A 55,959-nucleotide genomic window follows, 5' to 3' on the forward strand; every position below is an offset into this window, starting at 1 on the left:
AGGAGGTGGTGGCGCACTGCCAGTCTCGCGGCCTGACGGTGACCGGCTACATGCCGCTGGCGGTGGGTAAGGTGCTGGAGGACGAGACCCTGAAGGGCATCGCCGCGGCCCATGGCGTCACCCCGGCCCAGGTGGCCCTGGCCTGGACCCGGGCCCGCGGCGTGGTGACCATCCCGTCGTCCACCAAGCGCGATCACCTGGCCGGCAACCTCGCCGCCCTGGACCTCACCCTGAGCGAGGACGAGCTCGAGGCCATCGCCGCCCTGGAACGCGGCGAGCGCATCGCCGACCCCGACTTCGCCCCCGACTGGGATTGAGCCTTGCCCCCGCTAGCCACGACCCGGCAGATAGGCGGGCCAGCGTGCAGAGCCAGGGCCTGTCGCGGTATCATGTCGACCTTTCGAAATCCCATTCGAGTCCCGATCAGGCACCGCATTGATGTCAAACCCCACCCTGGCCCGTGAAGTCGGGCTGCGCAAAACCTTCGCGATCATCTCGCACCCCGACGCCGGCAAGACCACCATCACCGAGAAGATGCTGCTGTTCGGCAACGCCATCCAGCTGGCCGGTTCGGTGAAGAGCAAGCGCAATGACCGTCACGCCACCTCCGACTGGATGAAGATGGAACAGGAGCGGGGCATCTCGGTGACCACCTCGGTGATGCAGTTTCCCTACGGGGGGCGCATCGTCAACCTGCTCGACACCCCGGGCCACGAGGACTTCTCCGAGGATACCTACCGCACCCTGACCGCGGTGGATTCGGCGCTGATGGTGATCGACGGCGCCAAGGGCGTCGAGGCGCGAACCATCAAGCTGATGGAGGTGTGTCGTCTGCGCACCACGCCCATCCTCACCTTCATCAATAAGATGGACCGCGACGTGCGCGACCCCGTCGAGGTGATGGACGAGGTCGAGGAGGTGCTCAACATCCAGTGTGCGCCCATGACCTGGCCGATCGGCATGGGCCGTCACTTCAAGGGCGTCTATCACCTCTACAACGACGTGATCCACCTCTATACCCAGGGGCAGGGCAGCCGCATCCCCGAGGACCACCGCATCGAGGGGCTCGACAACCCCGAGGTGGAGGCAGTGCTTGGCGAGGAGCTGGCCGAGGAGTTGCGCATGGAGGTGGAGCTGGTGCGTGGCGCCTCCCACGCCTTCGACCACGAGGCCTACCTGCGGGGCGAGCTGTCGCCGGTCTACTTCGGGACCGCCATGGGCAACTTCGGGGTGCGCGAGATGCTTGACGGCTTCGTCGAGTTTGCACCGCCGCCCCAGCCGCGAGAGACTGATACCCGCACGGTGGCGGCCGAGGACGAGCGTTTCACCGGCTTCGTCTTCAAGATCCAGGCCAACATGGATCCCAACCACCGCGACCGCATCGCCTTCCTGCGGGTCTGTTCGGGCAAGTACGAGAAGAACATGAAGATGCGTCACGTGCGCATCGGCAAGGACGTCAAGATCGCCGATGCCCTGACCTTCATGGCCTCGGACCGCTCTCATGTGGAGGAGGCCTGGCCCGGCGACATCATCGGCCTGCACAATCACGGCACCATCCAGATCGGCGATACCTTCACCCAGGGCGAGGATATGCGTTTCACCGGCATTCCGCACTTTGCCCCGGAGCTGTTCAAGCGCGTGCGCCTCAAGGATCCGCTGAAGATGAAGGCGCTGCAGAAGGGCCTGCAGCAGCTCTCCGAGGAGGGGGCCACCCAGGTGTTCATGCCACTGGACAACAATGACCTGATCCTCGGTGCCGTGGGGACCCTGCAGTTCGACGTGGTCGCCCACCGCCTCAAGGAGGAGTACAAGGTCGACTGTGTCTACGAGGGGGTGAACGTCAACACCGCCCGCTGGATCTACAGCGACGACGCCAAGAAGCTCGAGGAGTTCAAGCGCAAGGCCAGCACCAACCTGGCCATCGACGGGGGTGGCTACCTGACCTACATCGCCCCTACGCGCGTGAATCTGCAGATGACCCAGGAGCGCTGGCCGGAGATCCGCTTCCAGCCCACCCGGGAGCATTGAAGCTTTGGCTGCATGTCGCCGGATCGCTCGTGGCTGATCCGGCGGCGGGCCCTTCGAGGAGGCGCTGTGAACCCCTCCCTGGGCGCTACCGATGCCATCCCTGGCATAGGACCTCCTCTTCGGCCCGCCCCCGGGCGCCCCTCGCTTCGAGCGCTCAACAAGGCCGGTGTTTTTTCCTTGCTCCTTGCTCCTTGTAGCTTGTGCCCATGCTTATCGACGCCCACTGCCATCTGGACTTCCCCGACTTCGATGCCGACCGCGAGGCGGTGATCGCGCGTGCCCGGGCGGCGGGCGTCGCGCGTTTCGTGGTACCCGGGACCACCCGGGCGCGCTGGCCCAATGTGCTGGCGCTGGGCGAGCGCGACGACGTCAGCGTCTGCCTGGGGCTGCATCCCTACTTCATGGCGGAGCACCGGGAGGAGGACCTGGAGGCACTGGACGCAGCGCTCGATGCCAATCCGCAGGTCGTGGCGGTGGGGGAGTGCGGCATCGATGCGCGTTTCGAGGCGAGCTGGGACGCCCAATGGCACTATTTCGATGCCCAGCTCAGGCTGGCCAAGGCGCGCGAGCTGCCGGTGGTGATCCACTGCGTGCAAGCCAACGACAAGGTGGCCAAGCGACTGCGACAGCTCGATCTGCCGGCCGGCGGGCTGATCCACGCCTTCGCCGGCTCTCCCGAGCAGGCGCGCAAGTTTCTTGACCTGGGCTTCACGCTGGGCCTTGGCGGGGCGGTCACCTTCGACCGGGCCAAGCGGCTTCACCGGGCCGTGGCGACCCTGCCCGACGACGGCTATGTGCTGGAGACGGATAGCCCCGACATGCCGCTGGCCGGCTGTCAGGGCCAGCGTAACGAGCCGGCCAGGGTCGCCGAGGTCTGTCGCGCGGTGGCCAGGCTGCGGGACGAGGCGACAGCGCAGGTGGCGGCGGCCAGCACCGCCACTGCTCACCGCCTGTTCGGCGGGTGATCGACTCACCTACTCCCTGGTCGCGAGGCTCTCGGGGTCCAGGCGCTCGACGAGGTAGGGCAGCTTGAGCAGCTTGAGCTTCTGGCCGGCGCAGCGCAGGGGCAGGGCGGGCTCCCGGGTGCTCATCACCGCCAGCACCTCGGCCTCCCCGTAGGCGTCGAGCTCAGCACACAGCACCTCGCCGAGCCGCTTGTCGTTGGCGTCCTCGATGGCGCTGCCGGGTTCCGGCAGCAGGCCGCCGTCGAGCTGGGCGCGCACCAGCCGCTTCTTCACCTGGCCGCGGAAGTGCGCACGGGCGACCACTTCCTGGCCGGTATAGCAGCCCTTCTTGAAACTGATGCCGCCGAGCGCCTCCCAGTTGATCATCTGCGGCAGGTAGGTGTCGCGCTGGTCGGCCTCGAGCCAGGCCAGCCCCGCCTGGATGTCGTGCAGTCGCCACACGGCGTTGTCGACCGGTGTGGCGTGCGCCGCAAGCCAATTCCAGGCCGCCTCGACCCGCTCGGCCGGCAGGCAGACCAGCAGGCGCGGGCGCGGCCCGGGGTGGGCCAGCAGCTGGATCGTCTCGTCGCCGGCCTGGTGCCAGGGCCGGGGCGGCAGGACATCGAAGTGCACCTCGGCGAGCGCGGCGGCCTCGTGGCCGATCAGCCCCAGCAGCGCCAGGTCGTCGCGCTCGCGCAGTTCGACCTTGTAGAAAGGAGCGAACTTCTTCAGGTGCTCGGCCAGCGAGGCCACCAGGCTGGCGTGCATCAGCAGGCGGAAGTGCCCCGGGGCGACGCGCAACAGCTGGGCGTTGGCCAGCATCCGGCCCTTGGGCGTGCAGAAGCAGGTCAGCGGGGCCAGGTCGCCGTCGGCCAGCGAGACCTGGGCGCTGGTCTGGCCCTGCAGGAACCGCTCGGCATCGGGGCCCTCGACGTCGAGGGCCCCGAGATGGGCGAGCGGGGTCATCACGGTGGCATCCAGGGCCAGCCGCGGCGCATCGGGGGTATCGAACGTCACCCGGTATTCGGCCTCCTGCCGACCGCCGGTGGCAGCGATCCAATCCAACATCTCCGGGCTCCTCGTGGTTCGGGTTCTGGCATGCTCATGTGCACTAGGTGCGGGCGGGGAGGCGGCATTGCAAGCGCTGCTCGGCGCCCGGGTGGCATGCTAGACTCGTCGGGCCTTCCCTCTCATCCATGCCAGGTCAGGAGCCGCCCATGGTCCACCAGTCACTGAGTTTTCAGGGCGTCGAGAGCGCCGATCAGGTCAACCGCATCACCACTGCCCTGATGATGCTGGACGGCGTCGACAGTGTCGAGGTCGGCCGCCACGGGGCCGAGGTGGAGGGGCGCGCCAGGCGCGAGGCGCTGATCGAGGCGGTGCAATCTCTCAAGCTGGGTATCGAGGTCAAGTGATGAAGAAGACCATTGAAGTCGTCAGCGAACGCAACCATATCTACCGCCAGCGGGTCGAACTGGACGGCTTCGACGACCTCTTCGTCGACGTGCCCGAGGCCTATGGCGGTGAGGGGAGTGCCCCGGACCCTCATGACTACTTCGACCTCTCGCTGGGTGCCTGCAAGGCGATCACCTCGATGATGTATGCCCGGCGCAAGCAGTGGCCGCTGACGGGGGTGAGCGTCACGGTCAATCGGGACGACAGCCAGGAGCGCCACGGGACCTACCGGCTCGACGTGGCGATGACCTTTCATGGCATCGAGGCTCCCGAGCAGCAGGCCCGCCTGGAGGAGATCAGCCACAAGTGCCCGATCCACCGGCTGATGACCACCTCCACCGTGGAGGTGACCACCCGCACCGCTGACCTCAGCGTCAACAACAGCGCCGACGCCTGAATCCCGCGCCCGGCGTCGTTTCACCCCCGGGCGCCGACGGCGCCCGGTTCGTCATTGGAGCCGCCATGAGCAAGCCCTTCCGTCTGCAGTCCAAGTTCCAGCCCGCCGGCGACCAGCCCACTGCCATCCGGGATCTGGTCAGCGGACTGGAGTCGGGGCTGGCGCATCAGACGCTGCTCGGCGTGACCGGCTCCGGAAAGACCTTCACCATGGCCAACGTGGTCGAGCGCCTGCAGCGTCCGACCATCGTCATGGCGCCCAACAAGACCCTGGCGGCCCAGCTCTATGGCGAGTTCAAGGCGTTCTTTCCCGACAACGCCGTGGAGTACTTCGTCTCCTATTACGACTACTACCAGCCCGAGGCGTACGTGCCCTCGTCGGATACCTTCATCGAGAAGGACGCCTCGATCAACGACCACATCGAGCAGATGCGCCTCTCGGCGACCAAGGCCTTGCTGGAGCGCCGCGACGCGATCATCGTGGTCTCGGTGTCGGCGATCTACGGCCTGGGCGATCCCGACCAGTACCTGAAGATGCGCCTGCACGTCACCCGCGGCGAACTGATCGACCAGCGCAAGTTCCTGCGCCGCCTGGCGGAACTGCAGTACACGCGCAACGACATGGACTTCAAGCGTGGCACCTATCGGGTGCGTGGCGACGTCATCGACATCTTCCCGGCCGACGCCGAGGACGAGGCGGTTCGCGTCGAGCTCTTCGACGACGAGATCGATACCATCAGCCTCTTCGACCCGCTTACCGGCGAGGTGCGGGGCCGAGTGCCGCGCATGACCATCTACCCCAAGTCACACTATGTCACGCCCCGGGAGACCATCCTCGGTGCCATCGACGAGATCAAGGCGGAACTGGTGGAGCGCCTCGACTGGCTGCGCAAGCACGACCGACTGGTCGAAGCCCAGCGCCTGGAGCAGCGCACCCTCTACGACATCGAGATGATGCTCGAACTCGGCTACTGCAACGGCATCGAGAACTATTCGCGTTACCTCTCCGGTCGCAACCCGGGCGAGCCGCCACCGACCTTCTTCGATTACCTGCCCAATGACGCTCTGCTGTTCATCGACGAGAGCCACGTCAGCGTTCCTCAGGTGGGCGGCATGTACAAGGGCGACCGCTCACGCAAGGAGACCCTGGTGGAGTACGGTTTCCGGCTGCCCTCGGCGCTGGACAACCGCCCGATGACTTTCCAGGAGTGGGAGCGTATCTGTCCGCAGACGATCTTCGTCTCGGCCACCCCGGGGCCCTATGAGGCCGAGCATGCCGGCCAGGTGGTCGAGCAGGTGGTGCGTCCCACCGGGCTGGTCGATCCGGAGATCGAGGTACGCCCGGCGACCACCCAGGTGGACGACCTGCTCTCGGAGATTGGCCTGCGCAGCGAGGTGGGCGAACGGGTGTTGGTGACCACCCTGACCAAGCGCATGGCCGAGGATCTCACCGAGTACCTGGATGAGCACGGCGTGCGAGTACGCTACCTGCACTCCGATATCGACACCGTGGAGCGGGTGGAGATCATCCGCGACCTGCGCCTGGGCAAGTTCGACGTCCTGGTGGGGATCAACCTGCTGCGCGAGGGGCTCGACATCCCCGAGGTGTCGCTGGTGGCGATCCTCGATGCCGACAAGGAAGGCTTCCTGCGCAACGAGCGCTCGCTGATCCAGACCATGGGCCGTGCCGCGCGCAACGCCCACGGCAAGGCGATCCTCTACGGCGACCGGATCACCGACTCCATGCACCGCGCCATGGACGAGACCCGGCGGCGTCGCGACAAGCAGATCGCCCATAACGAGGCCCACGGCATCACGCCGACGACGGTGACGCGCTCGGTGGCCGACATCATGGAGGCCGCCCAGGCCCCGGGCAAGAAGGGCAAGGGGCGCCGCGGCGAGCGCAAGGTGGCCGAGCGCGAGGCCCTTTACGACCCCGCCGAACTGTCGCCAAGCGAGCTGCTCAAGGAGATCTCGCGGGTCGAGGACGGGATGCATGAGGCGGCGCAGAACCTGGAGTTCGAGGCCGCCGCCCGTCTGCGCGACCGCCTGCACGAGCTCAAGGAGCGCCAGCTGCTGCTGGGCTCCGCCTGACGGCGCCTGCCATGCCCGGAAAGGTCCGGCGATCCTCCTGCCGCCCGCTCCCGCGGGCATTGGCGTCAGCCGGTGAGATGTTTGGCATACCAGTTTATACCGTTATCTTCACTTTGTACTATATTCGCATGATCAGGCCTTGAGCGAGGGGAATGTCGACAGCGGGGAGGCTAGGGTATAATGCTCGCCGTTCAAGCCCGCCGCTGCGCCCTTCGATCGCCTCGCCGCGGGCATGCCGACAACGCCTAGGAGCTCCTTGCCCATGACCGTGATTCGCCAGGACGACCTGATTCAGAGCGTCGCCGATGCCCTGCAGTACATCTCCTACTACCACCCGAAGGACTTCATCGACGCCATGGCGGCCGCCTACGAGCGCGAGGAGAACCCGGCGGCCAAGGACGCCATCGCCCAGATCCTGATCAACTCGCGGATGTGTGCCTTCGGCAAGCGCCCGATCTGCCAGGACACCGGCATCGTCACGGTCTTCGTGCATGTGGGCATGAACGTGCGTTTCGAGGCCGACATGAGCCTCGACGACATGATCAACGAGGGCGTGCGCCGCGCCTATCAGCTGCCCGACAACGTGCTGCGCGCCTCGGTGCTGGCCGACCCGGACGGCACCCGCAAGAACACCGGCGACAACACCCCGGCCGTCATCCACCACAAGCTGGTGCCCGGCGACAGCGTCGAGGTGCATGTGGCGGCCAAGGGCGGCGGCAGCGAGGCGAAGTCGAAGTTCGCCATGCTCAACCCCTCCGACAGCGTGGTCGACTGGGTGCTGGAGCAGCTGCCCAAGATGGGCGCCGGCTGGTGCCCGCCGGGCATGCTCGGCATCGGCATCGGCGGTACCGCCGAGAAGGCCATGGAGATCGCCAAGGAGGCGCTGCTCGACCCCATCGACATCCAGGAGCTCCAGGCTCGCGGCCCCGCCAATCGTGCCGAGGAGCTGCGTCTGGAACTGTTCGACAAGGTCAACAGGAGCGGCATCGGCGCCCAGGGTCTCGGTGGTCTGACCACGGTGCTCGATATCAAGGTCAAGGAGTTTCCGACCCACGCCGCCAACAAGCCGGTGGCGATCATTCCCAACTGCGCCGCCACCCGCCACGCCCACTTTACTCTCGATGGCTCCGGGCCCGCAGCCCTGCCGGCGCCGAAGCTCGAGGACTGGCCGGCGGTCACCCGCGAGGCGGGCGACAACGTCAAGCGCGTCGACCTCGACAGCGTGACCCCGGAAGAGGTCAAGACCTGGCAGCCCGGCGACACCCTGCTGCTCAACGGCAAGCTGCTCACCGGCCGTGACGCCGCGCACAAGCGCATGGTCGACATGATCGCCAAGGGCGAGCCGCTGCCCGTGGACATGCAGGGGCGCTTCATCTACTACGTGGGGCCGGTGGATCCGGTGCGCGACGAGGTGGTGGGGCCGGCCGGCCCCACCACGGCGACCCGCATGGACAAGTTCACCCGCACCATGCTCGAGGAGACCGGCCTGCTGGGCATGGTCGGCAAGGCCGAGCGAGGCGAGGCAGCCATCGAGGCGATCCGCGATAACCAGGCGGTCTACCTGATGGCCGTGGGGGGCTCCGCCTACCTGGTCGCCCAGGCGATCAAGAAGGCTCGCGTGGTGGGCTTTGAGGATCTGGGCATGGAAGCCATCTACGAGTTCGAGGTGGAGGACATGCCGGTGACCGTGGCCGTGGACAGCCAGGGCACCTCGGTGCACCAGACCGGCCCCGCCAAGTGGAAGGAGATCATCGCCGAGCGCGCCTGAGCGTCCCGTGCTGACGACGGCCCCGCCATCTGGTGGGGCCGTCGTCGTTGGGCGTATGCTGGGCGGGTGCGTTAGGGCATTGTTTTCACGGACGGCCACGCCGTCGTCCCACGGAACGGGGATCCGACCATGACCTCCTGGCTGATCGGCCTGGCGATCTTCCTGACTTACCTGCTGGGCTTCGTCTCGGCGGTGCTGGCCCTGATGTCCAGCCGTACCTCCCAGGGGGCCATCGCCTGGATCATCTCGCTGATCACCATGCCCTACGTGGCAGTACCGGCCTACTGGATCTTCGGCCGGCCGCGCTTCTACGGCTATGTCTCGGCCCGCGGCGAGCGCGATACCGTGCTGCGCCGACAGCTGGAACGCTACCGCGACCGCTTCGATCCCTATCTGTCTGACAACGTTGATGCGAACATCCGCGCCGTGGAACAGCTGGCGATGATGCCGTTGACCCGCGGCAATCGGGCGGAGCTGCTGATCGATGGCCAGGTAGCCTTCGACAGCATCTTCGCCGGCATCGATCAGGCAGAAGAGTACGTGCTGGTACAGTTCTTTATCGTCCGTGACGATGCCCTGGGCATCGAGCTCAAGCATCGGCTGCAACGGGCCGCCGAGCGCAATGTGCGCATCTACTTTCTGTATGACGAGATCGGCAGTCGCGGGCTCGGTGACCGCTTCCTCCGCGACCTCGCCGAGGGCGGCGTGGAGGTCAGCGCCTTCCGCTCCTCCCGCGGTTTCAAGCATCGCTTTCAGCTCAACTTCCGCAACCATCGCAAGGTACTGGTGGTCGACGGCCGGGAAGGGTGGCTGGGAGGCTTCAACGTCGGCACCGAATACCTCGGGCAGCATCCCCGCCATGGCCACTGGCGCGACACCCATCTCAAGCTCACCGGCCCCAGCGTGCTGGGCCTGCAGGAGGCCTTCTGGGAGGACTGGCACTGGGCCACCGGCGAAATGATCTGCCTGACCTGGACGCCCCGGCCGAGCGGGGACGCCAACCAGAACGTGGTGATCGTGCCCTCCGGGCCGGCGGACTCGCAGGAGACGGCGAGCCTGCTGGTGCAGCATGCAATCCACAGCTCCCACGAGCGCTTCTGGGTCACCAGCCCCTATTTCGTGCCCGATCAGGGGGTACAGGATGCCCTGCGCCTGGCGGCGATGCGCGGCGTGGATGTGCGCATCATGATGCCCGAACGCCCCGATCACCTGCTGGTCTTCCTCTCGACCTTCTCCTTCCTGCCCGACATGCTGCGCGCCGGGGTCAGGGTCTATCGCTACCAACCAGGGTTCCTGCACCAGAAGGTGATGCTGATCGACGATGCCGCCGCCAGCGTGGGTACGGTCAACCTGGACAACCGCTCCTTCCGGCTCAATTTCGAAATCACCGCCGTGGTGCCCGACCGGCAGTTCGCCGCCGAGGTGCGTCTGATGCTCGAGCATGACTTCACCGACTGCCGTCGCGTGGCCCTGGAAGAGCTGACCCGCCGCCCTCTGTGGCGCAAGCTGCTTTCCCGGGCGGCCTACCTGCTCTCGCCGATTCAGTGAGGCGGCTTGGGTCCCGCCCGTCGCTGGGGTACATTAGCGGTCTTCGAAGGCTCCCCGGCGGGAGTCGTGGACGCAGACATCCGGGGGAGTCCTGGTGAACCTCGAGACCAAGTGGCTGGAAGACTTCGTCGCCTTGGCCAGTACGCGCAGCTTTTCCGCCTCGGCCCGTCAGCGGCATGTCACCCAACCGGCCTTCAGTCGCCGCATCCGTTCCCTGGAGCAGGCGGTCGGCGTGACCCTGGTCGACCGCTCGACCACCCCCGTGGACCTGACGCCCGAAGGGCAGCTGTTCCTGGTCACTGCCCGCAACATCGTCGAGCAGCTCAACGAGAGCCTCGGCCACCTGCGTGGCCTGGCCATGGCCAACGAGGCGCTGGATATCGTCGCCGCCCACTCCCTGGCGCTGAGTTTCTACCCCCAGTGGATCTCCCGTCTGCAGAAGGGCCTGGGTGAGCTGCCGACCCGGTTGGTGGCCATGAACGTGGGCGACGCGATCCATGTGCTACGCGAGGGCAACTGCGACCTGATGCTGGCCTACTACGATCCCTACGCCAGCATGCAGCTCGATGCCGAGGTCTTTCCCTCCTTCTCCATCGGCCAGGTCAAGATGCTGCCGGTCTGCCTGCCCGACGAGCAGGGTAGACCACGCTTCCCGCTGGAGGGCCAGGAATCGCTTCCCTACCTGGCCTATACCCAGGGCGCCTTCCTGGGGCGCAGCGTGCGCATGCTGCTCAAGAACGATCCGGTACGCATGCGCCTGAGAACCGTCTATGAAACGGCCATGGCCGAGGGCCTCAAGGGCATGGTGATGCAGGGCATGGGCCTGGCCTGGATCCCCGACTTCTGCATTCGTCAGGAGCTCAAGGATGGGCGCCTGATGCGGGCCGGTGGCGAGAAGTGGGACGTGCCGCTGGAGATTCGTCTCTATCGCTGTTCGCTGGTGCACAAGCCGGGCGTCGAGAAGCTGTGGCGGCAGATGATGAAGTTGCCCCGCGACTTCCTCCAGGCCTGATGGCGCCGGCTTGCGGCGCGTGGCCATGTCGCATCAGGCGCGATCGAAATCCGCCGGCAGTCCCAGGAAGTCCTGGATGATGAAGAAGTGGTCCTCGAACAGTCCTTCGGGGTCGAGGTCGGCCAGGGGGACCCAGCGCGCATGGTCACCGCCCCGCACCGGCTTGAGCTGGGGCAGCTGCTGCTCGGGACGCAGGGCGAAGTAGAAGGCCTCTGCCAGGGTGCGTCCCCGCCAGCTGCGATGGGGTTCGTCGAACAGCCGCTGGCCGCGCAGCGAGCCCTTGAGCACGGCCTCGGGCACCTTGAGGCGGACCCGCTCGCGCAGCTCCCTCAAACAGGCGTCCATCAGCCGTTCATGGGGACTGATGAAGCCGCCGGGCAGGGCGTAGAGCCCCTTGCCGGGCGCGGCCGTGCGCCTGACCAGCAGCACGTGGCCGGATTGCACCACGACGGCATTCACGGTGACGAAGATCGGCGGGTAGGGGGCCTGGGCCCATGCCTGGCGGTACTGGTCCAGCAACTGCTGTTCCTCGACCAGCTGACCATAGGGCGCCTCCTCCAGGAAGTCGCGGATCCACGCCACCACGCCGGGGGGCAGGTCATGGGTAGCGTGGGTGCTCAGGTAGTCCTCCGCCGAGGAGCCGGAACGGAACAGCCGTTCACGGATGCGGCTGGCCGAGATGCCCTCCACCAGGGGCACGCTGACCGATTCCCACTGCGGGAAGAGGGCGAGGTAGTAGCTGGACTGCCCCCGACTGGCGCCGATCAGGCCGATGCGCGGCAGCCGGGCGCGCTCGGGGGAGGCGATATCACGCACCTTGCGCTGGACGTCGCGCACCCAGACGTCGTTGTTGTAGAGGGCGTCGAGCAGCGGCACGACCTCGAGCCGGGCATTCTCCTCCTCCTCGAAGGCGCTGCGCAGCATGCGCAGGCGCTCCTCGTAGCGCCAAGGGTTGCGCAGCGAGCGGGCCTGCCAGGCGGAACCTACCAGCACGATGACCTGGCGCGCGTGGCGCAGGGCCTCGCGGATCACCGCCAGGTGCCCCAGGTGGGGAGGCTGGAAGCGGCCGATGAACACCAGACAATCGAAGTCAGGCGTGTTGTCGGCGTCCGGTGGTGCGGTCATGAGCACTCCTGTCAGAGAGGGGCAGGGAGGGGCGGTGTCCATTATGGTCAGGCCCGCCGGCCGCTGCAATTGGGTCTGGTCTCGGCGAATACGGCTATATTTGGGTATGCTGAAGGAAACGACAGGAACGCGGGGAACGGGATGATCACGGCGAGCATGACGACGATCCAGCAAGCAGCGTTGTTCTGGTGGGGGGTAGTGCGGGACGCAATGAAACTCTGGCTCGAGCGCAACGCCTTCAGTTATGCCGGCTCGCTGGCCTTTTACACGCTCTTCTCCCTGGCGCCCATCATGATCATCGCCGTCACGGTGATTGGCGTGGTGCTTGGCGAGGAGGCCGCCCAGGGACAGGTCGTCGCCCAACTGCAGGGCACCATGGGTCATGACGCCGCCGCCGCCATCGAGCGAGCGGTTGCCCAGTCACGCATTGAGGAGTCCGGCCTGCTGCCGACCCTGCTCGGGGTGGGGGCCCTGCTGGTCGGTGCCACCACCGTCTTCGCCCAGATGCAGTTTTCGCTGAATACCCTCTGGGGCGTGACGGCCAGGCCCAGCAGCAACAGTGCCCTCAAATTCCTCAAGAACCGCCTGCTGTCGCTGACCGTGGTGCTGTCCATCGGCTTCATCCTGCTGGTGTCGCTGGTGCTCGGGGTGGTGATACGGGCCATGCTGCAGGCCGCCGATGACCTGCTGCCCTTCGTCGGGCTGCTGACCACTGGTGCCGAGTTCCTGGTCTCGCTGGCGGTGATCGCCGCGCTCTTCGCCACCATTTTCAAGGTATTGCCGGACGTGGTGCTGCGCTGGCAGGACGTGCTGGTCGGTGCCGTGGTCACCGCCGTGCTGTTCGCCATCGGCCGTTCGGGCATCGCCATCTATCTGGCCTATACGGCCACGGCCTCCACCTACGGCGCGGCCGGTTCGGTGGTGATGATCCTGCTGTGGGTCTACTACAGCTCGCTGATCCTGCTGTTCGGCGCCGCCTTCACCAAGTGCCACCTGCTGGCGTCGGGCAAGGCGGTGGTGCCGCGCAATTCCGCGGTTCTGGTGCGCCACGAACTGCTCGATCACCACGACCCCGTCGAGACCTGAACCGCCCCTCACCCGCGAACACGAGGAAGGCCGGCGATCGCCGGCCTTCTGCATCGTGCCCACGGGCGGGATCAGCCGGCGGGACGGAAACGCTCCCGGGCCAGGTCGTCGGCCACGGTGGCAGGACTGAGGCCCTCGCGGTCGGCGCGGGCGAAGATCTGGTCCAGGGTGGCCCCGATCCCCTCGATATGCCCCATGACGGCATCGCGGCGGTAGTCGTCACGACGCTGCCAGGCGATCTCGATCACCCCGCCGGCGTTGGCCACATAGTCCGGGGTGTAGAGAATGCCGCGGGCCATCAGGCGCTTGGCGATCGACGGGGAGGCCAGCTGGTTGTTGGCGGCGCCGCAGATCACCCTGGCCTTCAGGCGGTCGACCACCGATTCCGAGAGGGCGGCCCCCAAGGCGCAGGGAGCGAAGACGTCGACCCCGGCATCGGCGATCGCGGCCGGTGTTACGGTCTCGGCACCGAGCTCCTCGGCGAGGTGGGCCAGGGCGGCGGTATCGACATCGGTCAGCACCAGCCGGGCGCCGGCGGCGTGGAGATGGCGTGCCAGGTGGGCCCCGACGTTGCCGACCCCCTGCACCGCTACCCGCACGCCCGCCAGGTCGTCGCACCCCAGGCCATGGCGGACGGCACTCTTGAGGGCGCAGAACACTCCCCAGGCCGTGAACGGCGAGGGATCGCCCGAGGCGGCGCCGTGGCGTGGCAGGCCGCCGACGTGCTCGGTGACCTCGGCGATGCGTCGCATGTCGGCCTCGCTGCTGCCCGAGTCCTCGGCGGTGATGTAGGCGCCGCCCAGGCCGTCGACCAGCCGGCCCATGGCGCGCAGCAGCTCGGGGGTCTTGTCGCGGCGCGGGTCGGCGATGATCACCGCCTTGCCGCCGCCCAGCGGCAGGTCGGCCAGCGCCGACTTGTAGGTCATGCCGCGGGAGAGGCGCAGCACGTCGGTGAGTGCCTCGGCGTCGCTTGCATAGGGGAAGATGCGCAGGCCGCCCAGGGCCGGGCCGCGGGTGGTGTCGTGGATGGCGATGATGGCGCGCAGGCCGCTCGCCTCGTCGCTACCGAAGACGATCTGCTGATGGTGGTCGAACTCGGGGTGGTCGAAGACCGGCATGGCGGAACTCCCTCGTGAGGATGATCATTGTGGTTGTGTCGGCCCGGGTAGGGCGATCCTCGGCCGCGGAGGGCTTGTGGCCGTGTGGCGTCCGGGGATAGTGACAAGACTAGGGCATCGGCCCCGGGACGGGAAGGCCTGGGGGCTGGCCCCCTGCCTGGCGCGGCTGGTAGAAAGGGGCACGTGATCGATCGCGACCGACAGAGGAGATGGCCATGGACAAGTGCTGCGCGAGAGCGCTGGTGACCGGCAAGGTGCAGGGCGTCTGGTACCGCCGCGCGACCCAGGAGCAGGCCCTCAGGGCCGGGATCACCGGCCATGCGATCAACCTGCCGGACGGCCGGGTCGAGGTGCTGATGTGCGGCGAGCGCGAGGCGGTCAAGCGCCTCGCTGAGTGGCTGTGGAAGGGGCCGGACGGGGCTCGGGTCACCCATGTGGAGTTCGAGGTGATCGAGACCCACGCGCCGGACGATTTCCGCACCCGCTAGCGGTGCCGATGAACCGGCAGGGCCCGGAGCACGTGCCCTGCCGGTGCTTTTCGGCCGTCAGGCCAGAGTGTCGGCGATCCAGTCGCTGACGGCCTCGCCGTCGACGCCCAGGCAGACCTCCACCAACGGGGTATGGGACCAGCGCGCCTCGATGAAGCCGCGTCCCTCGGGGGCGAAGATCGTCTGGCCCTCGGCATCGCCGGACGTCGCCACGCTCAGATGGCCGCGGCCCGTGGTGAAGAGCTCCGGGCGCAGCAGCCAGGCCAGAGCGCAGCTGTCGTGGGGGCAGCAACCATCGATGCCCAGGAACTCCCGGTAGAAGTCCCGGTAGAAGTCGTAGCTGCCCGCCAGCACCTTGCCGAGCGCGCCCTGGCCGGCCTCGATGCGCGCCATGTGCTCGCCGGTGAGCACACAGCGATGGGTGACGTCCAGCCCCACCAGGGTCAGCGGCCAGCCGGCGGTGAGCACCCGCGCGGCGGCGTCCGGGTCATTGAACATGTTGGCCTCGGCCACCGGGGTGACGTTGCCCCCCTCACGGATCGAGCCGCCCATGATCACCACCCGCTTGACCTTCCCGGTGATCGCCGGGTCGAGCTGCAGGGCCGCGGCGAGGTTGCCCACCGGGCCCACCGCCACCAGGGTGACCTCGCCGGGCCGGGCATTCAGGGTGTCGACGATGAATTGCGGCGCGCTGCGGGAATCGGCCTTGCCCTCGACCGGCGGCAGCGCGATATCGCCCAGGCCGTTGGCGCCATGGATGTGGGCGGGCGGCGGATGACGCGCCTTGACCAGCGGTGCCGCGGCGCCCTGGGCCACGGGAACCTCTCGCCCGGCAAGCTCGGCGAGCAGCAGGGCATTGTGGGTGGCAGTCTCCACGTCGACGTTGCCGTAGGTGGTGGTCAGCCCCAGCAGCTCGAGCTCGGGATGGCGCAGGGCGATGGCGATGGCTTGGGCGTCGTCGACGCCCGGGTCGGTATCGAAGATGATCGGATGGCTCACGGTGCCTCCTCGTCGTGGCGGTGGGGCGCGGGAAGGCCGTCGCACAGGGCGCGCTCGACCGCCGTCGCCTCGGGGATGCTCTCGGTGGCGCCGGCGACCTGGACGCTCAGGGCGGCGGCGGTGGCGGCCCGTGTCAGGCAGTCGGTCACCGGCCGTCCCTGCTGCAGGGCGGCCAGATAGTAGCCGATGAAGGTGTCGCCGGCCGCCGTGGTGTCCCGCGGCGTGACCGGCAGGGCCGGCTGGAAGTGGCGTTCGTCGTCGGACTGGTACCAGGCGCCGTCGCCGCCCAGGGTCAGCACCGTCTCGCCGCCGGGCAGGCGGCGGGCGAGCCCGTCCAGCAGGGCCTCGGGCGGGGCGGCCTCGTCCAGGCCGGCCAGCCAGGCGGCCTCGCCGCGATTGACGAACAGCAGCCGGCAGTGGGCCAGGGGCAACGCCAGCACCGCATCGCTCATCGGTGCGGGGTTGAGGGCGATGTTCAGGCCCGCCTCCACGGCGCGTTCCAGCACCCGGGGCAAAGCATTGCACTCGTTCTGGGCCAGCAGCCAGTCCCCGGGCGAGGCCGCGGCGAAATGCGCGTCGAGATCCTGTTCCGTATAGCCATGGTTGGCCCCGGAGAAGAGGAGGATGGCGTTCTCGCCCCGGTCGTCCACCTGGATGATGGCGTGGCCGCTGGGCTCGTCGACCAGGGCGATCGCCTCCACTGCCACCCCGGCACGCGCCAGCCACTCACGGGCCCAGGCGTCCTGGCGCCCCAGGCGCCCCCAGTGGCGGACCCGCCCGCCGGCGCGTGCCATGGCCAGCGACTGGTTGGCCCCCTTGCCCCCCAGGCCGACCCGGTAGTCGCGGCTGGACAGGGTCTCGCCGGGACGCACCAGATGGGGGACGCGGTAGAAGTGGTCGAGATTGATGGAACCGAAGTTGTGCAGCATGCGAGCCTCCGCGCTCAGCCTTCCTGCCAGCTACGCAGGTTGTCGGCGGTGAGGGCCACGATGCGCTGGCGGGCCTCGGGGGTGATCCAGGCGTTGTGGGGCGTGACGATCAGGTTGAGCGGCTCGCCCAGTGCATCGAGCAGCGGGTGTCCGTCGCGGGGCGGCTCCACCGGCAGCACGTCGACGCCGAGCCCGCCCAGGTGGCCCTGGCGCAGGGCCTCGAGCGCGGCCTGCTCGTCGATGATCCCGCCCCGGGCACAGTTGACCAGCAGGGCGCCGGGCTTGAGGGCGGCCAGCAGGGCAGTGTCGACCAGGTGGCGGGTGGCCTCGGTGAGGGGGCAGTGCAGGCTGATCACGTCCGCCTCGGGCGCCAGGTCGCGCAGTCCGGGGCGGCTATCATGGGCCTCATTGCCGGGGCGCGCGGCGAAGTCGACGTGCATGCCGAAGGCCTGGGCCAGCCGCGCCACCTTCGAGCCCAGTTCGCCCTGGCCGACGATCACCAGCCGCTTGCCCTCCAGCTGCAGGGTCGTGTGATCCATCAGGCAGAAGAAGGGGCTTTCATTCCAGCGTCCCTCGGCCACGTCGCGCTGGTAGCAGGGCAGCCGGGTGGCCAGGGCCAGCATCAGCATCAGTGTGTGCTGGGCCACGCTGGCCGTGCCGTAGGCGGTCACGTTCTTCACGGTGATGCCCAGGCGCTTGGCCGCGGCCATGTCGATATTGTTGGTGCCGGTGGCCAGCACGCAGATCAGCCTGAGTGAGGGCAGAGCATCGAGGGTACCGGCATCGAGTACCACCTTGTTGACGATGGCCACCTCGGCACCGGCCAGCCGCTCGGCGGCCTGGTCGCGCGTGCTCTGGTCATGCACGTCCAGGGTGTCGAGGTGCTGGCGGATCGGGGCCAGGTCGATGTCGGGACCCAGGCTGGCGGCGTCGAGAATGACGGCTTTCATGCGATTTTCCTTGTCGATGCAGGCGAGTCGGGCAACAGGCCGTGGCAGGGGTGGGCCTTGCCCGGCGCGACAGGCTATAATGGCTGGCTTTCGAGGCAGGCTTGGATTATCCGCGGGCCGGCCCTATATCATCATCGCACCACGGTAGCGCGAGGCGGTGGGTGCCCCTGCTCGTGCTTGACCCATGGGTTATGTCATTACATCGGGAGTGATCAAACCATGCCCATCTACGAATACGAGTGCAAGGCCTGCGGCCACCGCCTGGAGAAGCTTCAGAAGATCAGCGCCGAGCCGCTGAGGGACTGCCCGGCCTGCGAGGCGGCCGAGCTCAATCGCCTGGTCTCCGCGGCCGGGTTCCGGCTGGCCGGCGGCGGCTGGTACGAGACCGATTTCAAGACCGGCAACAAGAAGAACCTGGCCGGCGGCGAGGGCGGTAAGGCCGACAAGACGCCGAGCAAGGACGGGACGGCGGCCTGAGCCGCCCGACGTTGCCTTTCACCCTTTCATGCAACAGAACAGGATTTGACATGCGCAGCCATTATTGCGGCCAGCTGAACGAGACCCTGGTGGATCAGACGGTCACCCTGTGCGGCTGGGTCCACCGCCGTCGTGACCATGGGGGCGTGATCTTCCTCGACATGCGCGATCGCGATGGCATCGCCCAGGTCGTGGTCGACCCCGATACCGCCGAGGCCTTCGCCAATGCCGACCGCGTCCGCAGCGAGTATGTGCTGCGCATCGTCGGTCGCGTCAGACTGCGCCCCGAGGGCACCCAGAATCCCAACATGCCCACCGGCATGATCGAGGTGCTGGCCAAGCAGGTCGAGGTCCTCAACACCGCCGCCACGCCGCCCTTCCAGCTCGACGAGCACGGCAAGGTCGGCGAGGAGGTGCGCCTCAAGCATCGCTACATCGACCTGCGTCGCCCGGAGATGATCGAGAAGCTGCGCCTGCGCTCGCGTATCTCCCACAGCGTGCGCGCCTTCCTCGAGGGCCAGGGCTTCCTGGACATCGAGACTCCGATCCTGACCCGCGCCACTCCCGAAGGCGCCCGTGACTACCTGGTGCCGAGCCGCACCCATCCGGGCAGCTTCTTCGCGCTGCCGCAGTCGCCGCAGCTGTTCAAGCAGCTGCTGATGGTGTCGGGCTTCGACCGCTACTACCAGATCGCCAAGTGCTTCCGTGACGAGGACCTGCGCGCCGACCGCCAGCCCGAGTTCACCCAGATCGACCTCGAGGCCTCCTTCGTCGAGGAGGAGGACATCATGGCGATCACCGAGTCGATGATCCGCCAGCTGTTCCAGGAGGTGCTCGACGTCGAGCTGCCCGCCTTCCCGCGCATGCCCTATGCCGAGGCCATGAGCCGCTTCGGTTCCGACAAGCCGGACCTGCGCATCCCGCTCGAGCTCACCGACGTCGACGACCTGATGAAGGACGTCGACTTCAAGGTCTTCTCCGGCCCGGCCAACGCCGACGATGGTCGCGTGGCCGCGCTGAAGGTCACGGGCGGGGCCAGCCTGTCGCGCAAGGAGATCGACGAGTACACCCGGTTCGTCGGCATCTACGGTGCCCGCGGGCTGGCCTGGATCAAGGTCAACGACCGAGCCAGGGGCCTCGAGGGCCTGCAGTCGCCCATCGTCAAGTTCATGGAGGGCGTGGTCGAACAGCTGCTGGACCGGGTGGGCGCCGAGGACGGTGACATCATCTTCTTCGGTGCCGACAAGGCGCGCATCGTCAACGAGGCGCTGGGGGCGCTGCGCGTGCGCCTCGGCGAGGACCTCGACCTCTATACCGCCGACTGGGCCCCGCTGTGGGTGGTCGACTTCCCGATGTTCGAGGAGGATGGCAGCGCCCGCCTGCAGGCCCTGCACCATCCCTTCACTGCCCCTTCCTGCGACGCCGAGACCCTCAAGGCTCATCCGGCCTCCGCGCTCTCGCGGGCCTATGACATGGTGCTCAACGGCACCGAGCTGGGTGGCGGTTCGATCCGTATCCACGACCAGGCGATGCAGCAGACCGTGCTCGAGGTGCTGGGCATCGGCGAAGAGGAGGCCCGGGAGAAGTTCGGCTTCCTGCTCGACGCCCTGCAGTACGGTGCGCCGCCCCATGGCGGCCTGGCCTTCGGCCTCGACCGCCTGGTGATGCTGATGAGCGGGGCGCGAAGCATCCGCGAGGTGATCGCCTTCCCCAAGACCCAGAGCGCCGCCTGCCTGCTGACCGACGCGCCCAGCGAGGTCGATGCCGAGCAGCTCAAGGAGCTCAACATCCGCCTGCGCCAGAAGGCCAAGGCGGAGACCGCCGGCGAGTGACGACGACCGCGACCCGATGGCATTCCACCGGCGCCCCAGGGCGCCGGTGCTGCATGCTCGGCTCATCATCGGGCCGGTGTCCTGTGCTGTCATTCCCCACGCGGAGTTCGCCGACGATGTCCTCGACCAGCTCGATTGAAACTTACCGATGCTGATCCTCGGCATCGACCCCGGATCGCGGATCACCGGCTACGGGGTGCTGGACGTCACCACGCCCACACCGCGCTACGTGGCCAGCGGCTGCATCCGTATCCAGGCCGACGACCTCGCCCAGCGCCTGGCCCAGGTCTATGCCGGGGTCAGCGAGCTGATCGCGGTGCATGGCCCCGGGGAGTTCGCCATCGAGCAGGTGTTCATGTCGAAGAATGCCGACTCCGCCCTCAAGCTCGGCCAGGCCCGCGGCACGGCCATCGTCTGCGCTGCCAACCATGGGCTGCCGGTCAGCGAGTACGGCCCCCGTCAGATCAAGCAGGCGGTGACCGGCAGTGGCAGCGCCGACAAGGCCCAGGTACAGCACATGGTGACGGCGATCCTCGGCCTCTCGGCCACGCCCCAGGCGGATGCCGCCGACGCCCTGGCCATCGCGCTCACCCATGCCCATGCGCGCATGGGGCTGGTGCGCGTGGGCAGCTATGGTGGGCATCGCAGCCGCCGCAAGGGGGGCTCCTGGCGTGACTTCCGCCCGTGATGCTGTCGCCGTGTGGCGACGGGACACATTGTCGAACGCTGTTCCCGCGGGCTGGCATGCGGCTCGGACGAACAGTATAGTGGCCCGTGACGGCCCTGCGGGCCGTGATGGACTCCAACCCAAGGGACAGCGAATTTCCATGATAGGACGCCTGCGAGGCACCCTGCTCGAGAAACAGCCCCCCTGGATGGTGGTGGAGGTGGCCGGCGTCGGCTACGAGCTGGAAGCCTCCATGACCACCCTGGTGGCCATGCCCGGCACCGGGGAGCCGGTATCGCTCTATACCCACCTGACCATCCGGGAGGACGCTCACCTGCTCTACGGCTTCGCCCGAGAGCAGGAGCGCGCGCTCTTCCGTGCCCTGATCAAGGTCAATGGCATCGGCCCCAAGCTGGCCCTGGGCATCCTCTCCGGCATGGACGAGGAGGCCTTCGTGCGCTGCGTGATGGACGACGACGTCAAGGCGCTGACCCGGCTGCCCGGGGTAGGCAAGAAGACCGCCGAGCGGCTGATCATCGAGATGCGCGACCGCTTTCCCCACTGGGAGCAGCCGGGCGAACGGGTCATCGGCACGCACGCTGTCGCGGGCAGCGTGTCGTCCGGCGCCACGGATCCCGTCGCCGATGCCGAGGCGGCCCTGGTCAGCCTGGGCTACAAGCCCGCCGAGGCGGCCCGCATGCTGGTCGGCCTCGAGGCGTCCGGTTCCACCGAGGCCATGATCAAGGCGGCGCTGACCCGCCGCCTCGCGGGGTGAATCGATGACACCTCCATGCTTCCACCTGATGCCGGATGGCCGCCATGCTCGAGACTGATCGCTTGATCGCCGCCGACCCGCGCGACGGGGAGGGCGGTGTCGACCATGGCGGCGTCGACCATGCCATTCGTCCCAAGCGGCTGGCCGACTACATCGGCCAGCCGCGGGTGCGCGAGCAGCTCGACATCTTCATCAGCGCCGCCCGCGGCCGCGAGGAGAGCCTCGACCATACCCTGGTGTTCGGCCCGCCGGGGCTCGGCAAGACGACGCTCGCCAACATCGTCGCCGCCGAGATGGGCGTGGGGCTCAAGTCCACCTCGGGGCCGGTGCTCGAGCGGGCCGGCGACCTCGCCGCCATGCTCACCAACCTGCAGCCCGGCGACGTGCTCTTCATCGACGAGATCCACCGCCTGTCGCCGGTGGTGGAAGAGATCCTCTATCCCGCCATGGAGGACTTCCAGCTCGACATCGTCATTGGCGAGGGGCCGGCGGCGCGCTCGATCAAGCTCGACCTCCCCCCCTTCACGCTGGTCGGCGCCACCACCCGGGCGGGCCTTCTGACCTCGCCGCTGCGCGACCGCTTCGGCATTGTCCAGCGCCTGGAGTTCTACAGCATCGACGAGCTCACCGAGATCGTCGTGCGCTCCGCGCGGCTGCTGGGGGTCGAGTGTGACCGGGAGGGCGCCCGGGAAATCGCGCGCCGTTCTCGGGGCACCCCGCGCATCGCCAACCGGCTGCTGCGCCGGGTGCGCGACTTCGCCGAGGTGCGCGCCCAGGGCCGCGTGAATGCCGAGATCGCCGACCTGGCCTTGAATATGCTCCATGTGGACCACCAAGGCCTCGATCACATGGATCGACGCCTGCTGCTGGCGATGATCGAGAAGTTCGACGGCGGTCCGGTGGGCATCGACTCCCTGGCCGCGGCGATCGGCGAGGAGCGCGACACCATCGAGGACGTCATCGAACCCTATCTGATCCAGCAGGGTCTGATGATGCGCACCGCCCGCGGCCGGGTGGTGACCCGTCAGGCCTGGGAACACTTCGACCTGGCGCCCCATGAGCGGGCGCCCCACTAACGGAACCCCCACTCCCGTGACGACTGACCAAGACCGACGAGGATGCCCGTGAACGACTCCCTGTCCCTACCCCATCTGATCATGAACGCCAGCGGCGTGGTGCAGGTGGTGATGCTGATCCTGGTGATCGCCTCCATCCTCTCCTGGGTGGTGATCTTCCAGCGCACCTTCGTGATGCGTCGGGCGCGCAAGGCACACCGTGCCTTCGAGGACCGTTTCTGGTCCGGCGTCGACCTCAACGAGCTCTATCGCGAGACGCCTGCCGAGCAGGAGACCCAGGGCGCCGAGCACGTCTTCCGTGCCGGCTTCCGCGAGTTCAACCGCCTGCTGGCCAAGACCCGCAGCCCCCAGGCGATCCTCGAGGGCGTCCAGCGCAGCATGCGCGTGGCCTGGTCCCGCGAGGAAGACCGCCTGAGCCTGCACCTGGTGTTCCTGGCCACGGTCGCCTCGGCCAGCCCCTACATCGGCCTGTTCGGGACCGTCTGGGGCATCATGGGCTCCTTCCAGTCGCTCTCCATGGCCCAGCAGGCGACCCTGGCCACGGTGGCCCCGTGGATCGCAGAGGCCCTGATCGCCACCGCCATGGGACTGTTCGCGGCCATTCCCGCGGTGATCTTCTACAATCGGCTCTCCGCCGAGTCCGGGCGCCTGCTGGGCAAGTACGAGGACTTCGCCGAAGAGTTTCACTCCATCCTGCACCGCAACCTGCAGGGCCGGACCGACCCCGGCGCCGACTGAAGGAGAGGCCGTCATGCTAGGACCCTTCAATCGTGGCGGGCGCCGCAAGCCCATGGCCGAGATCAACGTGGTGCCCTTCATTGACGTCATGCTGGTGCTGCTGGTGATCTTCATGATCACCGCGCCCATGCTCACCCAGGGCGTGCAGGTCGATCTGCCCCAGGTCAGCTCCGAACCCATCGAGGACATTGATGATCAGGAACCCATCATAGCCACGGTAGATAAAGAGGGACGTTACTACCTCTCTATAGGTGGTGAAGATGAAGACCCAATGACTCTCGATGGAATCTCTGACCGAGTGATCATCCTGCTGGAGCGTCGTCCTGGCACTCAAGTCCTGGTCAAGGGCCATCGTGAAGTGGGTTATGGTGCTGTTGTGACGCTGATGAGCACCCTGCAGGCCGCCGGGGTGAACAATGTCGGGCTGATCTCCGAACCGCCCCCCGGGGACCGTTGAGGAGCCCACATGGCCAGACATGACCGACGCGTGGGCTATGGCCTGCCGCTGGTGCTCGCCGTCGCCCTGCACCTGGCGATCCTGGTGGCCAGCGTGATCCGCTTTCCCGAGCGGGAGACCGAGCCGCCAAGTACCAATATCGTCCAGGCGACGCTGGTCAGCACCGAGACCACCACCGACCAGGCCCAGCGCGCCGAGGAGGCCCAGGCCCGGGCGGCGGCCCGCCAGGCCGAGGAGGAGGCCGCGGCGCGTGCCGAGGAACAAGACGCTCGCCAGGAAGAGGCCAAGGCCGTCGAGGAGGCCGCCCGTCAGGCCGAGGAGGCCGAACGCCAGCGTCAGGAAGAGGCCCAGGCTCGGGAAGAGGCGCGCCGGGCCGCCGAGGAGGAGGCCGCCCGTCGCGCCGAACAGGCCGAGCAACAGGCCCGTGAGCGGGAGGACCAGGCCGAGCGTCGCCGCCAGGCCGAGGCGGAAGCCGAACGGAAGCGCCAGGCCGAAGCGGAAGCCGAACGGAAGCGTCAGGCCGAGGCGGAAGCCGAACGGAAGCGTCAGGCCGAGGCGGAAGCCGAACGGAAGCGTCAGGCCGAGGCGGAAGCCGAACGGAAGCGCCAGGCCGAGGCGGAAGCCGAACGGAAGCGCCAGGACGAGGCGGAAGCCGAACGGAAGCGTCAGGCCGAGGCGGAAGCCGAACGGAAGCGCCAGGCCGAGGAACAGGCCCGTCGCGCCGCCGAGGCGGCCAACCAGGGTCTGGATCGTGCCATCGAGGGCGAAGCCGACAACGTGGCCAATGCCCGCCAGGCCACAGAAGCGGCCAACAGCTTCATCAACCTTGTGCGCCGGGCGGTGGAGCAGGCCTGGGTGATTCCGCCCAACGTGCCCGACGGTGCCAGCGCCGAGGTCTCGGTGCAACTGGGCCCCTCAGGGGAGCTGTTCGCGGCTACCATTGGTCAGAGCAGTGGCAACAGCGCCTTCGACCGCTCCGCGGTCCAGGCCGTGGAGGCCGCCGCGCCCTTCGCCGAGCTGCGCCAGTTGCCGGCGTCGGCCCAGCGCGACTACCGTCAATTCAACCTGCGATTCCGACCGGGGGATATACGCTGATGAATGTCCTGAAGACCACCTGGCTGGCCGCCATGCTGATGCTGTTCACCAGCCTGGCCCAGGCCGCCGACCTGACCATCGAGATCACCCGTGGCAATGAACGCGCCACGCCCATCGCCATCGTGCCCTTCGTCGACGGCGAGGACCTGCCCCAGGACATTGCCCAGATCGTCTCCGACGACCTGGAGCGCAGCGGCTATTTCGAGCCACTGGAACGTCGCGCCATGTTCGAGCGCCCCGCCTCGAGCGACGAGGTTCGCTACGGCGACTGGCGCGCCCTGGACGTTCGCTACCTGGTGGCGGGTCGGATCAGCCGCGAGGGCGATCAGTACCGCATTCGCTACGACCTGGTGGATATCAGCGGCGAACGCCGCATGCTCGCCGAGACCGTGACCGCCGGCCGCCAGGGGCTGCGTGACGCCGCGCACTACATCAGCGACCAGATCTTCGAGGCGATCACCGACATCCGGGGGGCCTTTTCGACCCGCATCGCCTACGTGACCTCCAGCGGCATCGGCGGAGACACCCAGTATGCCCTCCACGTCTCCGATGCCGACGGGCGCAACAGCCAGCAGATCCTCTCGTCCGACGAGCCGATCATGTCGCCGGCCTGGGCGCCGGATGGCGGCAAGCTGGCCTATGTCTCCTTCGAGACCGAGCGTCCGGCGATCTATATCCAGGATCTCTCCTCCGGCCGGCGCGTGCGTGCCACCTCCTTCGAGGGGCTGAACAGCGCCCCGACCTGGTCACCCGATGGCCGCCGTCTGGCGATGGCGCTCTCCAAGGATGGCCAGCCCGAGATCTACGTGATGGACATCGGCTCGCGGGACGTGCGGCGCGTCACCAACAATTCCAGCATCGACACCGAGCCCGCCTGGTCGCCGGATGGTCGCAGCCTGCTGTTCACCTCGGACCGCAGCGGTGGCCCCCAGATCTACCGCCTCGCCCTGGGCAGCGGGGAGGAGGAACGCCTCACCTTCACCGGTGACTACAATGCCCGGGCGCGCTTCGCGCCGGACGGTGAGGCGATCTTCCTGATCCATCGCGGCAGCAACGGCTACCAGGTGGCGCGCCAGGACCTGGAAAGCGGCCGCCTGGTGGCCCTGAGCGATACCGGGCAGGCCGAATCGCCCAGTGTCGCGCCCAATGGCACCATGGTAATCTTCGCCACCCAGCAGGGCGGCAACGGCGTGCTGGGCGGGGTCTCCGCCGATGGGCGCGCCTCCTTCCGGCTGCCGGCGGCGCAGGGTGATGTCCGCGAACCCGCGTGGTCACCGTTTCTGAACTGATGTATCCAGCACGATATATCCAACGAGGAGTTTCACGATGCAGCTCAAGCCCTATGCCAGAACCCTGGCCATTGCCCTGTCCCTGGCCTTCGTGGCCGGCTGTTCAAGCACGGGTGGCGGCCAGGACGGTGACCTGACGGGAGGCGCCGGCGGCACCGATCGCGGTGGCGTGTCCACGGGCGGCGTCGATGGCCGCGGCGTCAGCGGCGATCGCGCCGGCCAGATGGCCGATGCCGACGGCCGCATCCCGGAGACCCGCACCATCTACTTCGAGTACGACAGCGATGCCATCCGCAACGAGTTCGAGCCGGTGCTGACCGCCCATGCCCGCTTCCTGCGGAACAATCCCAACGCCAGCGTCGTCCTGCAGGGCCATACCGACGAGCGCGGCACCCGCGAGTACAACCTGGCACTGGGCGAGCGCCGCGCCGGCGCCGTCGAGCGTTACCTCAACGTGCAGGGCGTGTCGCCGTCCCAGGTCGAGGTGGTGAGCTACGGCGAGGAGCGGCCCGCGGCACGTGGCCAGAACGAGCAGGCCTACGCCCAGAACCGTCGGGTGGTCTTCGCTTACTGAGCCGGGCCGACACGACGAGGGAGAAAGCGATGAGACACGGTCTGAAGAGGCTGTGCGGTGCGGGAGCCCTGGTACTCCCGCTGACCGTAGCGATGCCGCTCCTGGCGCAGCAGCCGGTGATCGAGGACCTCACCGGGCGATCCGGGTCCGGTGGCTTCTATGACCAGGCGGCCACCCGCGAGGAGGCCGGCGGCAGCCTGGTGATCTTCAACCAGGTCCAGCAGCACCAGGAGGAGATCCGCCAGCTGCGCGGCCAGGTGGAGGAGCTGCGCCACCAGCTGGAGCAGCTGCGCCGCCAGACCCGCCAGCAATACCTGGACATCGAGGATCGCCTGATGGCGGCGGGCAGTGGCGTCGACCAGGCCGCCTCGGCCGTGGACGAGGAGAGCGCCCGTCAGGTCGCCGAAACCCCCTCGCCGAGCGGTGACGATCCCGGCGCTCAGTCGGCCTACCAGGCGGCCTTCTCGCATGTCCAGGCCCGTGAGTTCGGCGAGGCGATCGGTGCCTTCGAGTCCTTCGTGACCCAGTACCCCGGCAGCCGCCTGACCGCCAATGCCCACTACTGGCTCGGCGAGCTCTACTCGGCCGAGGGCGAGCTGGAGGCCGCCGATGCCGCCTTTCGGCGGGTCCTGCAGGACTTCCCCGAGAGCCGCAAGGTGCCCGACGCCCTCTACAAGCTGGGGCTGCTCGAGGCACGCCAGGGGCGTCCGGAAGAGAGCCGGGCGCTGCTCGACCGCGTGCGCGAGGAGCACCCCGACAGCAGCGCCGCCGGGCTGGCCGACGACTTCCTGCGCCAGGCAGGCAACTGAGGGACAGAGGAGACGTGATGACCTGCAAGATCGACTACCAGCCCGCGGCCAATCTGCTCGAGGGCCGCATCATCCTGGTGACCGGTGCCGGCGACGGCATCGGTCGGGCCGCGGCCCTGGCCTTCGCCGGCCATGGGGCCACCGTGATCCTGCTGGGGCGCACCATCACCAAGCTGGAGAAGGTCTATGACGAGATCGAGGCCGCCGGGGGCCCCCAGCCGGCCATCTTCCCGTTGAACTTCGAGGGGGCCACGCTCAAGGACTACCACGACATGGCCGAGACCCTCGACAAGGAGTTCGGCCAGCTCGACGGTATCCTGCATAATGCCGGCATTCTCGGCCGCATCACGCCCTTCGAGCAGTACAATCCCGAGCTCTGGGAGCAGGTGATGCAGGTCAACATCAACGGGCCGATCTGGATGACCCAGGCCCTGCTGCCGTTGCTGAAGAGCTCGCCGGATGCCTCGGTGGTGTTCACCTCCTCGAGCGTGGGGCGCCGCGGCCGGGCCTACTGGGGGGCCTACGCGGTGTCCAAGTTCGCCACCGAAGGCTTCGTCCAGGTGCTGGCCGACGAGGTCGAGCACCTGGGCACCCTGCGTGTTAACAGCCTCAATCCCGGGGCGACCCGCACCGCCATGCGCAAGACGGCCTACCCCGGGGAGAACGAGATGACGCTGCGCACCCCGGAAGAGATCATGCCCACCTACCTGTGGCTGATGGGGCCGGACAGCCGCGGCCACAACGGCGAGACGTTCGACGCCCAGCCACCGAAACAGGGGTGAGGGCTAAGCCCCGGGGTCGCCCCGGGGCACGCTTTACCCGTCTCACCTGGCGCCCTGCAGTGCCGCCACCAGCGCCTCGGCGGTATCGAACCACAGGTCGGCCGGCCAGCCCCGGTAGTCGTCGCCCTCCTCGATATAGCCATAGCCCACCGCCACCGCGGCCATGCCGGCGGCGCGTGCCGCCTGCATGTCGCGCCGGTGATCGCCGATATACCAGCAGTCTGCCGCTGTCGCCCGTAGGCGCCTCGCGGCCTCCCTCAGCGGCTCGGGATCGGGCTTCTTGACCGGCAGGTCGTCGGCGCAGAGCAGGGCGCCGGGGGCAAGCCCCAGCGCCTCGACCAGGGGCGCGGCATAGGCCCGGGGCTTGTTGGTGACGATCCCCCAGGGGCGGTGGCTGGCCTCCCATTCGGCCAGCAATTGCTCCAGCGGGGAGAAGATGCGGCTCTCCTCGGCCACCGCCCGTCCATAGGCCTCGAGCAGGAAGGTGCGCGCCTCGCCATGGCCTTCGGCCTCCTTGGCGAGACCCAGTGCCAGGGTCACCAGGGCACTGCCGCCGTTGGAGACCTGGGCACGGATCACCGCATAGGGCAGGGCAGGCAGCCCATGGTAGCAACGCAGGGCGTTGGTGGCCCGCGCCAGGTCCGGCGCGGTGTCCACCAGGGTGCCGTCCAGGTCGAAGAGCAGGGCCAGTGGTGGTCGCCCGTCCATCACGTCGCCTCCCGGCGACAGTGCATCAGGTAGTTGACCGAGACATCGCGCGTCGACAGGGCATAGCGACGGGTCAGTGGATGGAAGACCAGGCCGTTCTGCTCGCGCACGTCCAGGCCCGCCTCGCGACACCAGCCCGCCAGTTCCGAGGGGCGGATGAAGCGGCGGTAGTCATGGGTGCCGCGCGGCAACATGCCCAACACGTATTCGGCCCCGAGCACCGCCAGCGCATAGGCCTTGGGATTGCGGTTCAGGGTCGAGAAGAACACCTGGCCACCGGGCTGGACCAGGGCGGCGCAGGCGCGAACGACCGAGCCGGGATCCGGCACGTGCTCGAGCATCTCCAGGCAGGTCACCACGTCGAACTCGCAAGGGTGGGCCGCGGCCATCTCCTCGACGCTGACGTGGCGGTAGCCGATGGCCACCCCGCTCTCCTTGGCGTGTTGCCGGGCCACGGCCAGCGGCGCCTCCCCGAGGTCGATGCCGGTGACCTCGGCCCCCCGGTGGGCCATGGCCTCAGCGAGGATGCCGCCGCCGCAGCCCACATCGAGCACCCGTCGCCCGGCCAGTCCCGCCCGGGCATCGATGAAGTCCAGGCGCAGCGGGTTGATGTCGTGGAGGGGCTTGAACTCGCCTTGCGGATCCCACCAGCGGTCGGCCAGGGCCTCGAACTTGGCGATCTCCGCCTGGTCGACGTTGTCCGCTTCCGGGTGGCTTGCACTCATTGCTGTCTCCAAGGTGTCGCCGAGCCGACACTCCGTGGCAGGCCGGGCTCGGTCCGGTATCATGAGGCATTGTACCCGCTCCCGGGTGGGCATTCCCACGCTTTCCCCAGGGGCCACATCCTCAACAGTGACAGGGACCGCACCATGATCAACAAGGCCGTTCTTCCCGTTGCCGGATTCGGCACGCGCTGTCTCCCGGCCTCCAAGGCCATTCCCAAGGAGATGATCACCATCGTCGACCGGCCGGTGATCCAGTACGTGGTCCAGGAGGCCGTCGCCGCCGGCATTCGCGACATCGTGCTGGTGACCCATGGCACCAAGAGCGCTATCGAGAACCACTTCGACAAGCACTTCGAGCTCGAGGCGAGCCTCGAGGCCAAGGGCAAGACGGAGCTGCTGGAGGAGCTGCGCTCCATCGTGCCCGCCGACGTCAATATCATCAGCGTGCGCCAGCCCGAGCCGCTGGGCCTGGGCCATGCGGTGCTCTGTGCGCGCCCGGTGGTGGGCGACGACGAGCCCTTCGCGGTGCTGCTGCCCGACGTGCTGGTCGATGACGAGGGCATCGAGCCCAACGACCTGGCCGGCATGATCGCCTCCTTCGAGGTCAGCCATCACAGCCAGCTGATGGTCGAGGAGGTACCCCATGACATGGTCCACAAGTACGGCATCGTCGACACCGGCGGCGAGCTCCCCGGCCCCGGCGAGTCGCGGCCGATCGCCGGCGTGGTGGAGAAGCCGGCGGTCGATGAGGCGCCCTCCAACCTGGCGGTGATCGGTCGCTACGTGCTGCCGGGGCGGATCTTCTCGCTGCTGGCCGAGACCCCGCCGGGGGCCGGCAACGAGATCCAGCTCACCGATGCCATCGAGACCCTGCGTCGCGAGGAGGGCGTCGACGCCTGGCGGATGCGCGGCAAGACCTATGACTGCGGCCACCAGCTGGGCTACCTGGAGGCGATCCTTGCCTATGGTCGTCGCCATGCGCGCTACGGCCAGGGGTTCCGTGAGCTGCTGACACGCTACGCCGGAGAGGAGTGAGACCCATGCGGGTACTGATCCACGGCAGCGAGCTGGCCGCCGCCACCGCCGCGGCGGCGCTCTCCTGGGTCGGCCACCGGGTGACCTGGCTGCCCCACGCCTCGGCCGACTGGCCGGCGCTCTCCACCAGCGGCTGGCTGACCAGCGAACCGGAGCTGATGCCCCGGCTCGAGGAGGGGTTGGGCCAGGGCAGCCTGCGCCTGGTCGCCTCTGAGCGGGACGCCGTCGGCCGCGAGCCCTTCGACGTGATCTGGTTGGCCGTCTCCCCGGACCAGCGCCAGGACGCGGCCGACAGCATCGAGCGCCTGATGACCGGCCTCTGCCCCGGAGCGGTGCTGGTCAACAACTCCACCTTCCCGGTGGGGGAGACCGAGCAGCTGGAGTCACGCCTCGATGGCTGCCGGGCGGTGGCCCTGGCCGACCTGCTCGAGGAGGGGCGCGCCTGGGAGACCTTCACCCGGCCCTCCCGCTGGCTGCTGGGCTGTGACGACGACGGGGCGGAGCGTCAGGTGCGCGAGTTGCTGCGCGCCTTCAATCGCCGCCGCGAAGTGTTCCAGCGCATGCCGCGGCGCGCCGCGGAACTCACCAAGCTAGCCATCAACGGCATGCTCGCCACGCGCATCAGCTATATGAACGATATCGCCGGGCTGGCCGACAGCCTGGGGGTGGACGTGGAATACGTCCGCCAGGGCATGGGGGCCGACTCGCGCATCGGCTACGAGTACCTCTATCCCGGCTGCGGCTTCGGCGGCCCCAACTTCTCCCGCGACCTGATGCGCCTGGCCGATGTCCAGTCGGCGAGCGGGCGCCACTCGGCGCTGCTCGACCAGGTGCTCGACATCAACGAGCACAAGAAGGAGACGCTGTTCCGCAAGCTCTGGGCGCACTTCCACGGCCGCCTGGAGGGCCGGTGCGTGGCGATCTGGGGGGCGGCCTTCAAACCCGGCACCGCCCGCATCGACCAGGCGCCGGTGCTCACGCTGTTGCGCGCCCTCTGGGCTCAGGGCGTGAGGGTTCGCCTGCATGACCCGGCGGCGATCCCTGCCGTGCTGGCCGAGGTCGGCGAGCATCCGCTGCTCGAAGTGTTCCGGGGAGATCCCCTGGAGGCCTGCGAGGGGGCCGATGCACTGATGCTGGTCACCGAGTGGAAGGCCTACTGGAACCCCGACTGGCCGCGGCTGGCCGAGCGGCTCGGCGAGAAGCTGCTGCTCGACGGGCGTAACATCTACGACCCCGCCCATGTCGCCGCCTGTGGCATGCACTATCGGGGGATCGGGCGACGCGCCGACCCCTAGCACGCGCTCGCACACGACAGGGCCCACCAACGCAAGCGGCCCCGCCAGTTGGCGGGGCCGCTTGCGTTCAGCCTGTCGGCGCCTCGGCGCCGGATGATCAGCTGAAGTTCTGGGCGACGAAGTCCCAGTTGAGGACGCTCCAGACGTTCTCGAGGTACTTCGGCCGCGCGTTGCGATAGTCGATGTAGTAGGCGTGTTCCCACACATCGATAGTCAGCAGCGGGGTCTGGCCATGGGCGACGGGCGTGTCGGCATTGCTGGTGTTGACGATGTCGACGCCGCCGTCGTCGGTCTTGATCAGCCAGGTCCAGCCGGAGCCGAAGTTGCCCGCGGCCTGGGCGTTGAAGGTTTCCTTGAACTTGTCGAAGGATCCGAACTTGGCATTAATGGCCTCGGCCAGCGCGCCGCTCGGCTCACCGCCACCATTGGGCGACAGGCAGTGCCAGTAGAAGGTGTGGTTCCAGACCTGGGCCGCCTGGTTGAACAGGCCGCCGGAAGAGGACTGGATGATCTCCTCGAGGGACTTGTTGGCATCGTCGGTGCCGTCGGTCAGCTCGTTGAGCTTGTTCACGTAGGTCTGGTGGTGCTTACCGTAGTGATACTCGAGGGTCTCGGCGGAGATGTGCGGTTCCAGCGCGTTCTTCTCGTAAGGCAGTGCGGGCAGTTCGAATGCCATCGAATCTCTCCTTGTCGTCAGCGGTCTCGGTACAGCACCCCATGGTGCGGCATCGGAGTGGCGGGGTTCAAGGCCCGTCAGCTGGCGTTGACGGGCCCCGTGCGTTCCGATGCTAAAAAACCTTACACTATCAGGACGATGTGTCGGTGCTGTTGCGGCATCATAGCACCCGGCCCCAGGGGCGCCAATCGACCGGACCCCGACCGGCACCACCCATCCCGTTTCCCAGAGAAGGAGTTCGCCATGGCAGAGCGCCCGGATGCCCCCCGGTACAGCCGGCCGATCGTACCGGACCCGGATGCCAGCCTGTCGGCGCCACGCTGGCGTCAGCCCCCACCCCCGCGGGTATGGCCGCTGTGGCTGCTGGTGCTGCTGCTCATCGCCGCCTGTGCCGCCCTCGCCTGGGCCGGCTGGCAGGAGCGCGCTCGCTTCCAGGCCGACCTCACCCGGGTCAGCGGCGAGCTCTCCAATGTGCATGCCCGCTTCGATGCGGAAGAAGGCCGGGGGGACGCCCTCACCACGCTGCAGGCGCGCCTGGACGAGCTGGCCAACCTGGAGGCCGAGGTCGACGCGGTCATCGACCAGCGGTTGGCCGCCTTCGAGGACCGGCAGGCGCAGGGGATGGCGCCCTTGGAGCAGACCCTCGCGACCCAGGAGGACCGGCTCGACTCGCTGGAAGACGAGGCCGAGACCCGGGACGCCACCCTGGCCGCGACCCGAAGCTCCCTGGATGCCCTGGAACGGGGCGGCGAGGAGGGGCGAGCGGCGCTGCGCGAGCAGCTGGCTACCCTGGACGCTGCTCGCGAGGCACAGGTCACGGCGCTGGAGTCGCTCGAAGGTCGCCTCGCGGACCACCGTGATGCCCAGCAGTCGCGCCTGGCGTCCCTGGAAGTGGCGATGTCGGGCCTCGAGACCGACGTTGAAGCCTTGGCAGGATCACGCGATGATGAGCAGCAACGGATAGAGGCGCTGGGCAACCGGCTCCGGGACGTCGAGTCCGGGCTGCGTGAGCTGCGCCAGGCGCAGCTCGCCATGAGCGCTCAGCTCGAGGCCCTGCGCCAGTGACATGTCGCCAGTCAGGAATCGGCAGCAATGGATAATCGTGTGTTCACACACCTGGGAACGGCGGCATTGTGTCTGGGCCTGGCGCCCGGCGCCCTGGCCCTCGAGGCCACCATCGAGGGCATCGAGGATCCGCTGGCGGAGAACGTCCGCCTCTACCTCGACGGACTGGAGGCCGAGCTGTACAGCCCGGCTCGCCTGGAAAGCGAGGTGCTGCGGCGCAGTAGCGAGGCGCTGCGGGTCTATGGCTACTACTCGCCCCGCATCGAGCCGCGTTTCGACGACCCCGAGGCACCGACCCGAGTGACCCTGGCCATCAGTCCAGGGGAACCGGTGCGCATCGAGGTCCTGTCGCTCTCCGTGACCGGCGACGCCGCCGAGGATACCCCCTTCAACGAGGCCATCGCGGCCTTTCCCCTGTCGGAGGGCGATCGCCTGCGCCATGCCCCCTTCGACAGCCTGCGCAGCCGGCTGGCGAACCTCGCCCTCGAGCGCGGCTACTTCGACTGGCGCTTCGCCGATCGGCGCATGGAGGTCAGGCCCTATGCCAACAGCGCCCGGCTCTATCTGGCGCTGGACAGCGGCCGGCGCTATCGCTTCGGCGACGTGACCTTCCAGGGGCATCATATCGAGACATCGCGCCTGGAGGCCTTGGCCCCCTTCGCCAGCGGGGAACCCTACCTGGCGAGCGAGGTGGCCAGGTTCAACCAGCGCCTGGGCCAGACCGAGTGGTTCGCCGCGGTGAACGTGCGCCCGCGCCTCGACCGGGAACTGGCCCGACTGGCCCTTCCGGATGCCGAGACAGGCTGGTGGCAGTCGCTGGACGTCGAGGGCGTGGCGCCCGTCGCCGACCGGGAGCCGCGCATCGCCGCCGAGGCGCTGGTGGCCGCCGCCGGCCTGCAGCGTGCCGCCGTCCCCAAGGTGCCCATCGACGTGGTGGTGACCCCCGCCGATCGTCACCAGTTCGAGGTGGGGGTAGGCTATGCCACCGACGTGGGGCCCCGCCTGCGTTTCTCCTGGGACCAGCCCTGGGTCAACCGCTATGGCCACGGACTGGATCACGACCTCTACCTCTCGGGGCCGGAGCAGAAGTTCAGCGGGGTCTACACCCTGCCGCTGGCGGACCCACTGCGTGACAGCTATCGCTTCCAGTATGGGCTGCGCAACAAGGACAACGAAGACACCCGCACCCTGGAGAGCACGCTGGAAGCATCGCGTCGCTGGACGTTCGACAATGGCTGGCAACAATCCCTCTACGTGCGCGGCACCTACGAGGACTTCACCCAGGCCGGTGTCTCTAACCAGGTACTGCTGCTCTATCCCGGCATCAGCTGGTCGCGCACCCGCACCCGCACCCCCACCTTTCCCACCTGGGGCGATCGCCAGCGACTGTCCGTGGAGTATTCCAGCGACTGGTGGGGCTCGGCCGCCGAGTTCCTGCGCCTCACCGGCGACAGCGAATGGATCCGCATGCTCGGCGACGATACCCGCTTCGTCGGCCGGGTCGGCATCGGCAGCATCACCACCGACGATTTCGAGGACGTGCCGCCCTCGCTACGCTTCTTCACCGGTGGCGATCGCAGCGTGCGCGGCTACGCCTACGAGAGCCTCGCCCCCGAGGACGACGAGGGCCGCCTGGTGGGCGGCGAGCAGCTGCTCACCGCCAGCCTCGAGGCCCAGCGTCGCATCACCGGCAAGTGGTGGGCGGCGAGCTTCATCGACACCGGTGATGCCTTCAGCGACTGGGGCCCGAGCGCGCTCAAGACCGGCGCTGGCCTGGGGGTGCGCTGGATCTCCCCGGTCGGCCCCATTCGCCTCGATGTCGCCCATCCCTTCGACGTGGAGGATGCCTTCCGCATCCACTTCGCCATCGGTCCGGAATTCTGAGAGTCCCCATCTTGCGAACCCGTGCATTGACCTGGGCCCTGGCCCGACTGCTGATCGTCCTGCCCCTCTGGTTGCTGGGCCTGGTGGTGCTGCTGCTGGGCCTGGCGCTCTCGCCCTGGGGCACCGGCGTGCTGCTCGAGCAGGGTGCCAAGCGCGGGTTCTACGAGCTGGGCGCCGTGGAGGGGGCCCCGCTGGATCGCCTGGTGCTGCATGACCTCCGTCTGGAAGCCGGGGTGACCCGCATCGCCCTGACCCGCCTCGAACTGGCGTGGTCCGAGGAGTGCGTCCTGCAGGGCCGGCTGTGTCTCGACCGGCTGGCCGTGGAAGGCGCCGATATCCGCCTGGCCGGCTCGGACGCCGAGCCGGAGGTGGCGTCGCAGGAGGAGGCCGGCGCGCCCCTCGAGGATATCCAGCTGCCGTTCCCGGTGGAACTGCGCGAGCTGTCATTGAACGACGTGCATTTACGGCTCGCCGATGGCACGCAGCTGGCCTGGGCCTCCTTCACCACCGGTGTCCGCGCCGAGGCGAGCACCCTGACCCTGCTACCCACCCGCCTGGCCGGCACGCGCCTGACCCTGCCGCTCTCGGCGGGCACCCGCCTGGCCTTGAGCGAGGCTGAGCAGGAGGGTCCCCGGCTCTCGGCGGCGGCCATCGATGCGGCCATCGCCATGCGCTCGCCGCTGCCGGCCCGGGCCGCCGCCGAGCTGGAAGGGCTCGCCGACCTGCCGCTCGACGAGCAGCCGCGTCGTGTGCTCCCCGAGGTGACCCTGCCGATGGCAGTGGAGGTGCCGGAACTGGTCATCGACGACTTCGCGATCGCCGGGTCGGTCGAGTACGGCGTCGAGCGGCTGCTGCTGCGCCTCAGCGCCCGCGGCCAGGAGGTCGAGATCGACACCCTGGCGGTCGCCACCGCCGATGCGGATGCCGAGCTGAAGGCCCGCGTGACGCTTCGTGACGACTATCCCCTGCAGGCCCGGCTGGCCGCCGACCTCTACCTGCCGCAACGGATGCCGGCGCTGGCGGGGGAGCGCATCGAGCTCGCCCTGGCCGGCAGCCTGGCCGACCTCGAGGTCGACCTGGTCACCCGGGGGCCAGTGGAGGCCCAGCTGGTGGCCCGACTCGACGCCCTCGACCCGACCCTGCCGTTTACCGCCTCGCTGGAAAGCGATGCCCTCCAGTGGCCTCTGCCCGGGGCCGAGGACACGCCGGCCAGCGAGGGGGAAGCCGCGCCGGACCAGACAGAAGACGAGACGGCGCCGGTCGAGCCGAAAGAGGAAGCAACCGACCCGTCCGCCGAGCCCTGGCAGGTCGAGGCGCTCGCGGTGCACCTGGAGGGCAGCCTGGTCGACTACCGCAGCCGGGTATCGCTCAATATCCGGGGCCCGCAACTGCCGCCCACCGACCTGCTGGTCACTGGCAGCGGCGACCTCGAGCACTTCCGCTGGTCACCGCTGACGGTCAACCAGCAGGGTGCCGTGCTGGTCAGCCGCGGCCAGGCCGCCTGGCGCGACGGCCTCGACGTGAAGGCCACGCTGTCGCTTGACAACCTGGACCCCGGCCGTTTCGTCGAGGGCCTCGACGGTCGCCTGGGCGGCGGCGCCGAGCTGGCCTTCGTCCAGGACGAGGCGGGCTGGCGGCTCGAGGTCCCGGGGCTGGATCTCCAGGGCGTGCTGGACGACCGGCCGCTGAGCCTCGAGGCCGTTCTCGCCGGGGACAGCGAGATGCGCTGGGACGTCCAGACCCTCGACTTCCGCCAGGGCGCCAACCGGGTCAGCGTGGCCGGGCGAGTGACTCGCGAGGTCCTGGACCTGGCCGGTGACCTGGACATGCCCGCGCTGGAGAGCCTCTACCCCGGCCTCGGCGGCACCCTGGCCGGACGCTTCACCACGGCGGGCAGCCTGGAGGCGCCGGAGCTCGATCTGGCGCTGACCGGCCGCTCGCTGGCCTTCGCCGGCAATACCGTGGAGGCGCTCGACCTGACGGCCCGGGTCGCCGGCCTGGATGACCCCGACCTGGCAGTGGCCCTGGAGGTCAGCCGCCTCGAGGCCGGCGGGCAGCGTCTCGACGCCCTCACCCTGGACCTCGACGGGCGACTCTCGGAGCACCGTCTGCGCCTGGCCGCGGAGGGCGGCGACGAGATGCCGCTGTCGCGGCTGGCCTTGGCCCTGGAGGGCGGGCTCGACGCCGCCCGGGAGCGCTATCGCGGAACCCTGTCACCGCTGGAGATCGATAGCGCCTTCGGGGATATCCGGCTCGCCGAGGCGCTGACCTTCGACGCCGACCTACCCGCGGGCTCGACGCGCGTGGCGCCGTTCTGCCTGACTCGCCGCCAGGGGGGCGAGGTGTGCCTGAGCGAGCCGCTGGAGGCCTCGGCCGAGGCCGGTCGGGCGGCGCTCGCGATCCGCGACCTGCCCATGGACCTGGCCGACGCCGCCATGCCGCCGGGGTGGCGTATCAGCGGCGAGAGCGCCGGCACGCTGGCGGCCGGCTGGTCTGCCGGCGGAGCGCGCTGGGAGGTGGCCGCCGACCTCGACAGCCGCGCCGAGGTCACCGGTGAGGACGCTTATGGTCGGTCCTGGTCGGTCCCCGGCACCACGCTGGGAGTGTCGCTGGAGGCCAGCGAGGCGCAAGCGGAGCTTGACCTGGTGCTGGGGCTGGCCGACAGCGGCGAGCTGCGCCTGGCCCTGGGCATCGTCGAGCCGCTGGGGGAGGGCGTCCTCGATGGCCGGCTGCGCATCGAGGACCTGCGCCTGGCCCCCTATCGGCCCCTGGCGGCCGGCCTGGAGACGCTGCAAGGGGGGCTGGACGGCGATATCCGCATCGGCGGCACCCGCGCGTCGCCCCGGCTCGACGGCCGGCTCGCCCTGGCGGGGCTGAGAGCCGGCGGCCTGGACCTGCCGCTGGAGGTGCGCGACGGGGAGCTGGTCGTGGAACTGGCCGGCGACCGCGCCGACATCGACGGCTTCCTGGCCGCCGACGAGGGGCGCCTGGGGATCGCGGGTACTGCGCGCTGGCCGGCGTCGGGCAGCTGGCAGGCCGCCGTCGACTTGCAGGCCGTCGACGACCCGCTGCTGGCGGTGCTGCCCGAGTTTGGCCGCCTGCGCCTGGCCCCGGACCTGAGAATCCGCGCCACCCCGGAGCGGCTGCGGGTCCGTGGGGCGGTCGATATCCCCTGGGCGCGGCTCAAGGTGGGGGAAGTACCCGACTCGGCCATGGCCCCGAGTCCGGATGAGGTGATCATCACCGAGGAGCAGGACCGCCAGGCCGCCCAGGCCGAGGCTGCTGCAGGCGACCAGCCCGGTGCCTCCACCGCCGAGGCGATGGCCCAGGCCGGCATGGCCTCCGATATCCGCATCACCCTCTCCCTTGGGCCGGACATGCAGCTGGAGGCCTTTGGCCTGGAGTCGGGGCTCTCGGGTAACCTCGAGGTCCGCCAGCAGAACGGGCCGGTCCAGCTGTTCGGTGACGTCAGCCTGGTCGACGGACGCTTCCGGGCCTTCGGCCAGGACCTGCTGATCCGGGAGGGGATCATCTTCTTCAGCGGCCCCCCGGGACAGCCGCTGCTCGACTTCGAGGCGATCCGCAATCCCGCGGCGACCCAGGACGAGGTGATCGCCGGCCTGCGCGTCACCGGCTCCGCGGACGCCCCGACCCTGGAAATCTTCTCCGAACCGGCCATGGACGAGGCCAGCGCGCTCTCCTACCTGCTGCGCGGCCGTGCCCGGGACAGCAGCGGCGGGGCCGACGGGGCCCTGACCTCGGCGCTGATCGGCCTCACCCTGGGGCAGACCGGCGGCGCCGTGGGCGCCATCGGCGAGGCCTTCGGCATCGACGACCTGGCTCTCGACACCGCCGGGGCCGGAGAGGAGAGCCAAGTGAGGGTCACCGGCAACCTCACCGACCGCCTGAGCATCGGCTACGGGGTGGGCGTCTTCTCGCCCATTGCCGAGCTCACCCTGCGCTATCAACTGTGGCGCAGCCTCTATCTCGAGGCGGTCTCGGGGGCGGCCCAGGCGGTCGATCTGGTCTACAGTTTCAGCCTGCCGGGCAATCCCCCGAGCCCATGAGACGAAGCGGACAGTTTAGTCAGACATTCCACCGGACGATGGAGCCTCACCATGCCACTGCATCCCGACCATGCGCCCCAAGGGCGCGACACGCCGCTGCCGATCCGCGGCACCCACCGGGTCAACGGCCACGCCATGCAGCCCCCCTGGCCCGAGGGCATGGCAGAGATCGTGCTGGGTCTGGGCTGCTTCTGGGGGGCCGAGCGGCTCTTCTGGCAGCTGCCGGGCGTGCATGTCACCGCGGTGGGCTATGCCGGCGGCGTGACCCCGAATCCCACCTACGCGGAGACCTGCAGCGGCCGAACCGGACACGCGGAGGTGGTGCGCGTGGTCTTCGACCCGGACGAGATCGATCTGGAAGCCCTATTGCGCGTGTTCTGGGAAGCCCATGATCCGACGCAGGGCAACCGCCAGGGCAATGACATCGGCAGCCAGTACCGCTCGATCATCCTCACCACCAAGCCGGCCCAGCGCGAGGCGGCCGAACGCAGCCGCGAGGCCTACGGCGAGGCGCTGTCGCGCAGCGGCAGGGACCCGGTGACCACCGAGATCGAACCCCTCGAGGCCTTCTACTGCGCCGAGGAGTACCACCAGCAGTACCTGGCGAAGAACCCCGGGGGCTACTGCGGCCTGAAGGGGACCGGCATCAGCTGCCCGATCGGCTGATCGCCCGCCCGGTGGGCGAGTTCCCCCCGCAGCGAAGGGGAAGGCGCCGGCCGCCTCGCGAACAGCGCCAGCGGGCGGTCGTCGGCAGCCTGCCAGGTCGCGCCCATCGGGGTGTCACTCCGGCGGGGTGAGGTTACCGTGGCCGGTGGGCGTGATCACCAGGTTGTCCTCGATGCGGATGCCGCCGTGGTCGGCCAGGCGCTCGACGAGCGGCCAGTCGATGTCGCGGCCTGCCGCGCCCTCCTTGAACGGCGCCAGCAGCATGGGGATCACGTAGAGCCCGGGTTCCATGGTGACCACCATGCCGGCCTCCAGTTCCCGGGTCAGGCGCAGGGCCGGGTCCGCCTCGGGCGGCGGCAGCGGCCGCCCCGCGCCGTCCATCCGGCCGGCCACGTCATGCACCTGCAGGCCCAGCGAATGCCCCAGGCCATGGGGACAGAAGGCCCGGGTGATGCCCTGGGCCACCGCCGCCTCGGGCGTGCAGTGGACCAGGCCCTGGTCGGCCAGCAGCTCTGCCAGGTCCCGGTGCATGCCCTGATGCAGCTTGACGTAGTCGACCCCCGGCGCCAGCTCGCCGATCAGCCGGCGCTGCAGCGCCGTGACGCCCTCGATCAGCGCCGCAAAGGCGGGGTCGGCATCGGGCCCCGCCCAGGTGCGGGTAATGTCGGCGCAATACCCGCGCTGGCGGTGGCCGCCGTCGAGCAGCAGGCTGCGCCGGCTATTCGGGGCGACGCTGTCGTAGTGCTGGTAGTGCAGCACGCCGCCGTGGGCATTGAGCCCGACGATGCTGGCGTAGGGCAGGTCCGTCTCGCGCTGGCGGGAGGCGCCCAGGTAGGCGAGCTGGATGTCGAGCTCGGCGCCGCCGTCCAGGAACGCCTCCCGGGCGGCGCGATGGCCGGCCATGGCCTGCCGGTTGGCGTCACCCAGGCAGGCGATCTCGTAGTCGCTCTTGCGGACGCGGCCCTCGTCCAGGGCAGCCACCAGGGCCGTCGGGTTGCAGGCGGCGCCGAGCGCCTCGGCGAGCGCCGCGGACACCTCGCCGAGCATGGCGAAGCGACCGGCCGGCAGGGCGGGCGGAGCGTCGTCGCGGCCCATCTCGATCTCGAAGGTTTCCACCCAGGGCTCGTCGGGCAGGCGGGCCGGCAGGTGCCAGAAGTCGTCCGGGGCATGGACCTTGAGCCTCGGTCGCTGACCCGGGCGGATAAGCAGCCAGCTGCGCGCGAGGTCGGCCTGGCCGGTCCAGTGCATGAAGTGGCCGTAGGCGGCGAAGCTCGCCTCCTGGTCATCGGCGAAGTGACGGCGGGGGTGGCCGCTGTAGAGGAGTACGCCGTCGAGCCCCAGGTGCGTCAACACCTCGTCGTAGGCCCGTTGCAGGGACTCCAGGTGGCGCAGTTGCAGGGTGGCGAGCGACGAGGGCATGGCAGTGGCGGTCATGGGGACTCCGGTGAGGGGATCGGCGTGTGACGAGGATGGGCGGCGCCGCTGGACAGCGCTTCCCAGAGGGCCTCGAGGGCGGGTTGGCCGCGATCGCGACGGCGGTAGAGCCGGATCTCCAGGGGCACCTCCCAGCGCGCATCGCCGGCCCGTACCAGGCGGCCGGCGGCCAGGTCGCCGCGCACGGTGCGTTCGGGCAGCCAGCCCAGGCCGTAGCCCAGGCCGACCAGCTCGCGGATGTTGCCGCTCTGGATGCTCTCGTGGAGCACCCGGAAGCCCGGTGCCCCGGGCAGTGCATCCAGGTGGGTACGCAGGGCCAGGTCGATCAGCCCGCGGGGGTGGTAGGCGATCAGTGGCAGGGTGAAGCGGCCCCTGGCCTCGAGCGCGAAACGGGGGCGGCCGTCGGCCTCGGGCAGCGAGGTCGGGATCATCCTCTCGTGGCCCAGGCAGTGATGGGCGAGCCCTTCGGTCTCGGGCATGAGCGGGCAGGCGCCGGCTGGCCAGTAGCAGAGGACCAGATCACACTCGTCGCGGGCCAGGGCCTCGAAGAAGTCGCTGGCCAGCCAGCCAGTGGCACGCAGGTAGGGCGTCAGCGGGGGCGGCGAGGCCCAGCCGGCCAGCCATTCGGGGAGGAAGTGCGCCAGCAGGCTCTGCGGCGCCGCCAGCCGCAGCTGTCCGGCCTGTTCCTCGGCCAGGTGAACCAGCCGCTGCCGGGTCGCCGCCACCCGTCGGGTGACCTCCTGGCAGAGACCGAGGAACTCCTCCCCGGCCGGGGTCAGCGACAGCGGCAGGGTCTGGCGGTTGATCAGGGTGGTGCCCATCTCTTCCTCGAGCAGCTTGATGCGTCGCGAGAAGGTCGGCTGGGTGACGTTCTGCTCCTCCGCCGCCCGGGAGAAGTGCTGGCTCCGGGCCAGGGCGATGAAGTCTTCCAGCCAGCGCAGTTCCATGTCGATCCTCGTGCGAGCCGCGGCCGTGTCTCGGCCTCGGCATTGTGCCATAGCGCGGCGGGCCTCAGTCGATGCGCCCTTCCTCCACGGCGTGACAGGCCACCTGGCCGCTATCGGCGGTGGCGATCAGCGCCGGGACCTCGCGTCGGCAGCGCTCGTTCGCATGGGGGCAGCGGCCGTGGAAGACGCAGCCCGAGGGCAGGTTGACCGGTGTGGGCACTTCGCCCTGCAGGCGGATGTGCTGCGGCCGGTCGTCCTCGAGGCGCGGGATCGCCGACATCAGGGCCTGGGTGTAGGGGTGTCGCGGCCGGGCGAAGAGCGTTGCCGTCGGCGCCACCTCGCAGACCCGGCCCAGATACATCACCGCCACCCGGGTACCGAAGTGCTCCACCACCGCCAGGTCGTGGGTGATGAACAGGTAGGTCAGGTTGCGCTGCTGCTGGGCCTCCATCAGCAGGTTCAACACCTGGGCCTGGATCGACACATCCAGCGCCGAGATCGGCTCGTCGGCCACGATGAACTCGGGGTCCACCGCCAGGGCGCGGGCGATGGCGATGCGCTGACGCTGGCCGCCGGAGAACTCGTGCCCATAGCGGCCACCCCAGTCGGCCGCGATGCCCACCGAGGTCATCACCTCGGCCACCTGCTCCTTGATGCGCTGCGGCGACCAGTCCGGGTGGTGCAGGCGGATCGGCTCCTCCAGGGTCTGCTGGATGGTCATCCGCGGGTTCAGCGAGGCATAGGGGTTCTGGAAGATCATCTGCATGCGGCGGCGGTAGGGCATCAGCGCCTTGTGGGAAAGATCGTCGATGCGCTGGCCGTCATAGTGGATCTCGCCGGCAGTGGGGTGGAGCAGGCCCATTACGGTGCGGGCCACCGTGGACTTGCCGCAGCCGGACTCGCCGACCACGCAGAGCGCTTCACCACGCTGGATATCCAGGTCGACGCCGTTGATGGCATGCACGTGCTGCTGTTCGCGGACGATCCTGCCCCCCTTGAACTTCAGCTGCTCGAGGAAATCTCCGGAGAGCGAGAAGTGCTTCTCCAGTCCGCGGATTTCCAGCAGGGGGGAAGCCGCCTCTGGCGAAAGGGCCTGGGCTTTGGCGGTGGCACTCATCAGCGAATCTCCTCGGCCGGGATGCGTTCGCGCTCGAGCATCTCGGCGACCATGTGGCAGGCGACCCGGCAGTTGCCGGAGGTCACGAAACCGGGGGCCTCGTCGATGCAGGCGCGGCGGGGGGTGCCGTCGGCGCGCTCGACGAAGCCGCAGCGCGGGTGGAAGGCGCAGCCGCTCGGCAGGTTGTCCAGCGAGGGCATGCTGCCGGGGATCTGGTTCAGCCGGCTGCCCGGGGTGGCCATCTGGGGCAGGGCGTTGATCAGCCCCTGGGTGTAGGGATGCTGGGGGTCGTTGATGATCTCCCGGGTCGGGCCCTGCTCGATCACCCGGCCGGCGTACATCACCAGCATGCGCTGGGTGACCTGGCTGACCACGCCCAGGTCGTGGGTGATCAGGATCAGGCCGACATTGTGCTTCTCGCAGAGCTCCAGCAACAGCGCCATGATCTCGGCCTGGATGGTCACGTCCAGCGCCGTGGTGGGCTCGTCGGCAATGATGATGTCCGGGTCGAGCAGCAGCGCGATGGCGATGATCACCCGTTGGCGCATGCCGCCGGAGAGCTCGTGGGGATACTGGTCCAGGCGTGCCGCGGGTGAGGGGATCTGCACCTGCTCGAGCTTGCGCAGCGAGATCGCCCGGGCCTCACGGTTCGAGATGCGCCGGTGGGCCTTGAGGCATTCGACCATCTGTTCGCCGATGGAGAGCACCGGGTTCAGGGTCATCATCGGATCCTGGAAGATCATCGACATGCGATGGCCGCGGACATGGCGCAGCGCCCGGTCGCTCATTTGGGTCAGGTCACGGCCGTCGAAGTGGATGCTGCCGCCGGCGATATAGCCCGGCTTGGCGATCAGGTTGAGCAGGCTGAAGGCCGCCACCGACTTTCCGGCGCCGGACTCGCCCACGATCCCCAGGCGCTCGCCGCGCTCGAGGCTGAAGCTGACATCGCGCAGCGCCTGGACATCGCCGCGGCGAAGGGCAAAGCGCACGTCGAGATGGTTTACGTCGAGGAGTGCCATGGGATCAGCCCTTGTAGAGTCGCGGGTTGAGGACGTCGCGCAGCCAGTCGCCGAGCAGGTTGATCACCAGCACCAGCACCACCAGCACCAGGCCGGGGATCAGGGTGATCCACCAGGAGCCCGACTGCAGGTAGTCGAAGCCGGACTTGATCAGCGAGCCCAGCGACGGGTGCGTTTCCGGCATGCCCAGTCCCAGGAAGGAGAGCGCCGCCTCGGAGATGATGGCGTTGGCCACCTGGACCGTGGAGATGACGAAGATCGGCGACAGGGTATTGGGCAGGATATGGCGGAACATGATCCGCCGGCTGGTAAAGCCCATCACTCGGGCCGCATCGACGTATTCCTTGCTGCGCTCGGCCAGCACCGAGGCGCGCACCGTGCGTGCGTACTGGGGCCATTCGGCCAGGCCGATGATCAGCACCAGCAGTGGCACCGCATAGGCACTGAAGGTGGCGCCACCGAACGCCGCCTTGACTAACGCGCCCACCACGATGGCCACCATCAGGGTGGAGAACGACAGCTGGATGTCGGCCAGGCGCATCAGGAAGGCATCCACGCGCCCCCCCAGATAGCCGGCGAGCAGCCCGAAGCTGACGCCCAGCAGTGCCTGTAAGGCCACCGCGCCGAAGCCGATGATCAGCGACACCCGGGCGCCATAGAGGAGGGTGGAGAGCAGGTCGCGGCCCTGGGCGTCGGTGCCCATCGGGTAGGTCGGGTCGCTGCCCTCGACCCAAAAGGGCGGCAGTTCCGAGGCCATGATATCGATCTGCGCCAGGTCATAGGGGTTCATGGGCGCCAGCCACGGTGCCAGTACCGCCACGGCGACCAGGGCGATGAAGACCACCAGGCTGAGCTGGGCGATCGGGTCACGCTTGAAGCTGTAGAGCAAGTAGGAGCCGCGAAAGCGTGACCAGCGGCTCGCCACGGGGGCGCTTGCCATGGAAGAGTTCGTGGTTGTCATGCGGGTTTCCCTGTCAGCTTGACGGTGGGGTTGACCAGGCCATAGATCAGGTCGACCAGGGTGTTGGTGATCACGAAGATCAGCCCCACGATCATCAGGTAGGTGATGATCAGCGGCACGTCGGAGCGCTGGATGGCATTGAGGAACATCAGCCCCATGCCTGGCCACTGGAAGACCGTCTCGGTGAGGATGGTGTAGGCCACCAGGGTGCCGATCTGCACCCCGCCCATGGTGATCACCGGCAGCATGGTGTTCTTCAGGGCGTGCAAGAAGTAGATGCGGCGCAGCGATATGCCCTTGGCGCGGGCGAACTTCACGTACTCGGACTGCAATACTTCGAGCATCTCGGCGCGGATCAGGCGGATGAACAGCGGCAGCATGATCGAGGCCAGCGAGATGGCCGGCAGCACCAGGTAGGTGAGGCCTTCGAGGGAGGCGAAGTTGGTCGCCCAGGTGCCGAAGACGGGCACCGGGTTGCCGCGTCCGTAGGCCGGCATGCCGCCCTCGGTACTGACCAGGTCGTTGAGCCAGGCCCCCCAGCCAGTATCGGCGGGGAAGGGCGACCAGCTCACCCCGATGGCGAACAGCTGGATCAGCATGATGGCGGTGAGAAAGACTGGGATGGAGATGCCGATGATCGACACCCCCATGAAGAAACGCGACAGCCACGCCCGGGGCCGAATCGCGCTATAGACGCCGATCGGCACCGAGAGCAGCACAATCAGCAGGGTCGTGGCGAAGACCAGCTCCAGGGTCGCCGGCAGGTGGCGCAGGATCACCTCGGTGGTGGGCTGGTTGAAGATGTAGGAGTAGCCGAAGTCCAGCTGCAGGGCATTGCCCGCGAAGCGCAGGTACTGGACCAGGAAGGGGTCGTTGAGGCCCAGCTGCTCGCGCAGGGCCTCGCGCTCGCTCTCTGGGACCGACTGGCCGACCATCTGCTGGATGGGGTCGCCCAGGTTGTCCTGGATGGCGAAGGCGATGATGCTGATGATGAACATCACCAGCAGGGCATGGAAGAGGCGCTTGATCAAAAAGGCGATCATGGCTGGCGTCCCGTGTGCAACACGCGGCGACGCACTCGCCGGGCGAGCGCGTCGCAGAGGTCAAGGTTTCGGATGACCGGCCCGTGCGGGCCGGTGCGGGGCAGGCTTACTCGCCCTCGATGACCAGGTCCCCGAGGTAGGGGAAGTTCATCACGTTGAGGATCGGCTCGATATCGATGTTGGACGCCGAGGCCCAGGCCAGATCCTGCCAGTGCAGGGGCACCACGGCCGCCTCGTCATAGAGGGTCTGCTCGACCTGCTGCAGCATCTCGGCCCGCTTCTCGAGGTCGACCTCCAGGTTGGCCTCGGCCACCAGCTTGTCGAGCGCCGGGTTGCAGTAGTTGCCGGCGTTGTATTGGCCGGCGCCGCTGTCGGCATCCGGGCAGGCCGTCAGGTACTCGTGGAAGTTGGCGCTGTCCTCGGTGTCGGCGTGCCAGCCGATCAGCATCATGTCGGCGGCGCGGTCATCGTACTCCCCCCAGTACTGGGCCTTGGGTAGCGTCTTGAGGTCCACGGTGACGTTGATGCGCGCCAGCATGGCGGCGACCGCCTGGGCGATCTTGGCATCGTTCACGTAGCGGTTGTTGGGCGCCATCATGGAGATCTCGAAGCCATCCTCGTAGCCGGCATCAGCCATCAGCTGCTTGGCCTTCTCCAGATCGTAGCGCGGCTCGAGACTCTCGACATGGCCGGCATAGCCCTTTGGCGAGAACTGCGCCGCCGGGGTGGCGAAGCCCTTCATCAGGCGGTCGGCGATGCCCTCCTGATTGACGGCATAGGCGAAGGCCTGGCGGACCCGCGGGTCCTGGAAGGCCTCGACGCGCTCCTGGTTCATGTGGAAGAAGATGATCCGCGTGCCGGACATGGTGACCAGCTGGACATCCTCGTCCTCGCGCACCCGCTCCAGGTCGTTGGGCGGCACCGGGGCGATGAAGTCCACGTCCCCGGAGAGCAGGGCGGCCACCCGGGTGGCGTTCTCGCTGATCGGGGTCAGCACGATGCGCTCCACGTTGCCCGGGGACTCGTCGTCCCAGTAGTCGTCGAAGCGGTCGAACTCCATGCGGGTGCCTTTCTGGTGCTCGACCACGGTGAAGGGGCCGGTGCCGGAGAGGTGGGTCGAGGCGAAGGAGTTGCCGTTCTTGACAATCTCGTCCTTGGGGTCGCCGTCCGCGTCGGTGCCGCTGTAGAACTCGCTGTCCAGCGGGAAGATGTAGGTGGCGAGGTTGAGCAGCAGCGGATAGGGCTTGGCAGTCTTGAACTCCACGGTGGTGTCGTCGATGGCCGTGACGCTCTCGATGGGCTCGAAGATCGCCTTGAAGTCCGAGCTGCGCTTGAGGCGCTCGACGGTCCACACCACATCTTCGGCACTGAAGGCATTGCCGCTGTGAAACGCCACGTCATCACGCAGGGTCATGCGCATGGTGGTGTCGTCGACCTGCTCCCAGCCGGTGGCCAGGCGCGGCTCGAAGGCCAGGTCCTTGTTCCAGCGCACCAGGGGGTCGAAGGTCATGTGGGAGAGCTGGAGGATCCCCCCGGAGAGCTGCTCGTGGATGTCCAGCGAGACCGGGTCGGCATCGTAGGCCATGCGCAGGGTGGTCTCGGCGCTGGCCACGGAGGGCAGCACGGCGGTGGTCATGGCGGCGCCGATCACGCTCGCCAGTAGGGTCTTCTTGAGAGTCATGTGTCGTTCCATGCTGGTTGGCTTGTTGTTGATGTGATGACCGCGAAGGTCCAGCCAACAACATAGTGAGCTCGGCCACGCAGGCACAATCGAAATTGTGAGAGGGCTCATGCGCCCGGCGAATGAGCCCCGCCGGATGGGGCCTGGCTCAGTCTCCGGCGGGGGTGATGCGGTCGATGCGATAGAGGGTGGCGACCTGGTCGAGGCCATGGACGCTGCAGTCGAGATCGGAGACCCGGCCGTCGCTCAGCCCGTAGACCCAGCCGTGCACGGAGAGCGCCTGGCCGCGCTGCCAGGCCCGCTGGACGATCTTGGTCCGGCACAGGTTGTTGACCTGGGCCTCGACGTTGAGCTCGCACATGCGGTCGACCTGCTCCTCGAGGGGCAGTGTTTCCAGGGCTCCACGATGACGACTGTAGAGCTCGCGGACCGAATGCAGCCAGTAGTCGACCATGCCACACTCACCGCCGGCGACAGCGGCGCGCACGCCGCCGCAGCCATAGTGGCCGACCACCATGATGTGGCGCACCTTGAGCACGTCCACGGCGAACTGCACCACCGAGAGGGCGTTCATGTCATTGTGGTGGAGCAGGTTGGCCACGTTGCGGTGGACGAAGACCTCGCCCGGCGGCAGGTCGATGATCTGATTGGCCGGCACTCGGGAGTCGGAACAGCCGATCCACAAGTACTCGGGGCTCTGCTGGCGGGCGAGGCGAGCGAAGTAGTCCGGATCGTCCTGGCACATCTTCTCCGCCCAGCGGCGGTTGTTGGCCAGCAGTCTCTCGATCTCTTGTTTCATGGCGGGCTCCGGTTGGCTCGGTCGGGGTTGTAGGGTGAACCCTTGTAACTTCACCCGCCGAGGCGGTCAACCGCTCTCCCAGGGCCCCGTCTCGGCTGGTATGATCCGTCTCGAGATTCACTGGCGGGCCGATGCGGCTCGACCCTTCGACAGGAGATTTGCGTGTCAGATTTCGACTATGACCTCTTCGTGATCGGGGCGGGGTCCGGCGGGGTCCGCGCCGCCCGTACCGCCGCCGCCAGCGGCGCGCGGGTCGCCGTGGCGGAGGATCGCTACCTGGGCGGCACCTGCGTCAACGTGGGCTGCGTGCCCAAGAAGCTCTACTCCCATGCGGCGCACTTCCACGAGGCCTTCGAGGACGCCGGCGGCTTCGGCTGGCACCTGTCCGAGGCCCCGCGCTTCGAGTGGACCACACTGCGTGACAACAAGATCGGCGAGATCAAGCGGCTCAACGACATCTATGGACGCCTGCTGGACACTGCCGGTGTGCGCCTGATCAACGGCCGCGCCCGGGTGCTGGATGCGCACCATGTCAGCGTCAACGACGAGACCCTGAGCGCGGCGAATATCCTGGTAGCGGTGGGGGGCTGGCCCTGGGTGCCGGACTTCCCGGGCAACGAGCACGTGGTCGATTCCAACCGTGTCTTCGACCTCGAGCGCTTTCCCGAGCGCTTCCTGGTCCTCGGCGGCGGTTATATCGCCGTGGAGTTCGCCAGCATCTTCAATGGCCTGGGCAGCGAGGCCCACCTGGTCTACCGCGGCGAGCTCTTCCTGCGCGGCTTCGACCAGCAGGTGCGCGAGTTCACCCGCGACGAGATGGCCAAGAAGGGCGTCCAGCTGCACTTCGAGGCCAACATAGCCTCCATCGAGAAGGTCGAAGGGGGACTGCGGGTGAGCCTCACCAACGGCGAGCAGCTCGAGGTGGATGCCGTCCTGTCCGCCACCGGTCGCCGCCCCCATCTCGAGGGGCTGGGCCTCGACCGCCTCGACATCGCGCTGACCGACAGCGGCCACCTGCGTGTCAACGAGCGCTTCGAGACCTCAGTGCCCTCCATCCTGGCCCTGGGCGACGTGACTGGCGGGCCCGAACTGACGCCGGTGGCGCTCGCCGAGGCGATGCAGATGGTCAGGCACCACTTCGACGAGGCCGAGCCGGCCGCGCTGGACTACCGCAACATCCCCACCGCGGTGTTCTGTCACCCCAACATCGGCACGGTGGGGCTCTCCGAGGAGCAGGCCCGCGAGGCGTGCGGCGAGATCCGCGTCTATGTCGCCGACTTCCGCCCCCTGAAGCACACCCTCTCCGGCAGCAGCGAGCGCTGCCTGATAAAGCTGGTCGTCGACGACCAGCGCGATGTGGTGGTGGGGGCCCACATGGTGGGCGAGGAGGCCGGCGAGGTGATTCAGGGCATCGCCGTGGCGGTGCGCGCGGGCCTCACCAAGGCCGATTTCGACGCCACCGTGGGCATCCACCCCACCGGTGCCGAGGAGTTCGTCACCATGCCCGTGCCGACACGGCGCTGAGCCCATGCCGGCTGCAGGCACCGCAGTGGTCTATTATCGAAGATACGCGGCTCGACTGACGAGCGGGGATCACGCAGCATAATTTTCCATTATGGATCCGTGGCGCCAGGATAATCATGGTTTTGAATTGCCGATTAGCCGCTGTTATACTCCTCCCCAAATTCGCTACAGCGAACCATGACAATGAACGCAACCACCGAGCCCTTCACGCCCTCCGCCGACCTGGCCCGCCCCACCGTAGCGGATGCCGTGGTCGGTCACGAGGCCTACCCGTTGTTCATCCGCAAGCCCAATCCGGATGACGGCTGGGGGATCTACGAACTGGTCAAGTCCTGCCCCCCGCTGGACGTCAATTCCGCCTATGCCTACCTGCTGCTGGCGACCCAGTTCCGCGACAGTTGCGCTGTGGCTACCAACGAGGAGGGCGAGATTGTCGGCTTCGTCTCCGGCTATGTGAAGAGCAACGCCCCGGATACCTATTTCCTGTGGCAGGTGGCGGTCGGCGAGAAGGCGCGCGGCACCGGTCTGGCCCGCCGCCTGGTGGAAGCCGTCATGACCCGCCCGGAGATGGCCGAGGTCTACCATCTCGAGACCACCATCACGCCCGACAACCAGGCCTCCTGGGGCCTGTTTCGGCGGCTTGCCGAACGCTGGCAGGCGCCGCTCAACAGCCGCGAGTACTTCTCCACCGACCAGCTCGGTGGCGAGCACGACCCGGAAAACCTCGTGCGCATTGGCCCCTTCCAGACCGATCGTATCTGAGGGTCCCGCTTCACTGGTCCTACCGCTCCAGGGCGGCAGGCGACCCCACACTTCTTCAGCCGCGCTAGCGCGTCCTGATCCCTTTCTATTGCCAACAGGAGGTCGCACATGCAGACCCAGATCCTCGAACGCATGGAGTCCGACGTTCGGACCTATTCCCGCTCCTTTCCGGTGGTCTTCACCAAGGCCCAGAATGCACGCCTGACCGTCGAGAACGGCCGCGAATACATCGACTTCCTGGCCGGCGCCGGCACCCTCAACTACGGCCACAACAACCCGCACATCAAGCAGGCGCTGCTCGACTACCTGGCCGAGGACAACATCATCCACGGCCTGGACTTCTGGACCGCCGCCAAGCGTGACTACCTCGAGGCCCTCGAAGAGGTGATCCTCAAGCCGCGCGGCCTGGACTATAAGGTCCAGTTCCCCGGACCGACCGGCACCAATGCCGTCGAGGCAGCCATCCGCCTGGCGCGCCATGCCAAGGGCCGCTACAACATCGTCAGCTTCACCAACGGCTTCCACGGCGTGACCATGGGGGCGCTGGCCGCCACCGGCAACCGTAAGTTCCGCGAGGCCACCGGCGGTGTGCCCACCCAGGGCGCCAGCTTCATCCCCTTCGACGGCTACCTGGGCGAGGGCACCGACACTCTGGACTACTTCGAGAAGCTGCTCGGCGATAAGTCCGGCGGACTAGACATCCCGGCCGGTGTCATCGTCGAGACCGTGCAGGGCGAGGGCGGCATCAACGTCGCCGGCCTCGACTGGCTCAAGCGCCTCGAGGGCATCTGCCGCGCCCATGATATCCTGCTGATCGTCGACGATATCCAGGCCGGCTGCGGTCGCACCGGCAAGTTCTTCAGCTTCGAGCATGCCGACGTCGTCCCCGATATCGTCACCAACTCCAAGTCGCTCTCCGGTCTGGGCCTGCCGTTCTCCCAGGTGCTGATGCGCCCCGAGCTCGACGTCTGGAAACCGGGCCAGTACAACGGCACCTTCCGCGGCTTCGCACTGGCCTTCACCACCGCGGCCGCCGCCCTGCGCCAGTACTGGAGCGACGACGCGCTGGAGCAGGACGTGGCGCGCAAGGGCGAGGTGGTCGCCAAGCGCTTCCAGAAAATCGCCGGCATGCTCCGTGAGCTGGGCATTGAGGCCTCCGAGCGTGGCCGTGGCCTGATGCGTGGCATCGACGTTGGCAGCGGCGAGATTGCCGACAAGATCACCCACAAGGCCTTCGAGAATGGCCTGGTCATCGAGACCAGTGGTCAGGACGGCGAGGTGGTCAAGTGCCTCTGCCCGCTGACCATCACCGACGAAGAGCTGGAGAAGGGCCTCGATATCCTCGAGACTAGTACCAAGCAGGCGCTTAGCTGATAGTCTGAGGGTGTCGCCCCATGTGGGTGGCCCGGTCATCGACCGGTCGGCAGGGGCTGACCGGTCCGTCACTGACACCACTGGAGAGCAACCATGATCGTTCGCAACCTCGAGGAAACCCGCAAGACCGACCGCCTGGTCAAGGCCGAGAACGGCAACTGGGACAGCACCCGCCTGAGCCTGGCTGATGATGGCGGCAACTGCTCCTTCCATATCACGCGTATCTTCGAAGGCACCGAGACCCACATCCACTACAAGCATCACTTCGAGGCGGTCTACTGCATCGAGGGCGAAGGCGAGGTGGAGACCCTGGCCGACGGCAAGATCTGGCCGATCAAGCCGGGTGACATCTACATCCTCGACCAGCACGACGAGCACCTGCTGCGCGCCAGCAAGACCATGCACCTGGCCTGCGTGTTCACGCCGGGCCTGACCGGCAACGAAGTGCACCGCGAGGATGGTTCCTACGCGCCGGCCGAGGCCGACGACAAGAAGCCGCTCTGATCGACCAGCGCTGTCGAGATGATTCTCCGACGCCCCCGGCTCCCGCGAGCCGGGGGCGTTTTGTCACGGCGTCCGGTCGAAGACGATAGTGATCTCGGCAAGGGTGACCCCGAATTTCTTCATCGCCGTGCGATTGAGGACGCTGAAATGGCTTATCTCCTTAAGTTCGTATAATGTATATTATGTTAAATCATGGCCGGGGATATGGTCGGGGATGATGCCGTCAGGACCGTCTATAATCATGCTGTCGCACCCCGTCGACGTTGGACAAGGCTGGAGGCGACTCCTTATCATCACGCATCATCCCGATGCTCGAGCTCTGTTCATGCGCCATCGCCTGCCGTTCGCCGGCACCCTGATCGTTGCCACCGTGCTGCTGAGCGGCTGCACCCTGTTGCCCGAGCGCGAGCCCCCACCGCCGCCCGTCACCAGCGCAGAGTTCCAGGCACGTATCGAGCGGCTGGAAGGCGCCGTCACCTCCATCTGCGTGACCGACCAGCAGACGAGGCTCGATCAGCAGTTGCAACGCCAGCAGGCGCTGTCGGCGGACGTGCGCGAGGTCGGCAGCCTGCTGCGGCAACTGCGTGGCGAGGTGGCGCGCCTCGACCGCGATGACGACGCACCGGAGGTGACCCGCCAGTGCCGTGACAGCCAGACTCGCCTGGACAACAAGGAGATCCTGGGGCGCAGCGAATGGATCGGCTTGCCCGGTGTCGGCACCTACCTCAAGGCGCGCATCGATTCCGGTGCCACCACCTCGTCGCTGTCGGCCACCAAGATCACCCGCTTCGAGCGTGATGGCGAGAACTGGGTGCGCTTCAAGCTGGGGCTCAATGACGATGATAGCCTGGTCGAGAGCGTGCGCGGCGAGTGGATCGAGGCCCCGGTGGAGCGCCGGGTGCGCATCATCCAGGCTTCCGGCGAGGATTCGCGTCCGGTGATCAGCCTGCTGATGACCCTGGGGCCGCTGCGCGAGACGGTGCAGTTCAGCCTCAATGACCGCACCCACCTGGACCATCCGGTACTGCTGGGTCGCCGTTTCCTGATGGACATCGCCGTCATCGACGTGGCCGAGCAATACCTGCATGAACGCCCCGAGTTCCCGGGCGGGCGTCCGGCAGCGGAAGCCGGCGCCGACGAGGCCGCTGATCGCGAGGAAGCAGCCGATGAGTGACGTTCGTTACGTCGCCTGACCCAAGCCCCATCAAGGAAGACCCATGTCACGACTGCCCTTCTACCTGATCGTCGCCTTCCTGCTGGTGGCCGGTGTTGCCCTGAGCATCCACCGCCACGTGCAGTTCGAGGTGCCCTGGACACCGGGCGAACAACGCCAGGTCTGGGAGATCGAGGCCCAGGTCAACTTCACCGCCGAGGGCGGCCCGGCCAAGGTCAACATGGCGCTGCCCTCGAGTCAGCAGGGGTATCGCATCCTCACCGAACACACCGCCTCGCCCGGCTACGGGCTGGCCTTCCTCGAGGAGAACGGCGGCCGTCGCGCCGAATGGTCCACCCGCGAGGCCATCGGCGACCAGCAGCTCTATTACAGCGTCCAGGCGCTGGTGGCCCCGGAGTCGCGCAACCCGAAGGTCGAGGCCCCTCCCCTGCGGCGTGACATCGTCTGGGAAAGCCCCTACGACACCGCGGCCAGCCAGGTGATCGAGCGGGCCTGGACGCGCAGCGCCGACCCCTTCACCTTCGCGCGCGAGCTGATCACCGACTTCACAGAGGAGCGCCAGGGCGAGAATGCTCGCCTCCTGCTGACCCAATTCGATCGCACCCCGCTGCTGGCGCGCCTGCTCAACCAGGCCGGCGTGCCGGCCCGCGAGGTCAGCGGCCTGCTGCTCGAGCACGGCCGCCGGCGGCAGAGCCTGACACCCTGGATCCAGGTCTTCGATGACCAGGAGTGGGCGCTGTTCGATCCTCGCACCGGTGCCCGGGGCCGGCCGGACAACCTGCTCCTCTGGGAGTCCGCCGGACAGGCGGTACTCGAGGTCCAGGGCGGCAGCAACTCGCGGATCGGTTTCTCGATGCTCTCCCGCAACCAGCCGGCGGCGGCGGCGGTGCGCAGCGAGCTGGCCGATGACACCCTGCTCAACTTCTCGATCCACAGCCTGCCCCTGGAAGACCAGGCGCTGTTCCAGACCATCCTGCTGATCCCCATC

The 55,959-nt window shown here is 68.2% G+C and carries 53 protein-coding genes (2 of these 53 cut by a window edge); 36 read left to right on the plus strand and 17 right to left on the minus strand.

The annotated features are described in order from the left end of the window. The 3 genes from dkgB to OP498_RS00780 form a co-directional block, all read left to right on the plus strand. Positions 1-317, plus strand: partial view of a 2,5-didehydrogluconate reductase DkgB gene (gene dkgB / locus OP498_RS00770; protein ID WP_280545918.1) — the end only. 493 nt of this gene lie to the left of the window's left edge; 317 of the gene's 810 nt are visible here — the last part of the coding sequence; the start codon falls outside the window, past its left edge; it ends in the stop codon at positions 315-317. Between the two features lie 121 nt (positions 318-438). After that, positions 439-2,028, plus strand: a complete 1,590-nt coding sequence (locus OP498_RS00775; protein ID WP_280545916.1) for a peptide chain release factor 3 — start codon at positions 439-441, stop codon at positions 2,026-2,028. A gap of 206 nt (positions 2,029-2,234) precedes the next feature. Then, a complete protein-coding gene (locus OP498_RS00780) occupies positions 2,235-2,993 on the plus strand; it encodes a TatD family hydrolase (protein ID WP_280545914.1) in 759 nt (252 codons plus the stop codon). A 9-nt stretch (positions 2,994-3,002) separates the two neighbouring features. On the opposite strand, the gene OP498_RS00785 is transcribed toward OP498_RS00780, so the two are convergent. After that, positions 3,003-4,040 carry a folate-binding protein gene (locus OP498_RS00785; protein ID WP_280545913.1) on the minus strand — a complete coding sequence of 346 codons (1,038 nt, stop codon included), beginning with the start codon at positions 4,038-4,040 and terminating at the stop codon, positions 3,003-3,005. A gap of 149 nt (positions 4,041-4,189) precedes the next feature. Here OP498_RS00785 and OP498_RS00790 point away from each other — a divergent pair, with 149 nt between their 5' ends. From OP498_RS00790 to OP498_RS00815, 6 genes are all read left to right on the plus strand, one after another. After that, the gene (locus OP498_RS00790) at positions 4,190-4,387 is read left to right on the plus strand and encodes a hypothetical protein (RefSeq protein ID WP_280545912.1); all 198 of its coding nucleotides are present in this window, start codon (positions 4,190-4,192) and stop codon (positions 4,385-4,387) included. Beyond that, positions 4,387-4,824 carry an OsmC family protein gene (locus OP498_RS00795; RefSeq protein ID WP_280545911.1) on the plus strand — a complete coding sequence of 146 codons (438 nt, stop codon included), beginning with the start codon at positions 4,387-4,389 and terminating at the stop codon, positions 4,822-4,824. The genes OP498_RS00790 and OP498_RS00795 overlap by 1 nt, the downstream gene beginning before the upstream one ends. Before the next feature lie 65 nt (positions 4,825-4,889). Next, positions 4,890-6,917, plus strand: coding sequence for an excinuclease ABC subunit UvrB (gene uvrB, locus OP498_RS00800; protein WP_280545910.1), 2,028 nt, complete (start codon positions 4,890-4,892; stop codon positions 6,915-6,917). A 262-nt stretch (positions 6,918-7,179) separates the two neighbouring features. Beyond that, positions 7,180-8,685, plus strand: coding sequence for a fumarate hydratase (locus OP498_RS00805; RefSeq protein WP_280545909.1), 1,506 nt, complete (start codon positions 7,180-7,182; stop codon positions 8,683-8,685). A gap of 129 nt (positions 8,686-8,814) precedes the next feature. Further along, positions 8,815-10,233 (plus strand): cardiolipin synthase, encoded by a 1,419-nt coding sequence (gene cls, locus OP498_RS00810; RefSeq protein WP_280545907.1) that lies wholly within the window; start codon positions 8,815-8,817, stop codon positions 10,231-10,233. A gap of 94 nt (positions 10,234-10,327) precedes the next feature. Beyond that, complete coding sequence (locus OP498_RS00815; RefSeq protein WP_280545905.1) at positions 10,328-11,245, plus strand: LysR substrate-binding domain-containing protein; 918 nt, start codon at positions 10,328-10,330, stop codon at positions 11,243-11,245. A 33-nt stretch (positions 11,246-11,278) separates the two neighbouring features. Here the strand turns inward: OP498_RS00815 and OP498_RS00820 are convergent, their stop codons facing one another. Then, entirely contained in the window at positions 11,279-12,370 is a 1,092-nt protein-coding gene (locus OP498_RS00820; RefSeq protein WP_280545903.1) for a bifunctional nicotinamide-nucleotide adenylyltransferase/Nudix hydroxylase, read from the minus strand. Between the two features lie 156 nt (positions 12,371-12,526). On the opposite strand from OP498_RS00820, the gene OP498_RS00825 reads away from it, so the two are divergent. Continuing rightward, complete coding sequence (locus tag OP498_RS00825; RefSeq protein ID WP_280545902.1) at positions 12,527-13,456, plus strand: YihY/virulence factor BrkB family protein; 930 nt, start codon at positions 12,527-12,529, stop codon at positions 13,454-13,456. 71 nt (positions 13,457-13,527) lie between these two features. Here OP498_RS00825 and OP498_RS00830 read toward each other — a convergent pair whose 3' ends face one another. Beyond that, positions 13,528-14,574, minus strand: coding sequence for a Glu/Leu/Phe/Val dehydrogenase dimerization domain-containing protein (locus OP498_RS00830; protein ID WP_280551663.1), 1,047 nt, complete (start codon positions 14,572-14,574; stop codon positions 13,528-13,530). A 215-nt stretch (positions 14,575-14,789) separates the two neighbouring features. On the opposite strand from OP498_RS00830, the gene OP498_RS00835 reads away from it, so the two are divergent. Then, positions 14,790-15,062: an acylphosphatase gene (locus OP498_RS00835; RefSeq protein ID WP_280545900.1), complete on the plus strand. Its 273-nt coding sequence runs from the start codon at positions 14,790-14,792 to the stop codon at positions 15,060-15,062. A gap of 57 nt (positions 15,063-15,119) precedes the next feature. On the opposite strand, the gene OP498_RS00840 is transcribed toward OP498_RS00835, so the two are convergent. The 3 genes from OP498_RS00840 to OP498_RS00850 are packed head-to-tail and all read right to left on the minus strand — an operon-like array spanning position 15,120 to position 17,940. Beyond that, on the minus strand, positions 15,120-16,061 hold the full coding sequence (locus OP498_RS00840) for a nucleoside hydrolase (RefSeq protein WP_280551665.1): 942 nt from the start codon (positions 16,059-16,061) through the stop codon (positions 15,120-15,122). Then, positions 16,058-16,990 carry a ribokinase gene (locus OP498_RS00845; RefSeq protein ID WP_280551667.1) on the minus strand — a complete coding sequence of 311 codons (933 nt, stop codon included), beginning with the start codon at positions 16,988-16,990 and terminating at the stop codon, positions 16,058-16,060. Before OP498_RS00845 ends, OP498_RS00840 begins: the two co-directional genes overlap by 4 nt. A 14-nt stretch (positions 16,991-17,004) precedes the next feature. Further along, a complete protein-coding gene (locus OP498_RS00850) occupies positions 17,005-17,940 on the minus strand; it encodes a D-2-hydroxyacid dehydrogenase (RefSeq protein WP_280545897.1) in 936 nt (311 codons plus the stop codon). 219 nt (positions 17,941-18,159) lie between these two features. Here OP498_RS00850 and OP498_RS00855 point away from each other — a divergent pair, with 219 nt between their 5' ends. From OP498_RS00855 to OP498_RS00915, 13 genes are all read left to right on the plus strand, one after another. Beyond that, positions 18,160-18,417 carry a zinc ribbon domain-containing protein gene (locus OP498_RS00855; RefSeq protein ID WP_280545896.1) on the plus strand — a complete coding sequence of 86 codons (258 nt, stop codon included), beginning with the start codon at positions 18,160-18,162 and terminating at the stop codon, positions 18,415-18,417. A 50-nt stretch (positions 18,418-18,467) separates the two neighbouring features. Further along, the gene (gene aspS / locus OP498_RS00860; protein WP_280545895.1) at positions 18,468-20,249 is read left to right on the plus strand and encodes an aspartate--tRNA ligase; all 1,782 of its coding nucleotides are present in this window, start codon (positions 18,468-18,470) and stop codon (positions 20,247-20,249) included. Between the two features lie 16 nt (positions 20,250-20,265). Next, complete coding sequence (locus tag OP498_RS00865) at positions 20,266-20,388, plus strand: hypothetical protein (protein WP_280551669.1); 123 nt, start codon at positions 20,266-20,268, stop codon at positions 20,386-20,388. Positions 20,389-20,397: 9 nt separating this feature from the next. Continuing rightward, positions 20,398-20,937 (plus strand): crossover junction endodeoxyribonuclease RuvC, encoded by a 540-nt coding sequence (gene ruvC / locus OP498_RS00870; RefSeq protein ID WP_280545892.1) that lies wholly within the window; start codon positions 20,398-20,400, stop codon positions 20,935-20,937. 139 nt (positions 20,938-21,076) lie between these two features. After that, positions 21,077-21,691, plus strand: a complete 615-nt coding sequence (gene ruvA, locus OP498_RS00875) for a Holliday junction branch migration protein RuvA (protein WP_280545890.1) — start codon at positions 21,077-21,079, stop codon at positions 21,689-21,691. 44 nt (positions 21,692-21,735) lie between these two features. Further along, positions 21,736-22,767 carry a Holliday junction branch migration DNA helicase RuvB gene (gene ruvB, locus OP498_RS00880; protein WP_280545889.1) on the plus strand — a complete coding sequence of 344 codons (1,032 nt, stop codon included), beginning with the start codon at positions 21,736-21,738 and terminating at the stop codon, positions 22,765-22,767. Positions 22,768-22,815: 48 nt separating this feature from the next. Next, positions 22,816-23,505, plus strand: coding sequence for a protein TolQ (gene tolQ / locus OP498_RS00885; protein WP_280545888.1), 690 nt, complete (start codon positions 22,816-22,818; stop codon positions 23,503-23,505). 13 nt (positions 23,506-23,518) lie between these two features. After that, positions 23,519-23,962, plus strand: a complete 444-nt coding sequence (gene tolR / locus OP498_RS00890; RefSeq protein ID WP_280545887.1) for a protein TolR — start codon at positions 23,519-23,521, stop codon at positions 23,960-23,962. Positions 23,963-23,971: 9 nt separating this feature from the next. Continuing rightward, on the plus strand, positions 23,972-25,057 hold the full coding sequence (gene tolA, locus OP498_RS00895) for a cell envelope integrity protein TolA (protein WP_280545886.1): 1,086 nt from the start codon (positions 23,972-23,974) through the stop codon (positions 25,055-25,057). After that, positions 25,057-26,346 carry a Tol-Pal system beta propeller repeat protein TolB gene (tolB, locus tag OP498_RS00900; protein ID WP_280545885.1) on the plus strand — a complete coding sequence of 430 codons (1,290 nt, stop codon included), beginning with the start codon at positions 25,057-25,059 and terminating at the stop codon, positions 26,344-26,346. The genes tolA and tolB overlap by 1 nt, the downstream gene beginning before the upstream one ends. Positions 26,347-26,383: 37 nt before the next feature. Continuing rightward, entirely contained in the window at positions 26,384-26,920 is a 537-nt protein-coding gene (pal, locus tag OP498_RS00905; RefSeq protein WP_280545884.1) for a peptidoglycan-associated lipoprotein Pal, read from the plus strand. Positions 26,921-26,949: 29 nt separating this feature from the next. Beyond that, the gene (gene ybgF, locus OP498_RS00910; protein WP_280545883.1) at positions 26,950-27,729 is read left to right on the plus strand and encodes a tol-pal system protein YbgF; all 780 of its coding nucleotides are present in this window, start codon (positions 26,950-26,952) and stop codon (positions 27,727-27,729) included. A 17-nt stretch (positions 27,730-27,746) separates the two neighbouring features. Then, the gene (locus OP498_RS00915; RefSeq protein WP_280545882.1) at positions 27,747-28,511 is read left to right on the plus strand and encodes a YciK family oxidoreductase; all 765 of its coding nucleotides are present in this window, start codon (positions 27,747-27,749) and stop codon (positions 28,509-28,511) included. Between the two features lie 42 nt (positions 28,512-28,553). Here OP498_RS00915 and OP498_RS00920 read toward each other — a convergent pair whose 3' ends face one another. Together OP498_RS00920 and ubiG are read right to left on the minus strand one after the other, a co-directional pair. Continuing rightward, positions 28,554-29,219, minus strand: a complete 666-nt coding sequence (locus OP498_RS00920) for an HAD-IA family hydrolase (protein ID WP_280545881.1) — start codon at positions 29,217-29,219, stop codon at positions 28,554-28,556. Next, positions 29,219-29,944, minus strand: coding sequence for a bifunctional 2-polyprenyl-6-hydroxyphenol methylase/3-demethylubiquinol 3-O-methyltransferase UbiG (gene ubiG, locus OP498_RS00925; RefSeq protein WP_280545880.1), 726 nt, complete (start codon positions 29,942-29,944; stop codon positions 29,219-29,221). Before ubiG ends, OP498_RS00920 begins: the two co-directional genes overlap by 1 nt. A 144-nt stretch (positions 29,945-30,088) precedes the next feature. Between ubiG and galU the strand changes: the two genes are divergently transcribed. Continuing rightward, complete coding sequence (gene galU, locus OP498_RS00930; protein ID WP_280545879.1) at positions 30,089-30,979, plus strand: UTP--glucose-1-phosphate uridylyltransferase GalU; 891 nt, start codon at positions 30,089-30,091, stop codon at positions 30,977-30,979. 5 nt (positions 30,980-30,984) lie between these two features. Further along, positions 30,985-32,274: a UDP binding domain-containing protein gene (locus OP498_RS00935; protein ID WP_280545877.1), complete on the plus strand. Its 1,290-nt coding sequence runs from the start codon at positions 30,985-30,987 to the stop codon at positions 32,272-32,274. Positions 32,275-32,371: 97 nt separating this feature from the next. Here the strand turns inward: OP498_RS00935 and OP498_RS00940 are convergent, their stop codons facing one another. Beyond that, the gene (locus tag OP498_RS00940) at positions 32,372-32,950 is read right to left on the minus strand and encodes a Fe-Mn family superoxide dismutase (protein WP_280545875.1); all 579 of its coding nucleotides are present in this window, start codon (positions 32,948-32,950) and stop codon (positions 32,372-32,374) included. Positions 32,951-33,193: 243 nt separating this feature from the next. Here OP498_RS00940 and OP498_RS00945 point away from each other — a divergent pair, with 243 nt between their 5' ends. The 4 genes from OP498_RS00945 to msrA are packed head-to-tail and all read left to right on the plus strand — an operon-like array spanning position 33,194 to position 40,632. Beyond that, the gene (locus OP498_RS00945; RefSeq protein ID WP_280545874.1) at positions 33,194-34,015 is read left to right on the plus strand and encodes a hypothetical protein; all 822 of its coding nucleotides are present in this window, start codon (positions 33,194-33,196) and stop codon (positions 34,013-34,015) included. Positions 34,016-34,054: 39 nt separating this feature from the next. Then, a complete protein-coding gene (locus OP498_RS00950; protein WP_348533469.1) occupies positions 34,055-35,899 on the plus strand; it encodes an autotransporter assembly complex family protein in 1,845 nt (614 codons plus the stop codon). Positions 35,900-35,910: 11 nt separating this feature from the next. Next, positions 35,911-39,966, plus strand: coding sequence for a translocation/assembly module TamB domain-containing protein (locus tag OP498_RS00955; RefSeq protein ID WP_280551673.1), 4,056 nt, complete (start codon positions 35,911-35,913; stop codon positions 39,964-39,966). Between the two features lie 51 nt (positions 39,967-40,017). Beyond that, complete coding sequence (gene msrA, locus OP498_RS00960) at positions 40,018-40,632, plus strand: peptide-methionine (S)-S-oxide reductase MsrA (protein ID WP_280551675.1); 615 nt, start codon at positions 40,018-40,020, stop codon at positions 40,630-40,632. A gap of 114 nt (positions 40,633-40,746) precedes the next feature. Here msrA and pepQ read toward each other — a convergent pair whose 3' ends face one another. The 8 genes from pepQ to can all read right to left on the minus strand — a co-directional run bounded on the left by pepQ (position 40,747) and on the right by can (position 49,633). Then, on the minus strand, positions 40,747-42,066 hold the full coding sequence (gene pepQ, locus OP498_RS00965; RefSeq protein ID WP_348533470.1) for a Xaa-Pro dipeptidase: 1,320 nt from the start codon (positions 42,064-42,066) through the stop codon (positions 40,747-40,749). Next, positions 42,063-43,013 carry a LysR family transcriptional regulator gene (locus OP498_RS00970; RefSeq protein WP_280551677.1) on the minus strand — a complete coding sequence of 317 codons (951 nt, stop codon included), beginning with the start codon at positions 43,011-43,013 and terminating at the stop codon, positions 42,063-42,065. Before OP498_RS00970 ends, pepQ begins: the two co-directional genes overlap by 4 nt. A gap of 64 nt (positions 43,014-43,077) precedes the next feature. After that, positions 43,078-44,130 (minus strand): oligopeptide/dipeptide ABC transporter ATP-binding protein, encoded by a 1,053-nt coding sequence (locus tag OP498_RS00975; RefSeq protein WP_280545868.1) that lies wholly within the window; start codon positions 44,128-44,130, stop codon positions 43,078-43,080. After that, positions 44,130-45,149 carry an ABC transporter ATP-binding protein gene (locus tag OP498_RS00980; protein ID WP_280545867.1) on the minus strand — a complete coding sequence of 340 codons (1,020 nt, stop codon included), beginning with the start codon at positions 45,147-45,149 and terminating at the stop codon, positions 44,130-44,132. Before OP498_RS00980 ends, OP498_RS00975 begins: the two co-directional genes overlap by 1 nt. A 4-nt stretch (positions 45,150-45,153) precedes the next feature. After that, the gene (locus tag OP498_RS00985; RefSeq protein WP_280545866.1) at positions 45,154-46,110 is read right to left on the minus strand and encodes an ABC transporter permease; all 957 of its coding nucleotides are present in this window, start codon (positions 46,108-46,110) and stop codon (positions 45,154-45,156) included. Further along, a complete protein-coding gene (locus OP498_RS00990) occupies positions 46,107-47,153 on the minus strand; it encodes an ABC transporter permease (RefSeq protein ID WP_280545865.1) in 1,047 nt (348 codons plus the stop codon). Before OP498_RS00990 ends, OP498_RS00985 begins: the two co-directional genes overlap by 4 nt. Before the next feature lie 106 nt (positions 47,154-47,259). Continuing rightward, positions 47,260-48,834 carry an ABC transporter substrate-binding protein gene (locus OP498_RS00995; RefSeq protein ID WP_280545864.1) on the minus strand — a complete coding sequence of 525 codons (1,575 nt, stop codon included), beginning with the start codon at positions 48,832-48,834 and terminating at the stop codon, positions 47,260-47,262. A gap of 148 nt (positions 48,835-48,982) precedes the next feature. Next, the gene (gene can, locus OP498_RS01000; protein WP_280545862.1) at positions 48,983-49,633 is read right to left on the minus strand and encodes a carbonate dehydratase; all 651 of its coding nucleotides are present in this window, start codon (positions 49,631-49,633) and stop codon (positions 48,983-48,985) included. A 162-nt stretch (positions 49,634-49,795) separates the two neighbouring features. Between can and gorA the strand changes: the two genes are divergently transcribed. From gorA to OP498_RS01030, 6 genes are all read left to right on the plus strand, one after another. Continuing rightward, entirely contained in the window at positions 49,796-51,157 is a 1,362-nt protein-coding gene (gene gorA, locus OP498_RS01005; RefSeq protein ID WP_280545860.1) for a glutathione-disulfide reductase, read from the plus strand. 183 nt (positions 51,158-51,340) lie between these two features. Beyond that, the gene (ectA, locus tag OP498_RS01010) at positions 51,341-51,919 is read left to right on the plus strand and encodes a diaminobutyrate acetyltransferase (RefSeq protein ID WP_280546024.1); all 579 of its coding nucleotides are present in this window, start codon (positions 51,341-51,343) and stop codon (positions 51,917-51,919) included. A gap of 108 nt (positions 51,920-52,027) precedes the next feature. Next, positions 52,028-53,293, plus strand: a complete 1,266-nt coding sequence (ectB, locus tag OP498_RS01015) for a diaminobutyrate--2-oxoglutarate transaminase (protein ID WP_280545858.1) — start codon at positions 52,028-52,030, stop codon at positions 53,291-53,293. 93 nt (positions 53,294-53,386) lie between these two features. Further along, entirely contained in the window at positions 53,387-53,797 is a 411-nt protein-coding gene (locus OP498_RS01020; protein ID WP_280545856.1) for an ectoine synthase, read from the plus strand. A 325-nt stretch (positions 53,798-54,122) separates the two neighbouring features. Further along, positions 54,123-54,971, plus strand: coding sequence for an ATP-dependent zinc protease (locus tag OP498_RS01025; protein WP_280545855.1), 849 nt, complete (start codon positions 54,123-54,125; stop codon positions 54,969-54,971). 43 nt (positions 54,972-55,014) lie between these two features. Then, on the plus strand, positions 55,015-55,959 hold the 5' portion of the coding sequence (locus OP498_RS01030) for a UUP1 family membrane protein (RefSeq protein WP_280545853.1). Its footprint extends 561 nt past the window's final position; 945 of the gene's 1,506 nt are visible here — the first part of the coding sequence; it begins with the start codon at positions 55,015-55,017; the stop codon falls past the right edge of the window.

The organism is Halomonas sp. 25-S5 (assembly GCF_029889845.1).
Taxonomy (GTDB): domain Bacteria; phylum Pseudomonadota; class Gammaproteobacteria; order Pseudomonadales; family Halomonadaceae; genus Halomonas.

Bases quoted from the DNA above. Each gene is read 5' to 3' on its own strand.
- OP498_RS00845 (WP_280551667.1), bottom strand. From the start codon at position 16,990: ATGCTGCACAACTTCGGTTCCATCAATCTCGACCACTTCTACCGCGTC.
- OP498_RS00830 (WP_280551663.1), bottom strand. From the start codon at position 14,574: ATGCCGGTCTTCGACCACCCCGAGTTCGACCACCATCAGCAGATCGTC.
- OP498_RS00825 (WP_280545902.1), top strand. From the start codon at position 12,527: ATGACGACGATCCAGCAAGCAGCGTTGTTCTGGTGGGGGGTAGTGCGG.
- OP498_RS00980 (WP_280545867.1), bottom strand. From the start codon at position 45,149: ATGGCACTCCTCGACGTAAACCATCTCGACGTGCGCTTTGCCCTTCGC.
- OP498_RS01025 (WP_280545855.1), top strand. From the start codon at position 54,123: ATGCGCCATCGCCTGCCGTTCGCCGGCACCCTGATCGTTGCCACCGTG.
- tolB (WP_280545885.1), top strand. From the start codon at position 25,057: ATGAATGTCCTGAAGACCACCTGGCTGGCCGCCATGCTGATGCTGTTC.
- ectA (WP_280546024.1), top strand. From the start codon at position 51,341: ATGAACGCAACCACCGAGCCCTTCACGCCCTCCGCCGACCTGGCCCGC.
- can (WP_280545862.1), bottom strand. From the start codon at position 49,633: ATGAAACAAGAGATCGAGAGACTGCTGGCCAACAACCGCCGCTGGGCG.
- aspS (WP_280545895.1), top strand. From the start codon at position 18,468: ATGCGCAGCCATTATTGCGGCCAGCTGAACGAGACCCTGGTGGATCAG.
- pepQ (WP_348533470.1), bottom strand. From the start codon at position 42,066: ATGACCGCCACTGCCATGCCCTCGTCGCTCGCCACCCTGCAACTGCGC.
- ruvC (WP_280545892.1), top strand. From the start codon at position 20,398: ATGCTGATCCTCGGCATCGACCCCGGATCGCGGATCACCGGCTACGGG.
- galU (WP_280545879.1), top strand. From the start codon at position 30,089: ATGATCAACAAGGCCGTTCTTCCCGTTGCCGGATTCGGCACGCGCTGT.
- ubiG (WP_280545880.1), bottom strand. From the start codon at position 29,944: ATGAGTGCAAGCCACCCGGAAGCGGACAACGTCGACCAGGCGGAGATC.
- ruvB (WP_280545889.1), top strand. From the start codon at position 21,736: ATGCTCGAGACTGATCGCTTGATCGCCGCCGACCCGCGCGACGGGGAG.
- OP498_RS00790 (WP_280545912.1), top strand. From the start codon at position 4,190: ATGGTCCACCAGTCACTGAGTTTTCAGGGCGTCGAGAGCGCCGATCAG.
- tolA (WP_280545886.1), top strand. From the start codon at position 23,972: ATGGCCAGACATGACCGACGCGTGGGCTATGGCCTGCCGCTGGTGCTC.
- OP498_RS00835 (WP_280545900.1), top strand. From the start codon at position 14,790: ATGGACAAGTGCTGCGCGAGAGCGCTGGTGACCGGCAAGGTGCAGGGC.
- msrA (WP_280551675.1), top strand. From the start codon at position 40,018: ATGCCACTGCATCCCGACCATGCGCCCCAAGGGCGCGACACGCCGCTG.
- pal (WP_280545884.1), top strand. From the start codon at position 26,384: ATGCAGCTCAAGCCCTATGCCAGAACCCTGGCCATTGCCCTGTCCCTG.
- OP498_RS00820 (WP_280545903.1), bottom strand. From the start codon at position 12,370: ATGACCGCACCACCGGACGCCGACAACACGCCTGACTTCGATTGTCTG.
- OP498_RS00915 (WP_280545882.1), top strand. From the start codon at position 27,747: ATGACCTGCAAGATCGACTACCAGCCCGCGGCCAATCTGCTCGAGGGC.
- OP498_RS00995 (WP_280545864.1), bottom strand. From the start codon at position 48,834: ATGACTCTCAAGAAGACCCTACTGGCGAGCGTGATCGGCGCCGCCATG.
- OP498_RS00775 (WP_280545916.1), top strand. From the start codon at position 439: ATGTCAAACCCCACCCTGGCCCGTGAAGTCGGGCTGCGCAAAACCTTC.
- ectB (WP_280545858.1), top strand. From the start codon at position 52,028: ATGCAGACCCAGATCCTCGAACGCATGGAGTCCGACGTTCGGACCTAT.
- OP498_RS00795 (WP_280545911.1), top strand. From the start codon at position 4,387: ATGAAGAAGACCATTGAAGTCGTCAGCGAACGCAACCATATCTACCGC.
- OP498_RS00805 (WP_280545909.1), top strand. From the start codon at position 7,180: ATGACCGTGATTCGCCAGGACGACCTGATTCAGAGCGTCGCCGATGCC.
- OP498_RS00850 (WP_280545897.1), bottom strand. From the start codon at position 17,940: ATGAAAGCCGTCATTCTCGACGCCGCCAGCCTGGGTCCCGACATCGAC.
- OP498_RS00780 (WP_280545914.1), top strand. From the start codon at position 2,235: ATGCTTATCGACGCCCACTGCCATCTGGACTTCCCCGACTTCGATGCC.
- OP498_RS00935 (WP_280545877.1), top strand. From the start codon at position 30,985: ATGCGGGTACTGATCCACGGCAGCGAGCTGGCCGCCGCCACCGCCGCG.
- uvrB (WP_280545910.1), top strand. From the start codon at position 4,890: ATGAGCAAGCCCTTCCGTCTGCAGTCCAAGTTCCAGCCCGCCGGCGAC.
- OP498_RS00970 (WP_280551677.1), bottom strand. From the start codon at position 43,013: ATGGAACTGCGCTGGCTGGAAGACTTCATCGCCCTGGCCCGGAGCCAG.
- cls (WP_280545907.1), top strand. From the start codon at position 8,815: ATGACCTCCTGGCTGATCGGCCTGGCGATCTTCCTGACTTACCTGCTG.
- ybgF (WP_280545883.1), top strand. From the start codon at position 26,950: ATGAGACACGGTCTGAAGAGGCTGTGCGGTGCGGGAGCCCTGGTACTC.
- tolR (WP_280545887.1), top strand. From the start codon at position 23,519: ATGCTAGGACCCTTCAATCGTGGCGGGCGCCGCAAGCCCATGGCCGAG.
- OP498_RS00945 (WP_280545874.1), top strand. From the start codon at position 33,194: ATGGCAGAGCGCCCGGATGCCCCCCGGTACAGCCGGCCGATCGTACCG.
- OP498_RS00940 (WP_280545875.1), bottom strand. From the start codon at position 32,950: ATGGCATTCGAACTGCCCGCACTGCCTTACGAGAAGAACGCGCTGGAA.
- OP498_RS00985 (WP_280545866.1), bottom strand. From the start codon at position 46,110: ATGACAACCACGAACTCTTCCATGGCAAGCGCCCCCGTGGCGAGCCGC.
- OP498_RS00785 (WP_280545913.1), bottom strand. From the start codon at position 4,040: ATGTTGGATTGGATCGCTGCCACCGGCGGTCGGCAGGAGGCCGAATAC.
- OP498_RS00855 (WP_280545896.1), top strand. From the start codon at position 18,160: ATGCCCATCTACGAATACGAGTGCAAGGCCTGCGGCCACCGCCTGGAG.
- OP498_RS00990 (WP_280545865.1), bottom strand. From the start codon at position 47,153: ATGATCGCCTTTTTGATCAAGCGCCTCTTCCATGCCCTGCTGGTGATG.
- ruvA (WP_280545890.1), top strand. From the start codon at position 21,077: ATGATAGGACGCCTGCGAGGCACCCTGCTCGAGAAACAGCCCCCCTGG.
- OP498_RS01020 (WP_280545856.1), top strand. From the start codon at position 53,387: ATGATCGTTCGCAACCTCGAGGAAACCCGCAAGACCGACCGCCTGGTC.
- OP498_RS00920 (WP_280545881.1), bottom strand. From the start codon at position 29,219: ATGGACGGGCGACCACCACTGGCCCTGCTCTTCGACCTGGACGGCACC.
- OP498_RS00975 (WP_280545868.1), bottom strand. From the start codon at position 44,130: ATGAGTGCCACCGCCAAAGCCCAGGCCCTTTCGCCAGAGGCGGCTTCC.
- OP498_RS00865 (WP_280551669.1), top strand. From the start codon at position 20,266: ATGGCATTCCACCGGCGCCCCAGGGCGCCGGTGCTGCATGCTCGGCTC.